This is a genomic window from Actinoallomurus soli, assembly GCF_024055715.1.
Classification (GTDB): domain Bacteria; phylum Actinomycetota; class Actinomycetes; order Streptosporangiales; family Streptosporangiaceae; genus Actinoallomurus; species Actinoallomurus soli.
On sequence record NZ_JAMXMV010000006.1, the window covers coordinates 388,973 to 445,305 of the forward strand.

The window sequence follows — 56,333 nt, forward strand, 5'->3', positions numbered from 1 at the left end:
GCGGTGCCGAGACGGCGCCACGGCACCCGTAGCACGGAGGGGCCGCGCAGGATCGCCAGGACGGCGGCGAGCACGGCGGCCGCGACGATGAAGCGGAGCCCGGCGCTGATCAGCGGCGGCATCGTCTGGACGACATAGTGGATGCCGAGATAGGTCGAGCCCCAGACGACGTACACGATCGACAGGGTCGTCCAGGTCAGCGGCGAGCGCGAGTCATGAGTCTGTGTGGTCATGGCTCATTACACGCTAGTGGGTACGCCCTTCTGCGCGCCACGCTCTTTTTCGGCCCTCACCCCCACGGATCCGGCCGGAGAGGTCACCCGCAGGCGTAGTCGAAGGCGCCGGAGGCCCGCAGGCCCGGCCCGCCCGGCTGGACGATCTCCAGCGTCGCGACCGCGTGGAGGGTCCCCTCGCCCTTCACGGTCCAGCGCAGCGGAACCCGGACCGAGCGCTGCCCCTTGCGCACGCTCTCGGTCAGGACCCCGGAGACCTGACCGTCGCTGCGCCGCCAGCGGTACCTGACGTCGCCGTAGCCGCCGTTGGTCCGGATCGTCCCGACGAGCCGTACGGTCGTGTCGCAGGACTGCATCGTGGTCGGCGCGCTGACGTCCACGCCGGTCACGGCGACCCCGGTGCCCCCGCGCAGCAGCCACCACACGATCAGGCCGGCGAGCGCGGCGACGCCCAGGGTCAGCAGCCCGCCGGCGATCCGGCGCCCGAGCCGCCGGCGCCGGCCGCCCCCGCTCCACTTCTTCGCCACCTCCGCCGGAACACCGGGCCCGAACCGCAGGCTGGAACCGTCGCCGGACGGCAGGGTGCGGTCGTCCCCGGATCGCTCGGGCTCGTCGTACGGCAGGATCCCGTCGGTTCGATCGGCCGGCCGCAGCGTCTCGTCGAGGTCGCGCGCCGTCTCGTCCAGGTCGCGCCGGGTCTCGTGAAGGTCGCGTCCGGTCGCGTGGGAGTCGCGCCGCGTCTCGTCCATCGCCCTCACTCGATTCCGCAGCCGAAGGAGGCGGAGCCGGAGTCGGAGTGACCGTCCGCCGAGGCGGTGACGGTCACCGACGTGCCGGGACAGCTGTCGTAGTCGTACGTGGACGTCAGCGCGTGCGTGCCGGGACCGCTCACGGACTCCGTGGTGGGGTGGTCACCGGCGCGGTCCGCGGCGAAGGTCACGGCGACGCTCACGGTGCCGGGTCCGCTGACGGTGACGCTGATGCGGGCGGTCACCGAATACCCCGCGGCGGCGCGGGCGGCGGAGCCCGTGGAGACGCCCTCGACCTTGATCCCCGTGACCACTGTGGGGGCCGGCTTGGTGTGCGTGGGGGTGGGCGTGGGCGTCGGGACGACGACCACGGGGCTGGTCGGGCCCTCGGCCGGGGGCGCGGTCGGCGCGCCGGGACCCCCGGGGGCGGACGGCGACGTCGTCCCGGGCGCAGGCGCCGACCCGGCCGGCGTGGGGCTGTCCGACGGCGACGGGCTCGGCGACGGCGAGACGATGTCGCTCGGGGAGGGGTTCGGCTCGGCCACCACGGACGGCGTCGAGGTCGCGGTGGCGCCTCCGCCGAGGCGGTGGTGGGAGTCGGCCAGGACGTACGCCCCGCCGCCGCCCGCCAGGAGCGCGCCCGCCGCCATCCCGGCCACGACCAGGAGCCTGCTCTTGCCCAGGCGCGTCAGCGCCAGCGCGGTGCCGCCGGCGGCGATCGGCCGGGCGAGCGGGAAGAGGTAGGCCAGCAGCGCGGCGAGGGCGGCGAGACGGACCCGGCCGCGCTCCTCCCAGCCCGGGCCGTACTCGGCGAGCGCCGTGTCCTCCAGTTCGGCGAGGAACGCCTCGGCCGACGCCGGCCGGCCGGCGGCGTCCTTGGCGAGGCCGCGCGCGACCAGGCCGCGCAGTCCCGTGGGAACCCGGTCGACCGGGATCGGGTCGAGCCGGTGGGCGGCGGCCAGCGCCCACAGCCCCTCGACGGGGTACGGGCGTTCGCCGGTGAGGCATTCGTAGAACACGGCGGTGGCGGCGTACACGTCGGTGGCCGGTCCGACGGCGCCGGTCGTCCACTGTTCGGGCGCCATGTAGGCGGGCGTGCCGGAGGCGGTGGCGTGTTCGTCCGCGCGGACCGCGATGCCGAAGTCGGCGAGCTTGCTCTCGCCGTCGTCGCGGATCAGGACGTTGGCGGGCTTGTAGTCGCGGTGGACGACCCCGGCGGCGTGCGCGGCCGCCAGGCCGCGCAGCGAGCCCTTCAGGACGACCAGCGCGGCCTCCGGGCCGGTGGGTCCCTGCGTCTTGAGGACGTCCTTGAGCGTGACGCCGTCGACGAGCTCCATGACGAAGGCGGCGGCCGTCGGCGTCTCGTAGTACTCGTACAGGCCGACGATGTGGGGATCGGTCAGCTCGGCCAGCAGACGCGCCTCCGCCCGGAACCCGTCGAGGAAGCCGGCGTCCGACCTGAGCTCATCGGAGAGGTACTTGATGGCGGCGGGGGTGCCGGTCGCCTCGTGGACGGCCAGGACGACCGTGCCCGAGGCGCCCTGGCCGAGAAGGCGGATCTGCCGGTATCCGGGAACCGGCCGGTTTCCGTCCATGGCGTTCCTTGTTTCGAACGACGGAGAGCGTCGGGATCCCGACACTACGTATGCGACGTTCGCGGCGGTCGCCGAGTTGAGGACACGCGCTGAAGTGGCCGAATACGGCCATGACCATTATGTTGACCAACGGTCCGATAGGACCGCCGCATTTCCGGATACGGACTTAGGGCGAATTCTGCCCGGAATGTCGTGCTCGCGCCTGCCGTGGCCCGCCCGGCACTTCCGGGCGGCCCACGGCGCGGCCGATCCGCCAACGGGCCGGCCGCCGGATCCGCCAGGGATGCGGCGGCCGGATCAGCCGGCGGACCGGCCGGCGGATCAACCGGCGGACCGGCCGGCGGATCAACCGGCGGACCGGCCGAGGACGCGGCTGACGGACCGGCTGACCGGTCCGCTGAGGGATCCGACGGCGGATCGCCGCGGGATCAGCCGGCCTTCGGCCCGAGCTTCTCGACGATCAGGCGGTAGAGCTGACGGGGACGGCCCGGCTGCGGGGTCCGGTTGGGCGGCAGCGGCCAGGCGAGGCCCTCCTCCACCAGCGTCCGCAGCAGCCGCCGGGCCGTGCGCGGGGTGACGCCGAGCATCTTCCCGGCGTTCTCCGCGTCCACGATGAGCGGCTGCCGGCCGTCGGGCCCCTCTTCTCCCGGCTGGTCGCCCAGCTTGTCGGCCAGGCGGGCGAGGATCTCCAGGCCCTTCGGCTTGGCGGGCGCCGGAGCGCGCGGCGGGGTCCGCGGGGCGGGCACGAGCGCCCGGCCGTCCCGGTCGAGCGCGAAGCCCTGTGCCCGCTGCGACGTCTGCGAGCGGGCCAGCGCCGCCCGCGCGTGCGTCTCGGCCTCCTGGGCGGTGCGGCCCATGCCGATGCCGACCTCGACGGCCAGCCCCAGCTCCTCCCGCACCCGCTCGACGAAGGGCGGGGTGCGGAACCCCTCGGTCGCCGCCGTGATCGAGCCGCGCGTCGCGGTGACCAGGTAGCTGTGGTCGTCGAGCGGCCAGACGGCGGCGCTCATCCGGTGCGCCTCCTGCAGGAGGAGGCGCTGCAGCGACAGCTTCAGCTCCTCGCGCCAGTAGCGCGGCGTGACGCGCCGCGGCGTCTCGCGCAGCGTCGGAACGTCCACGACCACCACCACGAGCTGGGACTCCTCCAGCCGGTGGTGAGCGCCGAGCAGGGCCGAGGTCTGCAGCGCGGACCGGATCGCCGCGCCCGTCGGCCGGATGCGGAGCGTCGGCACGCCGGCCAGTTCGAGCCGCTCGGCCGTGGCGTGGACGCAAGTGAGCGCGACACTTGTTGCGCCGCGGCGCCACAAACGCTCGTGAAAGGCCGCCAGAGTCCCCGGTCCGGCCGCCTCCTCCCGCAAGTGCACGTGCTCGGTGCTGAGGTTGATCTCGCCGTACGCCTCTTCGACCTCCGCGCGGCTCAGCACGTCGATGCTGACGCGCGAGGGTTCGTGCTGCTCGTCGAGCGCGGCGCGCAGGAGCGCGCCCTGCAGTGCGGCGCCGTTGAGGGGAACGAAGGTCGCCGGCATCGTGAGGACGCCCGCCTTACGGGCGAACTCGTAGGGGACGGGGCTGGCGAACAGGCAGACGTCCACCCCCGACCCGAGCCGTACGACCTTGTCCGCCGCCTCCTGCTCGTCGCGGTACGCGGCCGCGACGAGGCGGCTCGGCACCGGAGTGGGGCCGTGGCCCATGAGCATGACCCGCTCGACCAGATCGTGGGGTCCGACGACGCCGATGGTCAGATCGGGGGTCACCGATCCGCCTCGAGGACCGCTCATGTCCGCCCCTCCCGGCGCCGCGGCGCCTCCGGGTGACTTTCGGGCGGCCCCACCCGCCGAAGGTCCTCGTCCGCGGCCGTCGGAACACGGCCCTCACCCAACGCATGACTCATCGCACTGACGCCCCTCATCTGGTCGTCCGCCCCAGCTCCGTGAACTAACACCTCATTGGGCAGATCGCCGGAGGCCCGTGGTATGTGACGGGTCTTAGCGAAATCGGTTAAGAGTGCGTCGAAAAACCACTAGTAGAGGGCGTCCGGTGAGGAGAATATTACTAACCGGTTAGGTCAGCGACGGTCGGGAATGCTGTGATCATTTTGGTCCGTTACGGCCTGAGCCCCGCCACGTTCCCCGGGCCGGAGCAGCGCGGGGAACCTGACGGGGCGTCCTCGTCGTGAGGTCAGGCCAGGCGCTCGATGTCCGCGCCCAGGGCGTTCAGCCGCTCGGCGACGTGCGAGTGGCCGCGGTCCAGGTAGTAGCCGTTCGTGATCGTGGTCTCGCCCTCGGCCACGAGGCCCGCCAGCACCAGCGCGCTCCCCGTGCGCAGGTCGTGGGCGACGACCTCGGCCCCGCGCAGCGGCGTCGCGCCGTTGACCTTGGCCCGGTTGCCGTTCACCTCGATGTCGGCGCCCATCCGCACCAGCTCGTCGGCCAGCTTGAACCGGCCGTCGAAGATGCGCTCGTAGATGTAGCTCGGCCCGTCGGCGAGGCAGGACAGCGCCATGATCGGCGACTGGAGGTCGGTGGCGAAGCCGGGGTACTCGTCGGTGATCACGTTGATCGGCCGCAGCGGCCGGTCGCGGCGGACCCGGAGCACGGCGCCCTCCTGAGAGAACTCCACGCCCATCTGCTCCAGCTTGTCGGCGGCGACGCCGAGGTGCTCGAGCGAGGCGCCGACCAGGCTGATCTCGCCGCCCGTGGCGGCGGCCGCCATCACCAGCACGCCGGCGTCGATGCGGTCGGGCATCACGGTGTGCTGGACCGCGGTGAGACGGTCGACGCCCTCGACGGTGATGAAGCCGGTGCCGCCGCCGGTGATGCGCGCGCCCATGCGCTGCAGGAGCTGGATGACGTCCAGGACCTCGGGCTCCAGGGCGCAGTTCTTGATCAGCGTGGTGCCCTCGGCCAGCGAGGCGGCCATCAGGAGGTTCTCGGTGCCGGTGTGCGAGGGCGTGTCGAGGTAGAGGGTGCCGCCCTGCAGCTGACTGACCTTGACATGGATGCTGCCACGGCCGTCGTCGCTCACCTGCTCGGTGACGGTCGCGCCCATGCGCTTGAAACCGTTGTAGTGGAAGTCCAGGTTGCGGCTGCCGAGGTTGCATCCGCCGACGCCCTCGATCACCGCCTCACCGAGCCGGTGCAGCAACGCCGGGACGAACAGGAACGAGCCACGGAACCGCGAAGCGATCTCTTCGGGCAGGACCGGGCTCGTCAGCTGCGACGCGTCGATCACCAGGGTGCGCTCGGCCTCGTGCAGCTCGGCCTTCGCGCCGATCGCCTGCGCCAGCTCGACCGCGCGTCTCACGTCCTCGATGATCGGTACGTTGCGCAGGACCGTACGTCCCTCGGCCGCCATCAGGGAGGCGCCGATCATCGGCAGGACGGCGTTCTTGGCGCCCTGGACGAACACGGTGCCGTTCAACTCGGCGCCGCCCCGCACGCGGTAACGGACCTCGTGGCCCAAGCTCATATCGCCGGTGCTCCTTTGGCTGCGGTGAAGTTAGACTGCCCGCTCGGTCAGGTCGGCGGGTCACGAGTGCCGCGCGTGTGACACGGGCGGCCCCAGTATTCCATCGGGCGCTCCGCGGCATGACCGAAACTTCCGGTCTGGCGTGGTTGCGCCGATTGGTTAGATGCGGCGGGCCGCAGGTTTGTTCGGGGTCTCGCGGACCTCAGCGACCGGGCTTGCCGATGCGTTCAGCGTTTCACTTGTACGAACCTGAGCCCCGAGCATACCCACGGGTTCGCGTGGTACCCGCCGCCCGGTGCGCCGGATGGGCGGGAGTGATGCGGGTGTGACGCTCGGTGAAGTCGCCCGAGGGCACGTCCGTTATCGGGTGGATCGCGGGGCCGCCGGCTCAGCCGAGCCGGGTGACCTCGACCGCGTCGCCGACGCTGATGGTGCCGAGCGCGCGGGGGACGGCGTTCTGACCGAAGATGACGCCGCGGTCGCCGTCGGGGAAGACGAGGGTCCGGTAGGTCGCCAGGGTGCGCAGCGGCTCGCGGCCCTTGACGGCGGTCTCCTGGTCGGTGGTCGTGATCACGCAGCGGGCGCAGGGCTTGACCAGCTCCAGCTCGACGCCGCCGATCCGCAGGGTGCGCACGGTGTCCTCGCCCCACGCGCCGAGACCTTCGAGCACGATGTTGGGCCGGAAGCGGTTCATCGGCAGCGGCTCGTCGAGGCGGGAGTTCAGCTCCTCCAGGGACTCCACCGAGACGACGAGCAGGGGGAACTCGTCGGCGAACTTCACCGTGCCGCCGACCTTGGTCGGACGCCGGCCGGTGAACCGGACGAGGCGGCACTCGCGGCCGAGCGCGGCGGTGAACCAGCCGGCGGCCTCGTCACCCTGGTCGACGCCCTGGCACGGATTGCCGTGCACCGTGACGTCGAGCACCGGCCCGTCGCCCGACGCCGAGTGGACGAGCGGCCCGTCCGGCCCGGTCCCGGCGAACTCCACGGTCAGCTTCACGCCGTCGTACGACGGGCGCAGCAGCGCCATCCGCGGGACCTCCCGCTGCGACAGGTGCCGCCCGTCCGGGCGGACCAGCATGAACGCCCGGTCGTTCCGGAACCCCTCCGGAAGCACCTCGGCGCCGGTCAGCGGCGTGCCGCCGGCGCTCTTCACGGGATAGACGTTCAGCTCGCGGACCACGACCGTCATGGCGGGGCTCCCTTCTCTCCCCGCCATGATCGCATCCCGGCCTCCGTCAGCTCAGCGCGGCGAGACGCTGGAACACGCCGTCGAGGCGCTCGACGTACCGCTCCGGCCGGCAGACGGCGTCGAGCCGCGCCTCGTCGAGGGTGAGCCCGGCCGCCGCGGCCTGCGCGCGCAGCGTCTCGCGGAACGGCGTCCCGGTCTCCCAGGTCTCCATCGCGGCCCGCTGCACCAGGGGGTACGCCTCGTCATCGCGGGACATCCCGGCGTTGACCAGCTCCAGCAGGACCGCGCTGGTGTAGATCAGGCCGCCGGTCGACTCCAGGTTCGCGCGCATCCGCTCGGCGTCGACGACGAGGCCGGTCACGAGGCGGTGCGTGAGGTTCAGCATGTAGTCGAGCGCGATGGAGGCGTCGGGCAGCGCGATCCGCTCCGTGGAGGAGTGGGAGATGTCCCGCTCGTGCCACAGCGGGATGCCCTCCAGGACCGGGACCACCTGCGCGCGGACGATCCGGGCCAGCCCGGCCAGGCGCTCGGAGATGATGGGATTCTTCTTGTGCGGCATCGCGGAGGAGCCCTTCTGGCCCTTCCCGAACGGCTCCCACAGCTCGCGGACCTCGGTCCGCTGGCCGTGCCGGACCTCCAGCGCGATGGCCTCGCAGACCGTGGCGATGATCGACAGGGCGGAGACCCACTCGCTGATGCCGTCGCGGATCACCACCTGGGTCGACACGTCGGCCGGGGCCAGCCCGAGCTCAGCGGCGACGTACCGCTCGACCTCCGGGTCGATGTTGGAGTAGGTGCCGACGGCGCCGGAGATCGCGCAGACGCCGACGGCCGCGCGGGCGCGGCGCAGCCGGTCGCGGGAGCGCGCCATCGCGAACGCGAAGTCGGCGACCCGGTGCCCCCAGACGTCGGGCTCGCCGTGGATGCCGTGGGTACGGCCGACGCGCAGCGTGTCGCGGTGGGCCAGGCCGTGGTCGCGCAGCGCCGCGACGAGGGCGTCGGCCTTGGCGAGCAGGATGTCGGTCGCCTCGACGAGCTGCACCGCGAGGGCCGTGTCGAGCAGGTCCGAGGACGTCATGCCGAAGTGGACGTACGCCGCGGCCTCGCGGGGCTCGGTGTTGTCGGCCCACGCGGACAGGAACGCGATCACGTCGTGCTGGGTCGTCGCCTCGATCTCGGCGACCCGCTCAGGGGTCGGCGGCGGGGCGGCGCGCACCGGCTCCACGACGTCCGACGGGACGGTGCCCGCCTTGGCGTGTGCCTCGAGCACCAGGGTCTCGACCCGGCACCACAGCTCGTACTTGTGCGCGTCACTCCAGACGCGGCCCATCTCCGGAAGGGTGTAGCGCTCGATCACCCCTCCAGTGTCCCAGGCGTCAGGACAGGCGGCTCACCCAGGACCGCCGGTGCTCCTCCGCTCCGTCAGGAGGGCCGCCACGATGATCAGGACGAGGGCGATGAGCTCCGCCTCGCCGGCCAGCAGGGCGCCCACCGGGATCGCGGCCAGGGACAGCACCGCCGCGCCGACCCGGATCGCCGGAGAGCCGATCCGGAGGATCCGGCGGAAGGCCGCGTCGCCCAGCAGGTACGCGGCGACGCCCGCGCCGAGGGCGACCGCCGGTCCCGTGTGCAGGGCCTCCACCGGGTGGGCCATCGCCTTCTTCACGCCCGCCGCCGCCGCGACGATGCCGAGCATCAGCGGGATGTGCGCGTAGAAGTACGCGTTCATGATCGCGCCGGTCCGGCGTGCGTCGTCCATCCGCGTGAGCGCGGACTCGGCCCGTAGGTCGTCCTCGGCGAAGTAGGGCCACCACAGCGCGGCGGCGAGGGCCAGGCCGAGCACCGCGGCGACCGTCGTACGGGTGTCGAGCGGGTTCTCCGACAGGCCGATCCCGATCGCCACCACCGACTCGCCGAGCGTGATCAGGACCAGCAGGCCGTTCCGCTCGACGATGTGCCCCGCCCGCAACGAGAACCGGCCGCCCGGCCGTATGACGTACGGCGCGGCGATCGGCACGAGCACCGCCGCGATCCACAGCGCGTATGTCGGCGGACCCGACGTCAGCCCCGCGCCGATCACCAGGGCGGCCGCCACCAGGTTCACCGGGAGGACGCGCAGGATCTGCCGGTTGACCTGCGCGTACAGGCCGCCGTGGACGAGCACGACGACGAGGTAGCCCAGCCCCCAGGCGACGCCGCCGCCGTCGAAGGCGCGCGGGGTCGCCAGCGCCATGATCAGGAACCCGGCCATCCCGACCAGCAGCAGGAGCCGCCGCAGCGTGGTCGTCGGCGCGACCGTGTTCGTCAGCCAGGCGTACCCGGAGTAGATCCACCATAGGACGCCGAACAGCGCGACCACCCGCAGCAGCCCCACCGGGGACAGCTCGTGGGCCAGCACCCCGGTGAGCTGCGTGATCGTGAAGACGAAGACCAGGTCGAAGAACAGCTCGACGGTGGTGACCCGGTAGCCGTCCTCCGCCGGGGGCGCCGTCTCGACCGGGCCCCCGGCGTCGGAGATCGCCACGCGCCGGTCAGACCTTGGCGGCGATGTCCGTGCGGTAGTGCGCGCCGCGCAGGCGGATCCGCTCCGCCGCGGCGTACGCCGTCGCGCGGGCCGCGGCCAGGTCCGGGCCGGTGCCGACCACGTCGAGCACCCGCCCGCCGCCGGAGACCGGCAGACCCTTCTCCAGCTTCGTGCCCGCGTGCAGGACGTACGCGCCCTCCACCGCCTCGGCCTCCTCCAGCCCGGCGATGGGATCGCCGACGGTCGGCTTGCCGGGGTAGTTCTCCGCCGCGATGACGACGGTGACCGCCGCGCCCGGCCGCCACTCCAGCGCCGGGGCCGACCCGAGCCCGCCGACCGCGCACGCCTGCAGCAGCGAGCCGAGCGGGGTCGCCAGCCGGTCCAGGACGACCTGGGTCTCCGGGTCGCCGAACCGCGCGTTGAACTCGATCACCCGGACGCCCTTCGACGTCAGCGCGAGCCCGGCGTACAGCACACCGGTGTACGGCGTCTGGCGGCGCCGCATCTCGTCCACGGTCGGCTGGATGACCGTCTGTACGACCTCGTCGACCAGGCCCGCGGGCGCCCAGGGAAGCGGCGTGTAGGCGCCCATGCCGCCGGTGTTCGGGCCCTGGTCGTCGTTGTAGGCCCGCTTGAAATCCTGCGCCGGCAGCAGCGGGACGACCGTCGTGCCGTCGGTCAGCGCGAACAGCGAGACCTCGGGCCCGTCGAGGAACTCCTCGATGACGACCCGCTCGCACTGGGCGGCGTGCCGCGCGGCGATCGCCCGGTCCTCGGTCACGACGACGCCCTTGCCCGCGGCCAGCCCGTCGTCCTTCACGACGTACGGCGGCCCGAACGCGTCGAGCGCGGCGTTCACGCCGTCGGTGCCCTCACAGATCCGTGAGTCGGCGGTCGGGACGCCGGCCGCCGCCATGATCTCCTTGGCGAACGCCTTCGAGCCCTCGATCCTCGCGGCCGCGGCGTCGGGGCCGAAGCACAGCAGCCCGGCCCGGCGCAGGGCGTCGCCCACGCCCGCGACCAGCGGCGCCTCGGGACCGATCACCACGAGCTGTGCCGCCAGGCGCTGCGCGAGCTCGACCACGGCGACCGGATCGGTGGGATCCAGGACATGGTTGTCCGCGAGCGCGCCGGTGCCGGCGTTGCCGGGGGCGCAGTGCAGCGCGGTGACGTCGGGATCTTGGGCAAGGGAGCGGACCAGCGCGTGTTCGCGCCCGCCCGAGCCGAGAACGAGGACTCGCACGTAGGGAAGCCTACCGAGATCTCCTGTTTTCCGGGCTCGTCGGGGAAGCGGCGGCAGGCCGCCGTTGTTGATCTACTTCGGGGACCGGACGCGTGATTTCTGAAGTAATCCGGGAATCCTGTGAACCGGCGGCCGCCGCCGGGCGTCCTTATTACCCGGTGTAACCTCAGAGCCCGTGCTCTGACGCCGACGACCCTAAGGAGGTGGTCGAAATGAGTCCTGGCGATCCTTGCAGTAACGCCGAGCCTCCTCACAGTCCGACCATCTCTACTCGGCGTCCGGCCGCCTCCGGCGCGCGCTCCCCGCTCTGATCACGGGTCGACGCGCGCCGGCGCGCGTGCGGCCGGGCCAGGGAAGGATTCCCCATGGCCATGACCAGGGTTCGCCCCGGACGCGCGACTCGCGTCCTGTTCAAGCCGCTCGCCCGTCCCGGCCGCATCGCGGCCGGTGAGTCGATCAACCAGCGGTCCGCCCTCATCGACTGGGCGGCGTACATCGACGGCAAGCGCGTCGACACCGCCAGTCTCGCCGAGGCCGTCGAGCTCGTACGCGCCCCCGACGACCTCCCGGAGGGCGCCGAGCCGCGCAGCCGCTTCGTCTGGGTCGGCCTGCACGAGCCCGACGCGGCCGAGCTGGAACGGCTGTCGGAGGTGTTCGGCCTGCACCCGCTCGCCGTGGAGGACGCCGTCCACGCCCACCAGCGGCCGAAGCTCGAGCGCTACGACGACGTGCAGTTCATCGTCATGAAGACGGTCGGATACGTCGAGCGCGCCGGCACGGAGACCGTGCGCACCGGCGAAATCATGATCTTCTGCGGGCCCGACTTCGTCGTCACCGTCCGGCACGGCGAGCACGGCGCGCTCGCCCCCGTCCGGCAGCGCCTCGAGGACAACCCCGAGCGCCTCGCCCTCGGACCCGCCGCCGTCCTGCACGCCATCATCGACCGGGTCGTCGACGACTACATCTGCGTCGGCAACGCCGTCCAGCAGGACATCGACGAGGTCGAGGAGAACGTCTTCTCCGCCGACGCCACCAACCAGGCCGAGCGCATCTACCGGTTGAAGCGCGAGGTCATCCAGCTCAAGCGCGCCGTCGGCCCGCTGTCCGGCCCGCTGCGCAACCTCGCGGCCCGCCGGTTCGTCCCCACCGAGATCCGCGAGTACTTCCGCGACGTCGACGACCACCTCGCCCGCGTGCGCGAGCAGGTCGAGTCCTGCGACGAACTGCTCACCCCGATCCTCCAGGCGCACCTGACCCAGGTGACCGTCACCGACAACCACGACATGCGCAAGATCTCCGCGTGGGCGGCGATCCTCGCGATGCCGACGGCGATCACCGGCGTCTACGGCATGAACTTCAAGTACATGCCGGAGCTGCACTGGAAGTACGGCTACCTGATGGCCGTGGGCGTCATCGTGAGCGCCTGTTTCGTCCTCTACAGGGGCTTCCGCCGCAACGGCTGGCTCTGAGCCGGGCCCTGCCGGTCAGCGGCCCAGCACCGTACGGAGGCGGTCGGGGTAGTCGGTGACGATCGCGTCCACGCCGAACGCGATGAGCCGCCGCATCTCGGCCGGATCGTTGACCGTCCACGGGACGACGCGCAGGCCCCGCGCGTGCGCCGCCGCGACCAGTTCCGGGACGACCATGACCCGCTTGGGGGAGATCATGGTCGCCCCGGCGTCGGCCGCGGCGGCGATCAGCCCGCCCGCCGGATCCCGTCCGGCCATCCACGACGCGTCGAGCGTGTCCGGCTCGACCAGCGCGACGCGGTCCCCGCCGGGCAGCAGCTCCCGCGCCACGCCCAGCACCCGCCAGTCGAACGCCAGCAGCCGCACCCGCTCCAGCAGCCCGTACGACTCCAGCACCTTCACGGCCGTGACCGTGATCGTCTCGATGTCCGGCCAGGACGGATCGGTCTTGATCTCGACGGACAGCCGTACGTCGTGCGGCACGACCAGCTCGCACAGCTCCGCCAGCGTCGGCACCTCCGCACCGGGGATCGGCGTCTGCGTCGCCGCGAACCGCTCGTTCCGTATCCCCGCGTCCAGCGTCTTGATCTGCGCGAGCGTGAGCTCCCGGATCGGCCGCCCGACGTAGGGGTACAGCGGGTCGTCCGGCCGGCACGGCCCACGGTCCCGTACGGTCCCGGCGTTCAGCGCCTGGTCGTGGTGGAGCACCGGGACTCCGTCCGCGGTGAGCGCGACGTCCAGCTCCAGCACGTCGACGCCCAGTTCGAGGGTTCTGGCGAACCCCGCGATGGTGTTCTCCGGCCACAGTCCCCGCGCCCCGCGGTGTCCTTGGATCTCCATCCGCCCCAGCGTACGGGCTCTCCTCACGGTCACGGGGCGGCGAGGGCCTCGGTGGGGGACAGCCGGGCTGCGCGGATCGCGGGGTACAGCCCGGCGATCCCGCCGATGACCAGCGTCGCGCCGACCCCGCCGGCCATCGCCCACGGCGGGACGACCGTCGGCCAGCCCTGCGTCACCGCGAACACCGCCGTGATGAGGATGCCCAGCGTCACGCCGCCCACGCCGCCGAGCGCCGCCAGGAGCTGCGACTCGGCGAGGAACTGCAGCCTGACCTGACCGCGCGTCGCGCCCAGGGAGCGTCGCAGGCCGATCTCGGCGCGGCGTTCCAGGACCGAGATCACCATGGTGTTCGCGACGCCGACCCCGCCGACCAGGAGCGCCACCGCGCCCAGGCCGAGGAGGAGCCCGGTGAACGCCTTGTCGCCGGCGTTCTGCGCGGCCAGCGCGTCCGACGGGCGGCTGACCTCCACCGCGGTCGGCGACTCGGGATCGGCGGTGGCGGCGAGCAGGTCCCGCACGTGCGGCACCGCGTCCTTCCGCGCCCGTGTGTAGACGGTGGTGGGGTGGCCGTCGAAGCCGAGCCGCGCGGCCGCGACGTCCCAGCCGACCAACGCGGCCGAGTCCAGCTCCGGCGCGAGCGGCGCGTGGTCCAGGATGCCGACGACCGTGAACCACCGCGAGCCGAGCCAGACCTGGACGTTCGGCTGCGCGACACCCAGCGCGTCCGCGGCGTCGGAGCCGAGTACGACGGCCGGATACCGGCTCGTGGCCGCGTTGAGCCAGGTCCCGGCGGCCATGCTCAGACCGGCCGTACGGGGCAGGTCGAGGCGGCTCGCGAGGACGCTGATGCCGCCGGTCTCCCCCGCGTCGATGTGGTCGTTGCGGTAGACGTTCGTTCCGGGAACCTTGCCGGTGGCGGACGCGGACAGCACGCCGCTCATCCGGCCGATCATCGCCACCGATTCCTCGGGGAGCTCGGCGTCGGAGCCGAAGAAGTCCTTGCCCGGGGCCACGGTGAGCATGTTCGTGCCCAGCCGGTCCAGCGCGGCCTGGAGCTGCGCCCGGCTGGAGGTCGAGATCCCGACCACGCCGACCATCGCGGCGATGCCGATCGCGATCCCCAGCGCGGACAGGAACACTCGCAGCGGGCGGGCGCGCAGCCCCGCCGCGCCGACCCGGACCACGTCCCGTGGGCCCAGCCGTGCCGGCTCGTCCCTTCCCGTCATGGCGCGGCCTCCGCCCGTACCTCGTCCGCGATGACCCGGCCGTCGAGCATGCGGATCTGGCGGGGCAGCGTCGCGGCGATGTCGCGGTCGTGGGTGATCACGATGACCGTGGTGCCGACCGCGGCCAGTTCGCGGAGCAGGTTCATCACGCCGGCGCCGGTGGCGGTGTCCAGCGCGCCGGTCGGCTCGTCGGCCAGCAGGATCGCCGGTTCGCCGACCACCGCGCGGGCGATCGCGACGCGCTGCTTCTCCCCGCCGGACAACTGGTGCGGCCGGTGGCCGAGCCGGTGCGCCAGGCCGACCCGTTCGAGGGCCGAGCGCGCCCGGCGGCGGCGTTCCGCCAGGGGTACGCCGGCGTACAGCAGGCCGTCGGCGACGTTGTCCAGCGCGCCGACCCCGGCGGCGAGGTGGAACTGCTGGAAGACGAACCCGATCCGCCGGGCGCGCAGCGCGGAGAGCCGCCGATCCGGCATCGTCGACACGTCGCGGCCCTCGATGCGCACCGTGCCGGCGCTGGGCCGGTCCAGCGTGCCGATGAGGTGCAGCAGTGTCGACTTGCCGGAGCCGGACGGCCCGACGATCGCGGCCGCCTCACCGGCCCCGACCCGCAGAGACACCCCGTCCAGCGCCGTGACGCCACCCGGGTACTCCTTGCGGACCTCCCGCAGTTCCACGACCGGCTCGCCGACCACGGGCTCGCCGACCACGGGCTCGCTCACTTCGGCACCCCGACGGTCATGCCCTCGGCCAGGCCGGGACCGGAGACCTCCACCTTGCCCTCGGTGAACGCGCCGGTCTCCACGGGGACCGTACGGACGCGGCCGCCCTCGACGACCTGCACGCCGTAGCCGCCGTCGGACTGGGCGAGCAGCGCCTCGATCGGCACGGCGAGGACGTTCGCGTGCCGGCCGCTGGTGAGGTACACCTTCACCGGCGCCTTGTCGTAGGAGCCCAGCGCCCCCTGGTCGTCGACGGTCACGGTGACCGCGACCGTGGTGGGGGCGTCGCCCCGACCCGGCGTGGCGACCTTGCCGACCTTGGTGATCCGGCCCTTGGTCGTTCCGCCGCCGGGGAGTTCGATCGACACCCGGGCGCCCTTCTCCGCCAGCCGCTGGTACTGCACGTCCAGGTCGACGTCCACCTGCCGGGTGGTGCCGGTGTAGGTGAGCACGGGGCCGCTCGCCCGGTCCCCGGTCTGCGCCTTCCGCTCGGCGACCCGGATCTCGCCGGGGGCGGTCACGACCGAGCCGGGCGCGACCCTGCCCGTCTCAGCGAGGCCGAGGTCCTCCTGCCAGCGCTTCACCGCCGCCGCGGTGGCGGCGGTGTAGGTCTTGTCCACCGTGAACCCGGTGTAGCCCAGGGCCTGGAGATTCCGCTCGAACTGCAGGACGTCCCGGCCCTTCGTGCCGTCCGCGAGGGTCCGGTAGAGCGGCAGCGACCCGTACAGCAGCGGCACGGGCCGGTCGTCCACGCGGTAGGCGGACCGGCCGCGCGACACGACGCTGCCGGGCGCGGCCAGCCAGGTCAGGACGCCGTGACCGCCCGCGCCGGTCAGGGTGTGCGTCGTGCCGTACCCGAGCGTGCCGTCCACCTTCTGGGTCTCCACCAGGGTGGTCCGCTCGATCCGCGCCGTCGCGGGCGGCAGGGAGTCGCGCCCGGTGGGTGTGCCGCCACCGCCGCCCAGACCGGCCGCCGCCAGGCCGCCGACGCCGATGAGGACCACACCGACGCCGCTCAGGACCGCGACGCGGATCCTGCTCAATGTCCGCTCCGGGTCAGGGACCGCCCGCCGGGGCCGCCCGACCGGTACTGCGCGCAGGCCTGGTCGGCGTCCTTGAACGCCGGACTGTCCGGGCCGCCCTGACCGGAGGCGCCCTGAGAGCCCTGGCCGCCGTTGCGCTTGATCAGGATGCCGCCGTCGGGGTTCGGGTCGGCCATGTCGACGCCGTGCCGGCGCATGCACCTGGCGTAGGCGCGCAGCTTGGCCAGGTCCTGCGCGCTGGGTTTCTTCGGCTTGCCGCCGTTCGGCCGAAGACGGCCGCACTTGGACTCGGCGGCCTTCAGCGCCGGGTCGTCCATGCCCTTCGCGGCGTTCGGCTCGGCGCTGCCGCGCCGCACCGACATCCGGACCCGACCGTTCCCGTCGGGCTGCGGGTCGGCCATGTCGACGCCGTTGGCCCGCATGCACCGGGCGTAGGCGCGCAGCTTCTCCAGGTCGCTCGCGGCACCGGTCCGGGTGTTCGCCGGCTTGTGCCCGGACCCGCAGGCCGGGAGGCCGAGGAGAAGCGCCGGGGCCAGGACCAGCAGCGGGATCGTCTTTCTTCGCATTCATCGTCTCCGCATGAGTCCGCCGGACGGATCCCGGCGAGTACGGAGAGTCGAGTCCTCGGGCGATAACCCGCGCGTAACCGGTTCCGGTTACGCCGGCGTTATGCGCGATGGCGCACGCTGTGCGGGGACGTTCGTCGAATCAGGTTGGACGGGAAGCGTGCGCGTACTCATCGCCGAGGACGAGCGGATGCTCGCCGATTCGATCGCCGAGGGGCTTCGGGCGGAGGCCCTGGCCGTGGACGTGGCCTACGACGGGGACGCCGCCCTCGAACTCCTCGGCGTCAACGACTACGACGTGCTCGTACTCGACCGCGACCTGCCGGTCGTACACGGGGACGACGTCTGCCGGGCGGTCGTGGAGTCCGGGGCGCACGTGCGGGTGCTGATGCTCACCGCCGCCGTCGCCGTACGGGCGCGGGTGGAGGGCCTCGGGCTCGGCGCGGACGACTATCTGACCAAGCCGTTCGCGTTCGAGGAACTGGTGGCCCGGATCCACGCGCTCGGTCGCCGCGCGCGCCCGGCCGACCCGCCGGCGCTGGAGCGCGCCGGGATCCGGCTCGACCCCGCGCGCCGGGAGGTCTACCGGGACGGGCGCTACGTGCACCTGGCCCGCAAGGAGTTCGGCCTGCTCGCCGAACTGCTGCGCGCGGGCGGGACGGTGGTCTCGGCGGAGCGGCTGCTGGAGAAGGTCTGGGACGAGCACACCGACCCCTTCACCAACACCGTACGGGTGACGATGATGAAGCTCCGCCGCAAGCTCGGCGATCCACCGGTCGTCGAGACCGTCCCGGGAGCGGGGTACCGCATCCGATGACGGCACTCACGCGGCGGCTGCAGCCCACGATCCGTGTCCGGCTCATGCTGGTGTACGGCGGCCTGTTCCTGGTCGGCGGTCTCGTGCTGCTGGCGGTGACCTACCTGCTCGTCAAGAACAACACCCAGGGAACCCAGGCGGCGAGGGTGACCGCCGTCCAGATCGGCGCGTCCGGAACCCCCGTCAAACCGATTCCGGGTAAGTCCACCGCCCAGGTGCTCTACACGGCCGGGCAGGCGAAGGGCATGGTCCTGAAGGCACGGCAGGACTCGGCCCAGCAGGCGCTCGACTCGCTGCTCACCCAGGGCGGCATCGCCCTCGGCGTCGTAGGCGCGGCCGCGCTCGGCCTCGGCTGGTTCTTCGCCGACCGGGCGCTGCGTCCTCTGCACAGGATCACCGATACGGCCCGGCGGGTGGCGCGCAGCCGTGACCTCACCGAGCGGATCACCTACGACGGGCCGCGCGATGACGTGAAAGAGCTGGCCGACACGTTCGACACGATGCTGGAGCGGCTGGCGCGGGCCTTCGAGGCGCAGCGGAGGTTCGTCGACAACGCCTCGCACGAGCTCCGCACGCCGCTGGCCATCAACCGGACCCTCATCGACGTGGCCGTACGCCGTCCCGACGCGAGCGAGGACGTCAAGCGGCTCGGCGAGTCGCTGCTCGTCGTCGGCGACCGGCACGAGCGGCTCATCGAAGGGCTGCTCACCCTCGCGGGCAGCGAGAACATCGTCGTCGACACGTCACCGCTCGACCTCGGCGACGTGGGCGCGCACGTCCTGGACCAGGCCAAGACGGAGACGGACCACCGGGGCCTGACCGTGCACCGCGACCTCGGCCGCGCGCCGACCGAGGGCGACCCGGTCCTCGTGGAACGCCTCGTGCAGAACCTCGTCGAGAACGCGATCCGGTACAACGTCGACGGCGGCGAGGTGTGGCTGTGCACGCGGCGGACCGCGAACGGCGCCGAGGTCATCGTCGCGAACACCGGGCCGGTGGTCTCCGCCTACGAGGTGGAGACGCTGTTCGAGCCGTTCCGGCGGCTGCGGAGCGACCGGGTGCGCTCCGACCGGGGCACCGGCCTCGGCCTGTCCATCGTCCGCGCCATCGCGAGCGCCCACGGCGGCACCGTGACCGCCGTCCCGCGGGCGGGCGGCGGCCTCTCCGTCACCGTGAGGCTCTGAAGATCACTCGCCGCGCCACCAGCGGGCCAGGGCGTTGCTCCGCCGGGGACCGGCGTTGCGCAGCGCCGTCGCCAGGCCGCCGGCGAGGCCCATCTCCTGGTTGCCGGGGGTCGGACGCGGCGGAATGTGGATGGGCGAGAAGCGCACCGGCAGCGAGACCAGGGCGCGCTGGGCGAATCCGGGCCGCCACTCCAGCCGGTCCGCGGGCACGGCCAGCTCCATGTCCGGCAGGGCGTCGAGCACCTTCTCGACGGCGACCGCCGCGATCAGGCGCGCTTCCCCCTGCGCCGGGCACTTGTGCGGACCCGCGCCCCAGGCCAGGTGGGCGCGGTTGCCCGCCCGGTTCGTGGACGCGGCCGCGGGGTCGGTGTTGGCGGCCGCGAAGCCGATGACGACCGGCTGGTCCGCCGGCAGCCGTACGCCGCGCAGGTCGACGTCCTGCGCGGGGTAGCTGATCGCCCAGTTCGCCAGCGGCGGGTCGGCCCACAGGACCTCATCGAGCGCGTCCTCGACGGGCAGGCTGCCACCGGACAGATCCCCGGCGAACCGGTCGTCGGACAGCAGCAGGAACAGCGCGTTGGCGATCAGGTTCTGCTCCGGCTCGGTGACGAGGCCCACGAGCAGGATGATCTGCGCGATCAGCTCGTCGTCGGTCAGCTGGGCCGGGTGGGCGATCAGCCAGGACGTCAGGTCATGGTCCGGCCGGGCCCGCTTGAGCGCGACCAGTTCGGCCACGGCCTTCTCCGCGATCTGGTTGCTGTTCGCCGTGTCGACGTTCTCCACGATGCCCCGCATCCCCGTGACGATGCGTTTTCCGAGGTCGGGCGGGCAGCCGAGGATCTCGTTGAACACCATCAGGGGCAGGAGCAGCGCGTACTCGGCGCGCAGGTCCACCGTGCCCTTCTCGGAGAACCCCCGGATGAGCGTTTCGACGTTGCGCTCGACGGACTCGCGCAGGACGTTCGAGTCGATCCTGGACAGACTGTCGGCGATCGCCGTACGCAGCCGGGCGTGCGCGGCGCCGTCCGACAGGTTGCAGGCCGGCCGATACATCATGAACGGCAGGACCGGGCAGTCGGGCGGGACGCTCTGCTGCCAGCGGCGGGCGTCCTTCGGGAAGGTGACGGGGTCGCGCAGCACCTCGAGGGCGGCGCCGTACGAGATGACGAGGGAGGCCGGAACGCCCGGGGCCAGTTCGACGGGAGCGACCGGACCGTACCGGCGGAGCGCCTCGTAGACGCGCTGAGGGTGGGCCGCGAAGTCCGGACCGTACAGCGGCGTCCGCCCGCCGTGGGCGGGACATCCGGGCGCGGGCGCGAACGCGTCAGAACTCACGGATGCTCCCGTTCTGGACCGCGATGAGGTACTCGACGAGGGTGATCAGCGCGCGGGTCGAGGACGTCCGGTCCCGCGCGTCGCAGAAGATCAGCGGCGTCGAGGGCAGCAGGTCCAGCGCCTCGCGCAGCTCCTCCTCCGCGAAGGCCGGCGCGCCGTCGAACTGGTTGATCGCGACGGCGTACCGGAGCTTCTGCTCCTCGAGGAAGCCCATGATGTCGAAGGACTGCTCCAGCCGCCGGGTGTCCGCCAGCACGAGCGCGCCGAGTGCCCCGCGCGACAGGTCGTGCCACAGCTGGGTGAACCGGTGCTGCCCGGGCGTCCCGAACAGGTACAGCACGAGTTCCTCGCTCAGCGTCAGCCGGCCGAAGTCCATCGCGACGGTGGTCGTCTCCTTGCCGGGTACGCCCGCGAGATCGTCGATCAGGGCGCCGGCCTGCGTCATCCGTTCCTCGGTGCGCAGCGGGCGGATCTCCGACAGCGTGCCGACCAGCGTGGTCTTGCCGACGGCGAAGTGCCCGACGATCAGCAGCTTGACCGAGGTCCGTACGGTGTCGCGTACGTAAGTGCCGTCAGAGACGAGCGCGGAGTCCATCGAGCACCTCCTGGAGAAGCCGGGTCGAGGTCTCGCCGTCGTCCGTACCGCCGACCCGGGTCACGATGTGGCCGCTGTCCACCAGGTCGGACAGCAGGACCTTGGTGACGCTGATGGGGAGCGAGAGATGACCGGCGACCTCGGCCACCGAGAGGGCGCCGCCCCGGCACAGCTCCAGGACCCGGCGCTTCTCCGGGTTGAGGCCGTTCAGGTCCGAGCGCGCGGCCATGACGAGCGTGACGAGGTCGAAGATGTTGCGGGTCGGGCGGGCGCGCCCGCCCGTCACCACGTGCGGCCGTACGAGCGCCCGCTCCCGCCTGGCCGCGCTCACGCGTCCTCCTTCGTCGGAGGAGTGACCGGAGGCGCTGTGCTCATGGCTCGCTCGCTCACGCGGTGACTCCCGGGACCTGTCTCGGCGGAGCGGTCAGCTCCTTGCCCAGGCGCTGGACGAGTTCCTGCAGGCGGAAGGAGATCGCCTCCATGTCGACCCGCTCCGTCGTCGAGACCGCGAGGTACGCGCCGGGACCGGCGGCGACGAGGAAGACGTATCCGTCGTCGAACTCGGTCACGGTCTGCCGCCAGGTGGTACGCGAGTCCCCGCAGAACTCCGCCGACGTGCGGGCCAGCGACTGCAGCCCGGACATCCCGGCCGCGTGGCGTTCGGCGTCGTCACGGCTGATGCGCTTGGAGTACGCCATCAGCAGGCCGTCCGCGGACAGCAGGATGGCGTGCCGGGTCTCCGGCATTTTCAGGGCATCGTCGAGCATCCAGCCGAGCTTGTTGTTCGCGTCCTGCGTCATTCGGCGATATTCCCTTCGGAGTCCGGAGAACCAGTGGCGCGGCCGGCTCGGGTACCGCGCTGCCAGGCGCCCATCCCGGCGGCGATCTCACGCGGCGGGCGGGTGGAGGGCGGCGGCTCGATCGAGGGTGCGGGCTGCTCGCCCGTGTCGGTGACGCGCCGGCGCTTCGGCAGGCCGTTCGCGGTGACCGCGCGCTGCTCCCGCGCCGGCGACGGCACCTGGCCGGACATGCCCGGCGCAGCGGGCATCGCCGGTGCGCTCGGCGCGGGCGGTGCGGTCGGGACGACGGGCGGGGCCGGGAGGGTCGGCGCGCTCGGCGCGGTGGGCAGGGCCGGTGCGGGGCGCTCGGCGCGTACGGGCCGCGGCTCCGTCCACACCGGCTGCTCGGCGCGTCGCGGCTGCGGCTCGCTCCGTGCGGGGGCCGGCTCGGTGTCGAGGTGGGTCAGCAGTTCGCCGGGGAGGAACAGCACGGCGCGCACACCGCCGTACGGCGAGCTGCTGTCGACCGACACCCGGAAGCCGTACCGCGCGGCCAGCACACCGACGACGGCGAAGCCGACCTGCGGCGGGTCGCCGAGCCGGTTGATGTCCACGGAATCCCGCCCGGACAGCAGCCGCTCGGCCCGCTGGATCTCCTCCGCGTCCATGGCGACGCCGGCGTCGTCGATCACGATGGCGACGCCGTTGTGCGCCTGCCGGAAGTTGACCTCGACGGTGGTGTTCGGCTGGGAGTGGCGGGCGGCGTTGTCCAGGAGTTCGGCGACCGCCAGCACGACCGGCTCGACCACGCGGCTGATGACGGCGATGTTCGACTGCGGCTGGACGTCGATGCGCAGGTAGTCGCGGATCCGGGAGGTCGCGCCGCGTACGACGTCGACCAGCGCCGCCGCGGACCTCTGCTGCCCCGGCCACGACCCGCAGAGCACGGCGGTGGCCTGGGCGCGCCGGCCGAGCTGGGCGTTCATGTGGTCGATTCTCATGAGGCCTTCGAGGACGTCCGGGTCGTCGTGGCGCTCCTGCATGGTGGAGATGGCCAGCTGCTGCTCATTGGCGAGGCTCTGCACGGCGCGCATCATGGCCTTCAGGGTGACCTTGGCGGACTGGTCCGCCCGCTCCTTCGCGCGTTCGGCGTAGTCCGTGAACATACTCAGGATCGCCCGAATGCCCTGCTCGGCGCTGGTTCCCGCGAAACTCGGATTGCGCGGGCCGGGCACCGCCACCGGTTTGCCGTAAAGGGACTCCACGAGCGCCGGGGTACGGACGGCGACGAGGTGGCGCAGCTCCTCGTCGCGGACGCGCGCCGTCTCCTCCAGCGTGCCGGCGCGGCGGCGCAGCCGGGAGGAGATCTGCCGCTCCCGTACGAGCAGCACCACGGCGACCAGGAGCCCGGCCGTCAGGCACACGAAGGCGACCGCCGACATGTATCGCTCCTCAGATCCTCGAGGTGGAAAGGGGGGAGGCGAGTGCTCCACATTTCGGGTCAGTACTCATTAAGTCGCAAAGACTACAGCCCGTGATCTTCGCGTACCAGGGCAATACGAAAAAAGACCAGCCCGTTAAAGGTCTGGTCCCGTACGACTTGACGGCCCTGAATGGTCAGGGCCGTCACGTCGGCAAGTCAGATCAGGGAGTGGAGCTGAAGTGTCTGGTCACGGCCGGGACCGACGCCGATGGCGCTGATCTGGGCTCCTGACATCTCCTCCAGCGCCCGGACGTAGTCCTGCGCCTTCTTGGGCAGGTCCTCGAACGTCTTGCACTCGGAGATGTCCTCCTGCCAGCCGTCCAGCTCCTCGTAGATCGGCTTGGCGTGGTGGAACCCGGTCTGCGTCATCGGGAGCTCGTCGCAGCGCTCGCCGTCGATGTCGTAGGCCACGCAGACCGGGATCTTGTCCAGGCCCGACAGCACGTCGAGCTTGGTGAGGAAGTAGTCGGTCACGCCGTTGACGCGCGTGGCGTACCGGGCGATCACCGCGTCGAACCAGCCGCAGCGGCGGTTGCGGCCCGTCGTCACGCCGTACTCGCCGCCGGTCGTGCGCAGCCAGTCGCCCGTCTCGTCGAGCAGCTCGGTGGGGAACGGCCCGGAGCCGACGCGGGTGGTGTACGCCTTCAGGATGCCGATCACCTTGGTGATGCGGGTCGGGCCGACGCCCGAGCCCGCGCACGCCCCGCCCGAGGTCGGGCTGGAGGAGGTCACGAAGGGGTACGTGCCGTGGTCGACGTCGAGGAGCGTGCCCTGGGCGCCCTCCAGGAGGACCAGCTTGTCCTCGTCGAGCGCCTTGTTGATCACGAGTGCGGTGTCGGCGATGTGCGGGCGCAGCCGCTCGCCGTACGCGATGTACTCCTCGATGATCGGGTTGAGCTCGATGGCGCGCCGGTTGTACACCTTGGCGAGGATCTGGTTCTTGTCGCGCAGCGCGAGCTCGAGCTTCTGGCGCAGGATGCCGGGGTCGAGCAGGTCCTGCACCCGGATGCCCATCCGGGCGATCTTGTCGCCGTACGCCGGCCCGATGCCACGACCGGTGGTGCCGATCTGGGCCTTGCCGAGGTACCGCTCGCTCACCTTGTCGAGGGCCTTGTGGTGCGGCATGATCAAGTGGGCGTTCGCCGAGATCAGCAGCCGGTCGCAGCTCACCCCGCGCGCCTGCAGCCCGTCGATCTCCTCCAGCAGCACCCCCGGGTCGATGACCACGCCGTTCCCGATCACGGGGACGACGTCCGGGGAGAGCACCCCTGACGGGAGCAGATGGAGGGCGTAGGACTGGTCGCCGATGACGACGGTGTGCCCCGCGTTGTTACCGCCCTGGTATCGGACGACATAGTCGACGTCGCCGCCGAGAATATCGGTGGCCTTGCCCTTGCCTTCGTCGCCCCACTGGGCGCCGACGAGCACGATGGCCGGCATAGGAGCTCTCTCCCCTGGCATCGACGAAGCCCCTGGCGCAAGCAGCAGCGACAGGGGCTCTTGCGATCAGAGGGTACCCGCCGGATGACCGCGAGGAAAACGGTAGGTGCCGGTCAGGAGGCCAGAACCTCGACCGCCGTGGGGCTGGAGTCCCGCAGGAAGGTCCGGCAGCGCTCCGCCTCGTCGTCCTCGCCGATCGCCGCGGCGGCCCTGGCGAGCGCGTGCAGGGCGCGCAGGAACCCGCGGTTCGGCGCGTGCTCCCAGGGGACCGGGCCGTGGCCCTTCCACCCCGCGCGGCGGAGCGCGTCGAGTCCGCGGTGGTAGCCGGTACGCGCGTAGGCGTACGACTCGATCACGTCGCCCTTCCCGAAGGCGCGGTCGGCGAGCTCGGCCCAGCCGGCCGGGTACGCCGGGAAGCGGGCGACGACCTCGAAGGGGTCGACCCCGGCCTCCAGGGACTGTCGGGCTTCGTCGTTGTCCGGCAGCTCGGTCGGGGCCGGCCCGCCGAGAAGGTTCTGGTGCTCCATGGGGTCATCCTGCCCTTTTCGACGGCGTTCTCCTATTCCACAGGGTGGGAAACTTCGTCGATATTGCTGCTGGGTACGGTTGCGGCATGACCGAAACCACGTTCACCATCGGTGGGGACCTGACCGTAAATCGCCTGGGGTACGGCGCCATGCGCATCACCGGGCCCGGCATCTGGGGTCCTCCGGCCGACCGGGACGAGGCGCTCCGGGTGCTGCGGCGCGCCGTCGAGCTCGGCGTGGACTTCATCGACACCGCCGACTCCTACGGCCCGTACGTCTCGGAGGAGCTGATCCACGAGGCACTGCACCCGTACGACGGTGTGAAGATCGCCACGAAGGCCGGTTTCGTCCGGACGGGCCCGAACGAATGGCATCCGGTCGGCCGGCCGAAGTACCTCCGCCAGCAGGTGCTGATGAGCCTGCGCCGGCTCGGCCTGGAGCGGCTGGACCTGCTCCAGTTGCACCGCATCGACCCGGAGGTCCCCCTCGCCGACCAGCTCGGCGAGCTGCGCGACCTGCAGCAGGAGGGGAAGATCCGGCACATCGGGCTGTCCGAGGTCGGTGTCGAGGAGATCGAGCGGGCCCGGGAGATCGTTCCGATCGTCACCGTGCAGAACCTCTACAACCTGACCAACCGCCGGTCCGAGGACGTCCTGGACTACTGCGAGCGGGAGGGCATCGGGTTCATCCCGTGGTTCCCGCTGGCCGTCGGCGAACTCGCCAAACCGGGCGGGCACCTCGACCAGATCGCCAAGGAGCTGAACGCCACGCCGTCGCAGGTGGCGCTGGCGTGGCTGCTCCGGCGCTCGCCGGTGATGCTGCCGATCCCCGGCACCGGCTCCGTGGAGCATCTCGAGGAGAACATGGGTGCCGCGAACCTCACCCTGACCGACGACCAGTTGGCCGCGCTGTCCGAGCTGTCCTAGCCGTCCTGAAGCGTGATCCGGTAGATCAGCGCGCCGTCCTCGCCGTGGGCGGCGGCCGCGTGCGGCCAGAGGCCGCCGATCGCCGCCCGTGCGGCGTGGTTGTCCACCAGGACGTCGGCGCGTAGCTCGCCGATCCCGCGGGCGCGGGCCAGCCGGGTCAGGCCGGTGACCAGCCGCCGGCCGACGCCCCGGCGCTGCCAGGGGTCCGCGACCATGACCGCGAGGTCCGCGAGCCCCGGCAGGGTCGCGTCGCGCGTGTACTCGGCGATCCCGGCGATCTCGGTGCCCGCGACGGCGACGAGCGCGTCGCGGTCCCAGTGGTCCACCCGGCTCAGCGTCTCCGCGTAGAACGCCGGAATCCGCGGCGTCCCCGCGAAGAACCTGCGGTACAGGCTGAGCGTCGAGAGCCGCATGCCGAGCACCCCCTCCCGGTCGCCGTCCTCGTACGGCCGCACCCCGACGACCGGCATGGAGCCCTCGTCCGGCCGCGCGCCGGCGACCGGAAGGGCGCCGCCGGCAAGGCGCAGGGGTGCTGAACGGGGAATGAGTTTCGTCACGAAACCCATTGCATCATCGGTGAGTTTCATGAAGCAACCCTGTGCTCCGGAAAAGGGCCGGAGGCGCGATGCCGCCTCCGGCCCGCGTGGTCGGTCAGTGGTGCAGGTGACCGAGGTCGAGGACGGCGCCCTTCCCGGGGGCCGTCCCGATGAGGGTGTGCCACGAGGCCGCGGTGTTCCCGCCGTGCGACGGGAGGGCGAACAGCAGCGAGTCCGGAGTGATCGGCTTGTCCGACACGACCGTCCAGTGCAGGTCGAGGTGCCCCGTCCTGCCGTGCTTGAGGACGATCGACTCCTTGCCGGAGCCCGTCGCGTGATGAACCGTCGTACGGACCTTCTGGGCACCGCCCTCCGGGCCGCTCTTCAGGAAGGTCACGCCGGTCAGGCCGTTGCGCAGAACGCAGGTCTTGCCGCGGTTCTTGAAGTTCAGCGTCGCGTACCGCTGGCCCGCCCCGGCGTCGACGTGGCCGAGCTTCACGGTGAGGTTCGCGGCCTTGCAGACGGGTGTGGTGGCGGCGAGGGCAGGCGCGGCCACCGCGATCGAACCGCCCGCGGCGACGACGCCCGCGACGACCGCGGTCCGGATCCGGCGACGGGTCTTGTCTCGCATCGATGCTCCCCGAATTTCGGCGGCCACCCTCTTTCGGGCGCCCGCAATGTCCTGTCAGGGGATGAGATGACGGTCTGATGCGAATCGTTCGCCGATCTCGGGAAGAAAATGATCAAACAGCCGCTTCTCCGGCCTGCTGGACGATCCGGTCCGTCGGCCGGGCACCCGGACCGGGCCGCGGCTCGACGTCGGTGGGGCCCATCGCCGCGCCGCACTCCGAGCAGGTCAGGGCGGGCGTCAGCCGTCCCGTGCAGCCGCGGTGGGTGAGGACGACCGGAGAGCCGTCCTCGGCGTAGTACTGGTCGCCCCACAGCAGCAGGGACATCATCGCCGGCCAGAGCCCCACACCCTTGCGGGTCAGCCGGTACTCGTAGCGATCGGGCCGCTCCTGGTAGCGGTGGCGCCGGAGGATGCCCTCGTCGCACAGGCGGCTCAGCCGGTCCGTCAGGACGTTGCGCGCCACGCCCAGGTCGGCCTGGAAGTCGTCGAACCGGCGGACGCCCTCGAACGCGTCACGGATGATCAGCAGGGTCCAGCGTTCACCGACGATCTCGAGTGCCCGGGCGATGGAGCAGTTCTGGTCGTCGTACGTGCGGTGGAGCACGCCTCCAGCGTAAGTCGCCGGGTTTCGTCAAGCAACGCGAGGACGACCGGCCCCGCCGGGGCGGAGGCCGTCAGTGGTGGAAACTGGGGGCGTCCTCGGGGCCGAACATCGGTCCCGGCTGTCTGCGGAGCCACGGCAGGAGGTTCCGCAGGTCCTCGACCAGGCGGTCGGCCAGATCGAAGGAGAACCCGTTGCGGCACACGATCCGCAGCACCGCGAGGTCCTGTCGGTTAGCCGGGAAGGTGTAGGCTGGCACGAGCCAGCCCGACTCCCGCAGCCGTCGTGACACGTCGAAGACGTCGAACTCGGTCACGTCGTCGGCGACGGTGAAGGCGAACACCGGAAGCCGGTCGCCGCGGGTCAGGAGCCGGAAACAGCCCATCGCCTCGATCTGCTCGGCCAGATACGTCGCCACGTCGCGGCTGTGCTGCTGGACGGCGCGAAAGCCCTCGAAACCGAGCCGCAGGAAGTTGTAGTACTGCGCGACGACCTGCGCACCGGGCCGGGAGAAGTTGAGCGCGAACGTCGGCATGTCGCCGCCCAGGTAGTTGACGCGCTCCACCAGCTCCTCGGGCAGCGCCTCCTGGTCCCGCCACAGCGCCCAGCCGACGCCCGGGTACACCAGCCCGTACTTGTGGCCGGACGTGTTGATGGAGGCGACGCGCGGAAGCCGGAAGTCCCACACGAGCTCCGGGTCCAGGAACGGGGCGATCATGCCACCGGACGCACCGTCCACGTGGACGGGCACGTTCACGCCCGTACGCTCCTCCAGCGTGTCGAGCGCGGCGCAGATCTCGGCCACCGGTTCGTAGCTGCCGTCCATCGTCGAACCCAGGATGGCGACGACACCGATCGTGTTCTCGTCGCACATCTCCACGGCCTGTTCCGCCTCCAGGTGGAACCGGTCGCCCTCCATCGGGACCAGGCGCGCCTCCACCTCCCAGAAGTTGCAGAACTTCTCCCAGCACACCTGGACGTTGGCGCCCATGACGAGGTTCGGCCGGGCGCCCGAGGCGTACCGCTCGGCGTTGCGGTGCATCCAGCGGCGCTTGAGCGCCATGCCGGCCAGCATGCACGCCTCGCTGGATCCGGTGGTGGAGCATCCGATCGCGGCGTCGGGGGCCGGCGCGTTCCACAGGTCGGCGAGGATCGCGACGCAGCGCCGCTCCAGCTCCGCCGTCCGCGGGTACTCGTCCTTGTCGACGATGTTCTTGTCGATGGTGTCGGCCATGAGGGCCGCCGCCTCCGGCTCCATCCACGTGCTCACGAAGGTGGCCAGGTTCAGGCGGGAGTTGCCGTCCAGGATCAGGTCGTCGTGGATGAGCCGGTACGCGGTCACCGGTGGCATCGGGCCGTCCGGCAGCCGGTTGCGTGGCAGGACCGTATCGACACCGGAGACGGGATCCGCCTCGCCGAGCAGGGGGTGGACACGCACCGGCCGTTGCCCGTCCCCGTCGGCATTGTGCAGCGTCACGCCTTCTCCCCTCGACGGACTTGTCGGGGGAGGAAGTGTCGCAGACGGTAGATCAGCGGAAAGTAAGCGCGCGGCCGCGGCGGCGAGTCCGGCGACGCCCTTCCGGCCTCCGAACGGACGGGGACGGCGGCCTTCGCCGGCCGTCCCCGCTCGTTCGCTCCGGGGATCCTTACTTGATCTTGGTGCCCTGGGAGAGGAGGTGCTCGCAGGCCTCGACGACGCGCGCGGCCATGCCCGCCTCGGCGGCCTTGCCGTACGCACGCGGGTCGTAGGCCTTCTTGTTGCCGACCTCGCCGTCGACCTTCAGGACGCCGTCGTAGTTCTTGAACATGTGGTCGGCGACCGGCCGGGTGAAGGCGTACTGCGTGTCGGTGTCGATGTTCATCTTCACCACGCCGTACGACACCGCCTCCCGGATCTCCTCCAGCGTGGAGCCGGAGCCGCCGTGGAAGACCAGGTCGAAGGGCTTCTCCTTGCCATACCGCTCGCCGACGACCTCCTGGATCTCCTTCAGGACCTCCGGCCGCAGCTTCACGTGACCCGGCTTGTAGACGCCGTGCACGTTGCCGAACGTCGCGGCGAGAAGGTAGCGGCCCTTCTCGCCGAGACCCACGGCCTCGACCGTGGCCAGGGCGTCGCCCGGCGTGGTGTAGAGCTTTTCGTTGATCTCGCCGACGACGCCGTCCTCCTCGCCGCCGACGACACCGATCTCCATCTCCATGATCACGCGGGCCTTCGCGCACTCCTCGATGAGCTCGGCCGCGATCTGGAGGTTCTCCTCGAGCGGAACGGCCGAGCCGTCCCACATGTGCGACTGGAACAGCGGCTCCTCACCGCGGGCCACCCGCTCCTGCGAGATCTTGATCAGCGGCTTCATGAAGCCGTCGAGCTTGTTCTTCGGGCAGTGGTCGGTGTGCAGCGCGATCTGGACCGGGTACTTCTCGGCGACCACGCGCGCGTACTCCGCGAGCGCCGTGGCACCCGTCACCATGTCCTTCACGGTGGTGCCGGAGAGGAACTCCGCGCCGCCGGTCGAGACCTGGATGATCCCGTCGCTCTCCGCCTCGGCGAACCCGCGCAGGGCGGCGTTCAGCGTCTGGCTCGAGGTGACGTTGATCGCGGGGTAGGCGAAGCCCTGACGCTTTGCCCGATCGAGCATCTCCGCGTATACCTCAGGGGTTGCGATGGGCATGGCTCTTCCTTCCTTGGGCATGGCTCCCGGCCGGATCGACTCCAGTATCTCGAAATTCACGTGCGGCCCGGACAGGGCACGCCTACCGGTACGCTCAGGCCGTGGCACTCGCCGTGAACATCCTGGATCCCAAGTCCGTCATCGCGACGTTCGGGCTTGTCGGCATCCTCGCCGTAATCTTCGCCGAGACCGGCCTGCTCATCGGGTTCTTCCTGCCCGGTGACACGCTGCTGGTGACCGCGGGCGTCTTCACCACGACGGCCGCCGCCCACCACGCCGGCATCTCGCCCCTTCCGCTCCCGGTGCTCCTGATCGGCGCGCCGATCTGCGCGATCGCGGGGGCACAGGTCGGGCACTTCCTCGGCGCGAGATATGGCCGGAAGCTGTTCGACCGACCCGACTCGCGGCTCTTCCGGCAGGACCACGTCGAGAAGGCCGAGCACTACTTCAACAAGTTCGGCCCGGCCAAGGCCGTCGTGCTCGCCCGCTTCGCCCCGGTCGTACGCACCTTCCTCAACCCGCTCGCCGGGATGCTGGAGATGTCCGCGGGCCGCTTCTTCGTCTTCAACGTCATCGGCGGCGTCGTCTGGACGGAGGCGATCATCCTGCTCGGCCGGTTCCTCGGCGACCGGGTCAAGGGGATCGACAAGTACATCCTCCCCGTCGTGGCCGTGGCCGTGATCCTCTCGGTCATCCCGGTGATCCGCGAGATCATCAGAGGTCCCAAGAAGCCCGGCCAGAACGGCGACGGGCGAAAGACGGCGATGCCATCTGGCCGTCACCGTCGCTGACGGTCCCGGATATCGCTAACCTCCCCCTGTGGGACGTCACCGATCAGACCCCATGGGTCTCGCGCGCATAGCCATCGCGGTCCTCGCCGTCACCTTGGCGCTGGGTCTCGTGATAGTCGGCGGCGTGTCGCTCTGGGGGGCGCTCTCCAAGGACGCGTCCAAGACGGCGTCCTCCACGCCCGAGCCGTCCTCCAGCGCCGCCGCCCCCACCGACGCGGGCAAGTCGAAGCGGAGCGCGCCGAGCGCCCAGTCCGGCAACGAGATCGACGTTCAGTGCCTGGCGTCCCAGTGCCAGATCTATGTCGCCGGTCCGAGCGCCACCGACGTCATCGCTCACGGCGCGCTGAGCCGCGGCGAGCGCCGGCGATACACCGGCACCCGGCTGATCCTGCAGGTCGACGACGCGAGCACGGTCAGCGTCGTCGTCAACGGGCAGCAGCAGCCGAAGGGCCGCCGCGGCCAGCAGCGCACCTACCACGCGCCGGCCAGACAGCAGTAGGGGCGCCCGCCCGGCGCCTCGTGGCACGCTCCAGCCGGATCCCACGACGCCCGAAATCCGGGTACCCCGGTCGGCCGGGGCGGTGACCGCCGCGCCCATCGCCGTCGAGGCCGCTCGCCCCGTGGCCGGCGAGGCCGGCGTCAGCCGAGCCCGAGGTCGTCCAGGGTGAAGACCGAGCGGTACTCCAGCCCCGTCTCGGCGATGCGCGGCCCCGCGCCGCGCTCGACGATGGTGGCCACGCCGACGACCTCGGCGCCGGCCTCGCGCAGCGCCTCGACCGCGGTCAGGACCGAGTTGCCGGTCGTGGAGGTGTCCTCCACGGCGAGCACCCGCCGTCCGGCGACGTCGGGCCCTTCGACGCGCCGCTGCAGCCCGTGCGCCTTGCCCGCCTTGCGGACCACGAACGCGTCCAGCCGCCGGCCGCGCGCGGCGGCGGCGTGCAGCATCGCGGTGGCCACCGGATCGGCGCCGAGCGTCAGCCCGCCGACCGCCTCGTAGCCGAGGTCCTCGGTGAGGTCGAGCATCGCCCGCCCGACGAGCGGCGCGGCGCGCCCGTCGAGGGTCACGCGGCGCAGGTCGACGTAGAAGTCGGCCTCCTGGCCGGACGACAGGACCACCCTGCCGTGGACCACGGCCTTGCTCTTGATCTCGGCCAGGAGATCGTCACGATCCGTCATAGGCAAGACTCTATCCATGGAACCCGGCACCATCGTTCTGCTGCACAGCCCGCTGACCACCGCGTCCGCCTGGGGCGCCCTGGCGGAGGACCTCGGACCGTACGACGTCGTGGTGCCGGAGATCACCGACGATGACCGCCCGCCGTACGCGGGCCGTTACGTCGCCCGCGCGGCGCTGGAGATCACCAGGGCGGGCGTGCGGCCGCCCGTCGTCCTGGTCGGCCACGGCGGCGCCGGCCCGCTCCTGCCGCCGGTCGGCGCCGCCCAGCGCGCGGCGCACCGCCTGGTCGGCGGGTACGTCTTCGTCGACGCGGAGCTCCCACCGCCCGCGGGGTCGAGCCGCCTGGACCAGGCGGAGGCGTTCGGACCGGAGCTCGCGGCGGCGTTGAAGAACGGCGGGCGCCTCCCCGACGAGGAACCGCCCGCCGGGGTGACCCCGCGCCCCCGCGACGAGGAGTTCTTCGCGGAGCCGCTGCCGATGCCGCAGGACTGGCCCGACGCGCCGTGCGGATACCTGCGCACCTCCGAGGCGTACGAGCGGCAGGCCGCGCAGGCGAGGCTGCGCGGCTGGACGGTCGCCGCGAGCCCCGGCGGGCACTTCGCCGCCGTCACCGATCCCGAGGCGACCGCCCGCGCCCTCACCGAGCTGATCGCGGCCCTCTGATCCTGCGGCGGAGGGTCCTCTGCCGCCGGCCGCGGGGAGGTGTCCTCCGCGTCGGCCTCTGAGGGACGCAAAGGTTCCTCGCGGGCCGCCGGGGGGTGCCCTCCGCGTCGGCCTCGGAAGAGGGCGGCGAAGGATCCTCCGTGCAGGCCGCCGAAGCGCCGCGACACGCGGAGCGAGCGCGCCCGAAAGTGCTGTCCGCAAGGGGTGATCACTGTGTCCGTCGGGGGAGAGACGCACGGTGTTCCCCCTGCCTGAAGCGGGTGGTACCGTCGCCCATCGGACGCCCGGGTCCGATGGTCTTTCCAAGTCAGCCATGTCGCGGCAGCGCCCGTCATACAGTGGCGAGCGACCGAGTCAACGCCGACACGCGGAAGGAGCACGGCCGCCCGGGTTCGGGAAGCCACATTTCCCCCATAATCTGCAGGAGCGGCCAATCGCTGGATCGGCCGACGCCGACGACGGACTTCACTACGCTGTAGTGCCCGAGGTCGCTCGCCGGCTCGAAAGCTCACCCGTGGGTCTCTGAAATAGGGTCTCGTGCCGAGAAAGGGGCGGTGTCGCGTGGATCGCTGTGCGCTGTTCGTAGATGCCGGCTATCTGCTGGCCGACGGCGCGATGGCGGTGCACGGAACCCGCCGTCGCGAATCCGTTTCGTGGGACTTCGCGGGCCTGCTGCAGCTCCTCGGCAACCTCGCCCGAGAGCGCACCGGCCTGCCCCTGCTGCGCTGCTACTGGTACGAGGCGACGGTCGAGGGCCGCCGCACGCCGGAGCACGACGCGCTGGCCGACCTCCCGGGCATCAAGCTCCGGCTGTCCCGCATCCGCCCGGGCCGCCGCGAGGGCGTCGACACCGAGATCCACCGTGACCTGATGACGCTCGCCCGCAACGGCGGGGTGGCCGACGCCGTCATCGTCAGCGGCGACGAGGACCTCGCCCAGGTGATCGCCGACGCGCAGGACCTCGGCGTCCGGGTCACGGTCGTCCACGTGGCCGTCGACGGCAACTGGACGATCTCCCGGGTGCTCCGGCAGGAGTGCGACGACCTCATCGAGATCGGCTCCGGTCACCTCCGGCCGTACGTCAACCTGGTGGCCGGTGTGGACACCTCGTCCTCGCCGCTGGCCAACGGCGCGTCGTCGAACGGCTCGGGCGGCGCCCTGACCCCGCTCCGGCCGTCCCCGCAGCACGGCGCCGCGCCGCCGAGCACGCCGATCACCGCGTCGCCGTCGCTCGGTTCCTCCACGAGCAGCAGCACCTCGTCGAGCCTGGGGCGCCACTCCAGCCCCGGCCAGCCGAGCACGCCCACGCCGCCGCTGCGCTCGGCGCCCACGCACTCGGCCCCGACGCCGTCGACGCCCTCGGTGCCGACGGCCGGCTCCCCGGCGACCGGCAACAACAGCGGCCCGCAGTACCCCCAGCAGCCGGTCGGCCCGTACACCGGCCCGCAGCAGATCACCCCGACGCCGGTGCAGCAGTCCACCCCGACCCTGGCCGACGCCGTGAAGGCGGCGCACAAGGAGGGCCAGGAATTCGGCGAGTCGGTGGCCCGCGACGCGCCCGCCCTGTGGCTGGAGGCGGTGCTGGCGCGCAAGCCGCGGATGCCCTCGGACCTGGAGGCGCGACTGCTGCAGGGCTCGTCCCTGCCGATCGACTTCCTGCTGCACGACGAAGTGCGCCACGCGTTGCGACGCGGCTTCTGGGACGCGCTGGAACGCTCGCGGCGCAGCTGAGCACGGTAACGTTCTGTACCGGCCGGGCCGGCCCGGCCCGGTTCTGGTCGAACGATCATCCCAATTGACCAGATTCGCAGCAGGTACGCCGGGTAGCGTCTAGAAGGTGACGCATGTGACCGAAGACGACCTCGATGACCTCGAGTTCGAGACTCTCCGCACCGGTGATCACGCCGCTGCGGCGACACGGTTCATCCAACTGGCCGATACGGTCTCAGGCGGCGTCTCCCGCGCCGGTCTGTTGCTGCGTGCCGGTGAACAGTGGCAGCACGCCGGGGACCACGAGAAGGCCGCGGAGGCGTATCGCGGCGCGCTCGAGGACGGCGGAGAGACCTACGGCGACCCGCGCATCTACCTCGCCGGTGCTCTCTTCGAGCTCCAGCGCACCGACGAGGCCCGGGCACTGATCGACCAGGTGCGCGCCGACAACCCGAAGGACCCGGAGGTCTTCCGCGCCGTCGCCGAACTGCTGCACGAGCAGGGCGACCTGGTCGGCGCGCACGACTGGTCCACCGAGGGCGCGGACATCGCCCGGTCGACCGACCCGGACGCCCTGGAGGGGCTGCTGCGGATCCGCTACCGCTGCCGGCTCGACCTCGGCCGCCCGGAGGACGAGTACGACGCGCTGCTCGACGACCTGCTGAAGAAGACCGACGAGGCGCCCGACGAGCAGTTCCGCTGACCTCGGTTCACCACGGTCCGCCGACCCCGGCTCACCTCGGCCCATGGCTGCTCCGGCTCACGCCTGACGCCGGCGCGCCGGGGGTCCGGCTTCGGCTCACGTCAGCCGGGCCCGGCCGAGCTCGCGGAGGCGGTCCTCGGCGTCGGCGGAGTCCCAGCGGACGGAGGCCGCGCGCCCGTCGACCCGCACGGTCGCCAGCGCGTTGTCGAACCACGGCCCGTCGGTCAGCCGCCAGCGCAGCGGCGGCGTCCGTACCCCGGCGAGCCGCGCCAGCGCCCGTACGGGCAGGTCGCCGAGGCGGCGGCAGGCCGCCTTGTTGACCATCCTGAACCGGCCCACGAGCGGGTTGCGCAGCGGCGAGCACACGACCTGGGAGATCGGCGTCCGGGTGCCCCGCACTCTGGCGAGGTAGGAGAAGTGGACGTCGCCGGAGACGAGCGTGATGCTCGCGGGCGGCTGCGGCCCGTTCGCGACGTCGAGCAGGGTGTTCGCCACCGCACGGAACGACCGCTGGAACGCCGCCCAGTGCTCCAGGTCGGCGCCCTGCCGGAGCCGCTCACCGAGACCCGCCGCCCACCGGCCCCACGCGCCGCCCGCGACCGCCTCGTTCCACGCCTCGATGTCGTGGATCGCGGTCGGCAGCAGGAACGGCAGGGACGTCACGACGATGAGATGGTCGACGTCCGCGCGGCACTGCTCGTCGAGCCAGGCGTGCTCCGCGTCGTCGAGCATGGCCCGCTCGCCGTCGCGCAGCACCCGCCCGCACCGGCTGTCCACCACCACGACCCTCGTCCGTCCGTGGTCGTGGACGTAACTCCACCGGACTCCCGCCGGCTCCCGGTCGGCGCGTTCGGCGAACTCGTCCACGAGCGGGCCCGCGTCGCCGTCGGCGGCGAGGACCTGCCGATAGAGAGGATCGGCGGCGCGCTCCGCCGGGGACAGGTTGCCCAGGTGCTGGTAGACCCAGTACGCGCCGAGCCCGCCGGTGATCCGCTTCCGCCACCAGGGCCGGTCGTGCATATGCCGCCGCCAGGTCTCGGAGGTGTTCCAGTCGTCGCGGATGTCGTGATCGTCGAAGATCATCGAGCTGGGCACCGTGGCCAGCAGCCACCGTACGAGGGGGTCCTCACCCCAGGCGAGCCGGTACAGCTCCGCGTACTCCTCGAAGTCCGCGATCTCGCCGTACGGCGGCTGCTCGATGTCGCGGCGCGCGGCGATGAACCTCCGGATCTCCGGCCCCGTCTCGTCGGCGTACACCTGGTCGCCGATGAGCAGCAGCTCGTCGGGCGGCTCCTCGCCCGCCATGAGCCGCCGTGCGTAGACCGCCAGCAGGTCGAAGCCGTGCGACTCCACCGAGGCGGGCGCGACCCGGCACGATCCGACCGCGAACCGCCGCGCCTCATCGGCCGTACGGGTGCGGATGCGGCCGGGCGGGTCTCCGGCCTCCGGCCACGCCCGCTCGCCGTCGAGCAGTACGTCGTATGGGGCGTCCGAGCCGGGCTGGAGACCCTCGACGTCCACGAGCGCGTAGTGGTGCCCGTGGACGGTGAAGGTCCGAGCGGTGGCATCGAGGACGCGGACCTCGCACGGCCGGTCGGTCTCCACCCACACCGTCGCCGTACGGAGACCGACGTGCCGCAGCATCGGCCCGAGCACAATTCGTGTCATGACTGTACGGACTATCGCGACTCGGCCGCCACGTCCACCAGGGGGCGGCGTCCCACGGCGGTAAGCGGTCGGCCGGACGCCGTTCATCCCGATGTGATCAACTATGCGGCGTACCAGTGAAGTGATCTTCTGTTACCCGAGGGAAAGCTCCCCATGATGCAACGCGTCACCCGTCGTGCCGCTCGCCGTATCGCCACGGTGGTCGCTCCCGTCGCGGTCGTCGGAACCCTGGCGGCCCCCGGAGCCGCGTACGCCGCCACGCCGGCCCCTGCGGCCCGTACGACCGCCACCTGCCCTCCCGCGGCCACGGCGGTCGGCTACAGCGACGCACTGAACAAGGCCGTGTTCGACGGGATCGAGGTCGGCGGACTGTCGGCCATCGCCTACGACCGGCGCACCCGCGGGTACGTGACCGTGGAGGACCACAGCGGCACCCAGCCCGCCCGGCTCTTCTTCTTCCGCGACACCAGCGCGCCCAAGGTCACCGGCATCCTCGGGCTCACCAAGCCGGACGGCACCCCCTACGACGGGAACAACTTCGACGGCGAGGGCGTCGCCGTCCTCCCGAACGGGAACTTCCTGGTCAGCTCGGAGACCGAGCCGTCGGTCCGCGTCTTCGACCGCAAGGGCCGGGAACGCGGCTCGCTCGAGGTCCCGGCGCGCTTCCAGGTCGCCCCGGCCGGTGAGGCGACCGTCAACGCCACCCTCGAGGGGCTCAGCATCTCCCCGGACGGACGTCACGTGTACGCCGCGATGGAGGGCACGCTCAGCGGGGACGCGCCGGCCACCGGCGAGGCCGTCTGGCGGCGCATCCTGGTGTACCGCGCCCACGGCGACGGCTACCGGCTCACCCGCCAGATCGGCTACCGCGTCGACCCCGGCGACCGCATCGCCGACGTCGCCGCGTACGGTGACGGCCGACTGCTGGTCCTCGAAGCGGCCTACGACGCGGCCAAGGGCAACACCATCCGGCTGTACGCCGTGCGCGACGCCGACCGGGCGACGGACGTGAGCAAGGTCGCGAACCTCTCCACCGCGCCGTCCCGCGCCATCGTGCGCAAGGAGCTCGTCTCCGACCTGGTCCACTGCCCGACGCTGGGCGCCACCAGCCCCGAGCCGCAGACCAACCCCCTGCTGGACAACTACGAGGGCCTCCAGGTCGACACCTCCGCCGGCCTCCGCAGGGCCCGGATCCACCTCATCAGCGACGACAACTTCTCCGCCGGCCAGGTGACGCGAGTCCTGACCCTCACCGCCCGCCTGCCCTGACCCACCACCGAAGCGCCGCCGAACCGGGCGGCGCTTCGGTCTCCCCCATGGAGGGGGTCAACGGAGCCTGCCGAAGTACTCCCTGATGTCCGCCGCGAGGACGTCGGGGAGTTCCATGGCGACGAAGTGGTTGCTCGGGGGACGGTTCTCGCCCCAGTGGACGATGTCGTTGTCGCGTTCGGCCAGGCGCCGGATCCCGGGCGGCCCGCTGTAGACGCCTGTGGGAACCGCGGACTGGCCCTTCGGCCAGACGAACCGCGCGCTGTCGTACATGAACCATGAGGACGACCCCGAGGTCCCCGTCAGCCAGTACAAGGTCACGTTGGTCAGCAGCAGGTCACGGTCGATGGCGTCCTCCGGCACGGCCACCGTGTAGGCGAACTCCTTGAACTTCTGCGTCAGCCACGCCAGCAGGGCGACCGGCGAGTCCTGCCACCCGTAGGCGAAGGTCTGCGGGGCGGCGCGCAGCAGCGCGTGATGGTCCACGCCGCCGGCCCACTCGGCCATCTGCCGGAAGATCTCCCGTTCCGCCTCGCTCATCACCGGCAGGTCGTCCTCGGTGGGGACTCCGAGACCGCTGTCGATGTGCACGCCGACGACGTGCTCGGGATCGACCGCCCCCAGTGCCGGGGTGACGTACGCGCCGAGGTCGCCGCCCTGCGCGCCGTACCGGGAGTAACCGAGACGGGCCATCAGCGCCGCCCAGAGCCGGGCGACCCGCGTGACGTCCCAGCCCGTCTCCCGCGGCGCCGCCGAGAACCCGAAGCCGGGGAGCGAGGGCACGACGACGTGGAACGCCTGGCCCGGGTCGCCGCCGTACGCCCCGGGATCGGTCAGCGGGCCGATCAGGTCGACGAACTCGACGAACGAGTTCGGCCAGCCGTGCGTGAGGATCAGCGGGAGCGCGTCCGGGTGCGGTGAGCGTACGTGCAGGAAGTGCACGTCCTGACCGTCGATCGTGGTCATGAACTGCGGGAAGCCGTTCAGTCTCGCCTCATGGGCGCGCCAGTCGTAGCCGTCGCGCCAGTAGGCGGCGAGGTCCTTCAGGTAGGCCACCGGAACTCCACGGCTCCACCCCTCGCCCGGCAGTTGCGCGGGCCAGCGGGTACGGGTCAGGCGCTCGCGCAGGTCGTCCAGGTCGGCCTGCGGCACCTCGATGCGGAACGGCCGGATCTCTTCGCCCATCACGTCTCCTCCGTGGTCGGGTCCGTACGGCGGGGTGCCCGCCGTCGACTTCCACCGACGCTAGACCGCATGTAGGTCGGAATCTGTCCTAGACTCCGGCCGTGACCGCGGCCCGCCTCCTGACGTTGCTGTCCCTGCTGCAGACTCCGCGCGAGTGGCCGGGCAGCGAGCTCGCCGAGCGCATGGGCGTCAGCCCGCGTACGGTCCGGCGCGACGTCGAGCGGCTGCGCGACCTCGGCTATCCGGTCGAGGCCACGATGGGCCCGGCGGGCGGATACCGCCTCGTCGCGGGTACGGCCATGCCACCGTTGCTCGTCGACGACGAGGAGGCGGTGGCCATCGCGGTCGCCCTCAGCACCGCCGCCGCGCATCCCGTCGGTGGCATGGCGGAGGCGTCACTGCGGGCTCTGACCAAACTGGAACAGGTGCTGCCGTCGCGCCTCCGGCACCGCGTGGGCGCACTCAACGCCGCCACCGTCGCGCTGCTGGACGAGGCCGGTCCGAGCATCGACCCGGACGACCTCACGACCGTCGCCGTCGCCGCGGCGAGCCACCGGCGGCTGCGGTTCGCCTACCGGTCCCGCGAGGACCGTGCCCGCGAGAACCGTGCCCGCGAGGATCCCGACGCCGACGCCGACGCCGACCGCCTCGTGGAGCCGTACCGGCTGGTCGCCGCCGGGCGCCGCTGGTACCTCGTCGCGTACGACCTCGGCCGTGAGGACTGGCGCATCTTCCGCATGGACCGGGTCCGGCGACCGCGGCCGACGGGCGTGCCGAACACCCCGCGCCGGCCGCCCGAGGAGGACGCGGCCGCCTACGTCACCCGCAAGCTGCACTCGGTGGTCCCGACCTACCGGGCCCTGGTGACCCTCCACCTGCCGGCCGACGACGCGCCGGCGTCCCGGCTTGGTGCGGTCGAACCGGTCGACGCGCGCACCTGCCGCCTGCGCACCCACGCCGACACGCTCGACTGGCTCGCGCTGCGACTCGCGATGCTCGGCTGCGAGTTCACCGTGCACGAACCGCCGGAACTCATCGAGTACCTGCGATCCCTCGGCGCCCGCGTCCTCCGCGCCACCGGCGACCCGGCGACGTGACGCCGGTCGACGGCCGACCTCGACCGGGCGGTCCGCCGGAGGGACCAGGGGACAGGCGGCGGGCGGGCCAGAGATACGCCGCGGCGGTGAGCATGCCCGCTGTGACGATCATCAGCAGGAGCCGGTAGTCCACGACGGAGACCAGGGCGGCGCCGGCGGCGATGGAGACCGTCTGCGGTCCGGTGACCAGCGTTTCGGCCGCGGTGGAGACCCGGCCGATCAGCGGCCCGGGCGTACGCCGCTGGATGACGGTGGTGAATCCGACGACCGTCGTCGCCTGACCCACGCCGGTGATCACCAGGCCGATGAGGATGACGGGCAGCGACGGGAGGGCGTACAGGCCGTTCCCGAGCCCGACCGCCGCCAGGCCGATCGCGATCGCGGTGAGCTCGCCGACCCTCGCGATGAGCCGGGCGACCCGGAGCCCACCGGCGATGGCGCCGAGTCCCTGCGCCGAGGTGAGCACGCCGACGAACGCGGGCGGCCGGTGCTGGAAAGTCCCGCTAGGGTCAGCAGGCCATCCTGGAAAGGAACGATTGTGTCCGTGCATCCCGCTGTCCAAGCGCTTCTTCAGATCATGCCCGCCGATCACGGGGTGGACGAGCAACTGAATTGGCCGGCGGTCGAGGAGACGTTGGGCGTCCGGCTGCCGAGCGACTACAAGTCGTTCATGGCCACCTACGGCGGTGGGAGCATCGGTGAAGACGGGATGTCCATCTTGCTCCCGCTCCCGGTCGAGTATCCGCAATGGGATCCGGACAGCATCGGCGGCTATACGCCGACTTTGCGCTACATCTGGGAGGACGCGGGCGGGGTACCGGGAGTATCACTGGGATCGGACGCCGTCTTGGCCTGGGGGATTCACACTAACGCCAATGACCTCGGCTGGCTGATGTCCGGCCCGGACCCCGATACATGGCCGGTGGTCGCATTCAGGCGGCACGGCGACCCGTATTGGGCGATGTTCGACTGCGGCATGGTCGACTTCATCAGAAGGCTGATGACGGCCGAGTTCGACGAGTGCCCCCTCAGCGACCTTTCACTTTGGGGCCGCCCATCACCGTTCGTCCACTGGCGCGAACAGCAACGCCGGTGGCTTCAAGGGCTGGACCCGATGACCGGGGAACCTGATCCGATCATCCAGGACTTCCTTAGCCGGCCCAGCCCTTAACCTGATCCACCACTGCGGCAGGCTGGACGCTCGCGCACACCTCCCGCCCACTGAGTCGACGCCGTCGCGATCGCGAACTCCTGCTCGACGTTCCGGCGGGGCGCGTGGGCTCAGCGCATGAACTCGACCTCCGGGTAGGACGGCGAGGGACCATCGAGGATGGGGGCGCTCCGGTGGGCGAGGAAATGCTCGAAGAACGCGGCGGTGTACGCGCGTACCACGATCGGGGCACGGTGGTCGTCGATGTCGCCGAAGTCCAGGCGCCATGCCTCGGCGGGCAGCTGCTGGTCCAGGCCCCACGCGCGGGCGTTGATGGCGAGGTCGGTGAAGCGGTAATGGCCCGAGCCGTCCAGGCGGAGCCAATGGTGCCAGCCGTGTAGCCGCGGCAGGAATACGCTCCAGGTGGGATCCTGATCGGCGCCGTCACCGGGTGCGTGCCAGCCGCTGCCGAACACGAGGAACGGGCGGCGCAGGCCGGTCTCCTGGACCGGACCGATCACCAATCCGTCCAGGTCGACACCGGCGCGGATGCGCTTGTCCTCATGCAGGGCCTCAGCGGTGGTCGAGCCGCCCAGGGAGTGGCCGAACATTCCGACCCGGTGCAGGTCCAGGGCGTCTGCCAGGCCGGTGGGCAGCGGGCGGCGCTCGGCGTCCGGATTTGCCATGTGGGAGATCCGGGAGAGTTGGTCGAGTACGAAGGTCGTGTCGCGGACGCGCACGGCCTGCAGCCGATTCCAGAGGCGATCGTTCTCCTCGTCCGAGCCCCTGGCGCACTGTGCGGCGTCGCCCGTGACGAGTCGGCCGTCGGGGAACTCCACCTCGGCCGCTTCGTGCGTACTGGCCATCGCGGCGACGACGAAGCCGCGACTGGCCAGCTCTTCGTCGATGAACGTCGTGTCGGTTCGGTCCGAGCACCAGCCGGGATAGAACAGGACCACCGGGTGCCGGGTTCCCGCGACCGGGGCGTCGACGTGGCTGTGGGTGGTCGCGGCGGTGATCGCACCCGGCGGTAGATGATGATCGGCCTCGAGCTGGGCGGCCTCCTTGGGCGGCATGTACGGGGCCACCGGGCGGCCCGCGGTGTCCCGTGCGGGATACCACAGTTGCACCATCAGCTCCCGCGGTCGTTTCCCGTCGCCCAGGGGGTCGGTGCGCGAGGCGTCGACGAGATGAAGCGAGGCCGTGCCGACCTGGTGCGGGCCTGTCGGTGGCGGAAGGTACAACGGCGCGGTCGCTTCCTGACGGGAGACCGCTCTGCCATGGAGGCGGGCGGCCTCCGCCGGCGCGGCCCCTGCCGGTGCCGCCGTTGTCAGCGTGGCCACCGCGAGCGCGGCGAGAGTCTTTCGTTTGTGGTCGACGAGCATCGGCACCTCGGGTTCTGGGTGGTGAGCACGAGCCCGGTCTCGGCCGGACTGATGAGGGCGACGCTAGATCGGATTTCTGCACCGGGCGTCCCACCGCGGGCCCGACCTTTCACCGCGGCGCGGTACGTGGGTGCCATCGAGGTGGGCTCGCCGGCCGTCCGCGGCCTGGTCAGGAGAGGGGCAGGGCCCGGTGCGTCGTACTTTGGTACCGGTCCGACCTGCTGATTCGCGCCCAGGGTCGGATGCCGAGGGAGATGGTTCCTCCTAGTGTCGGCGTCGTGATCGAAGTTCGCGGGCCGACCAGGCGGTATGGTCCCGAGGCCGCCGCGGAGGCCCGTACGCCGGCGCCGGCCCGATGGGTCCGCCGGGTCTGCGGATTCGTCCGCGCCGTCGACGCGCGTCACCCGCTGTGGTGGGACGTCGGGCTGCCGGTCGCCCTGGCACTGGTCACGCTGCGTCCCTACCTCGGTGCGTCGTACGTGGGTTGGGCGGTGTGGCTGAGCTTCGTCGCTCCCCTGCCGTGGCGTCGCAGACGCCCCTTCCGGGTGCTGCTCGCCATGGCGGTTCCGGTCGTGCTCTCCCTGGGGGACGGGACCGTGCCGCCCAACGCTCTGGGACTTTGCGTCGCCCTGTACGGAGTGGCCCTGCGTTCGGCGATCTCGCGGGTGACCTTGAGCGGGCTGCTGACCGGCGCGGCCATCGCCGCGGACGTCATGTGGTGGCGGAGCGATGGCCTGGGCCTGCGGATCCTCACCGGCCTCATGCCATGCGCCGCGAGCCTCCTGCTGGGCTTGTTCGTCCGCGTCCGCCGGGAGGAGATCGCCGCGCTGGAGGACAAGGCCACCCTGCTGGAACGACAACGTGATCAGCAGGCCCGTCTCGCGGCGGCGGCCGAGCGGAACGCGGTCGCCCGTGAGATGCACGACATCATCGGTCACAATCTGTCGGTCATCGCCGGCCTCGCGGACGGCGGGAGATTCGCCGCGGCCAAGGCCCCGGACCGGGCCGTACAGGCCTTGGAGGCCATCAGCGACACCAGTCGGCAGGCCCTGGACGAACTGCGGCGCGTGCTGGGCGTCCTCCGAGACGACGATCCGGCGCGGGGGCCGGCTGGTCTGGCGCCGCAGCCCACTCTGGCCGACCTCGACGAACTGCTGGATCGGTTGCGGGACACGGGGCTGACCGTCCGGTACACGACTACGGGAAGCCCGCACGCCCTGTCCGCCGGGCACCAGCTGATGATCTATCGCATGGTGCAGGAATCGCTGACGAACGTCCTCAAGCACGCCGGTCCGGGCTGTGTGACGCGGGTGCGAGTACGGCACGATCCGGAAGGGGTGACGGTCACGGTGACGAACACCGGCGGCCCTGCCGGCACCGAGGCCGGTGGCGCCGGTCAGGGGCTCACGGGGATGCGTGAGCGAGCGGCCCTGTACGACGGCAGGCTGCGGGCGGGACCGCTGCCTGCCGGGGGATGGCACGTCGACCTATGGCTCCCCCGGGAGCGGGACCGGTGATCACCGTAGTGATCGCCGACGATCTGGCGCTGCAGCGATTCGGATTTCGGATGCTGCTCGAGAGCCAGGACGACATGACCGTCGTCGGCGAGGCCACCGGCGGCTCGGAAGCGGTCCGGATGACGGCGGAGCTGGGCCCTGACGTCGTGCTGATGGACGTCCGCATGCCAGGCCTCGACGGCGTCGAGGCGACCCGTCGCATCATCGCGTCCGGCGGCCGCAGCCGCGTCCTCATCCTGACCACGTTCGATCTGGACGAATACGCCTTCGCCGGGCTGCGGGCCGGGGCCAGCGGCTTTCTGGTGAAGGACGCGCTCCCGGACGATCTGCTGTCCGGTATCCGCGCGGTCGCCGACGGGAACGCCGTCGTGGCCCCGGCGCTGACACGGAGGCTCCTTGACCGGTTTGCGCACCGCTTCCCGGTCCCCGGAGCGGCCGGCGAACCCGATCCGCGGCTGCGGTCGCTGACCGAGCGCGAACGCGGCGTTCTCCTCTGCATCGCCCAGGGCTGCACCAACAAGGAGATCGCCGAACGCCTGGTCCTGGCGGAGTCGACGGTCAAGACGCATGTCGGACGCGTCCTGGCCAAGATCGGCGCACGTGACCGGGTGCAGGCCGTGATCTTCGCTTATGACATCGGCCTGGTGACCCCGGAGGGCCGCTGAGCCGCGCCGGAGGCGCGGCCAGGCCATGGATGGCCGAGGGGCCCGGCTTGCGCGCGGGCCCCTCGGTACGACGGACGGTCAGGCGACGGTGACGGCGGGCTTGACGGTGAGGGTGTCGGAGCCGAGGTCGGTATCGACGATGACCTCGTCGCCGTCGCTGATCTCGCCGGACAGGAGCTCCTTGGCGAGCTGGTCGCCGATCGCGCTCTGTACGAGGCGGCGGAGCGGACGGGCGCCGTACGCCGGGTCGTAGCCGGTCAGGGCCAGCCACTCGCGGGCGGCGTCGGTGACGGTGAGCGTCAGGCGCCGGTCGGAGAGGCGGCGGGCCAGCCGGTCGATCTGCAGGTCGACGATCTTCGTGAGCTCCTCGGTCGACAGGGCGTCGAAGACGATGACGTCGTCGAGCCGGTTGAGGAACTCGGGCTTGAAGTTCGCCCGTACCGTCGTCATGACGGCGTCGCGCTTGGCTCCGTTGTCCAGGGTCGGGTCGACCAGGAACTGCGAGCCGAGGTTCGACGTCAGGATCAGGATGACGTTGCGGAAGTCCACCGTACGGCCCTGGCCGTCGGTCAGGCGGCCGTCGTCGAGCACCTGCAGCAGGATGTCGAAGACCTCGGGGTGGGCCTTCTCGACCTCGTCCAGCAGCACGACGCAGTACGGCCGGCGGCGGACCGCCTCGGTGAGCTGGCCGCCCTCCTCGTAGCCGACGTAGCCGGGAGGCGCGCCGACGAGGCGGGCGACCGAGTGCTTCTCGGCGTACTCGCTCATGTCGATGCGGACCATCGCCCGTTCGTCGTCGAACAGGAAGTCGGCGAGCGCCTTGGCCAGCTCCGTCTTGCCGACGCCGGTCGGGCCGAGGAACAGGAACGATCCGGTCGGCCGGTCGGGGTCGGAGACGCCCGCCCGCGCCCGGCGTACGGCATCCGAAACAGCCCTCACGGCATCCGATTGCCCGATGAGGCGGCGGCCGAGCTCGTCCTCCATGCGGAGCAGCTTGCTGGTCTCGCCCTCGAGGAGCCGGCCGACGGGGACGCCGGTCCAGGACGACACGACCTCGGCCACGTCGTCGGCGCCGACCTCCTCCTTGACCATCGTCTCGCGGGTCTCGGCGGCCTCCGACGCCTCGGCGAGCTGCTTCTCCAGGACGGGGATCTCGCCGTACATGAGGCGGGCGGAGGTCTCCAGGTCGCCGTCGCGCTGGGCGCGCTCGGCCTGGCCGCGCAGGTCGTCGATGCGCTTCTTCAGCTCACCGACCTTGTTCAGCCCGGCCTTCTCCCGCTCCCAGCGGCCGTTGAGGGCGCCCAGGCTCTCCTGCTTGTCGGCCAGCTCGGCGCGGAGGCGTTCGAGGCGGCGCTTGGACGCCTCGTCGGACTCCTTCTCCAGAGCCAGCTCCTCCATCTTGAGCCGGTCGACCGAGCGCTGCAGCTCGTCGATCTCGACGGGCCGCGAGTCGATCTCCATACGGAGCCGGGAGGCGGCCTCGTCGACCAGGTCGATGGCCTTGTCCGGCAGGAACCGCGCGGTGATGTACCGGTCGGACAGCGCTGCGGCGGCCACGAGCGCGGCGTCGGAGATTTGCACCTGGTGGTGCGCCTCGTACCGGCCCTTGAGGCCGCGCAGGATCGCGATGGTGTCCTCGACCGTCGGCTCGCCGACGAAGACCTGCTGGAACCGCCGCTCCAGCGCCGGGTCCTTCTCGATCCGCTCGCGGTACTCGTCGAGCGTGGTCGCGCCGATCATCCGCAGCTCGCCGCGGGCCAGCATGGGCTTGAGCATGTTGCCCGCGTCCATGGCGCCTTCGGCGGCGCCCGCGCCGACGACCGTGTGCAGCTCGTCGATGAACGTGACGATCTGGCCGTCGCTCTGCTTGATCTCGTTCAGGACGGCCTTGAGGCGCTCCTCGAACTCGCCGCGGAACTTCGCGCCCGCGACCATCGCGCCCAGATCGAGGGAGACGAGGCGCTTGTTCTTCAGGGTCTCCGGCACGTCGCCGGCGACGATCCGCTGGGCCAGGCCCTCGACGACCGCCGTCTTGCCGACGCCGGGCTCGCCGATGAGGACCGGGTTGTTCTTCGTACGGCGGGACAGCACCTGCACGACGCGGCGGATCTCGGTGTCGCGGCCGATGACCGGGTCGAGCCCGCCGTCGCGGGCCTGCGCGGTCAGGTCGACGCCGTACTTCTCCAGTGCCTGGTAGGTCTCTTCGGGGTTCTCGGTGGTGACGCGCGCGTGGCCGCGGACCTTCTCGAACGCCTCCAGCAGCGCGTCGGGGGTCGCGCCGTTCTCCTTCAGGAGAGTGGCGACGGGGCCGCCGTCGGTGGCCAGGCCGACGAGCAGGTGCTCGGTGGAGACGTACTCGTCCTCGAGCTGCTTGGCGCGGTTGGCGGCGGTGTTGATCACCTTGAGCAGCGGCCGGGAGGTGTCCGGCGCGTTGACGGTGGACCCGGCGGCCTTCGGCAGCGCGGCGACCTGCTCCTCGGCGCGGCGGCGGATGGCCTGGGGGTCCGCGCCGACGGCCTCGAGCAGCGGCGCGGCGATGCCGTCGGACTGGCCGAGCAGCGCGACCAGGAGGTGCACCGGCTCGACCAGGGGGTTCCCCTCGGTCGAGGCCCGCCGGACCGCGACCGAGACGGCCTCTTGGCTCTTCTGGGTCAGCTTGTAATCCACTTATTCCTCCCCCCGAGATCGCCACAGCACCACGCTGGTCTGCCGGATCGGCACGAGGTCCGCTCCAGTGTCAGAACCGTGGCCGTTCTTCAGTTTGACGAGCCGGGCCGCGACGGCGCGCGTGGACTCCAGCTCGTTGCTCAGCTCCTCGACCATCGCCCGGAGGCGTGCCACCTCGGCGCGCAGTGTCTCGGACTCGCGCTGGAGGTCGAGGATGTGCTTGATTCCGGCGAGGTTGATGCCCTCTTCCTGGGACAGCCGCTGGATCTCCCGGAGCATCACGATGTCCCGCATGGAGTAGCGGCGCCCACGTCCGGCCGTACGACCGGGGGACACGAGGCCCATCCGGTCGTACGTGCGGAGGGTCTGCGGGTGCAGCCCCGACAGCTGGGCCGCCACCGAGATGACATAGACCGGGCTGTCGTCGCCGAACGGATCCATGATCGTCACCCCTCTCTCGCCAGGTGCAGCAGCTCGCTGCGCAGGTCGTCCCCGTTGTTGCTCGCGCGGATCTTCTCCAGCGCCTCCCGGGTCGTGTCGTCGATGTGCTCCGGCACGTGCACCTCGACGGTCACCAGCAGGTCGCCCTTGGTGCCGTCGCGGCGCGTCGCGCCCTTGCCGCGGACCCGGAACGTGCGCCCGTTCGGGGTGCCGGCCGGAATCCGCAGGGTGACCGGCTGGCCGCCCAGCACCGGCGCCTTGATCTCCGCGCCGAGGGTGGCCTCGGGGAAGGTCACCGGCACGGTGACGGTCAGGTTGTCCCCGGAGCGGCCGAACACCTTGTGCCCCGTCACGTGCACGACGACGTACAGGTCACCGCTGGGGCCGCCGTTCTCGCCGGGCGCGCCCTTGGCCTTGAGCCGGATGCGCTGGCCGTCGGCGACCCCGGCCGGGATGCGCGCCTGGATCGTGCGGGTGCTCTGCGCCCGCCCGCTGCCGTGGCAGGTGGGGCAGGGGTCGTCGACCACGAGGCCACGGCCGTGGCACTCACGGCAGGGCTCGGAGAAGGCGAACCCGCCGGCGTTGCGGCTCTCCTGCCCCGTGCCCTCACAGCGCGGGCAGACCCGGGGCACCGTGCCGTCCTTGGCCCCGCTGCCCCGGCAGGTCGGGCAGGCTGCTTCGCTGGTGAGCCGCAGCGGCACCGTCTTGCCGTCCAGGGCCTCGCTGAAGGTCAGCGTGACCTCGGTCTCGACGTCGGAGCCGCGGCGCGGCCGCCGGGGGGCCTGCCGGCGGCCGCCGAACAGCCCACCGAAGAGGTCGCCGATCCGCTCACCGGTGCCGGTCGTGCCTCCGGGCGGGTTGCCGAAGAGGTCGCCCAGGTTGACCCCGAAGCCGCCCTGGGCGCCGCTACGCGGCCGGGCACCCCCGAAGAGGCTGCGGGCGTCGTCGTACTCCTTGCGACGCTTCTCGTCCGACAGGACGTCGTACGCCTCGGAGATCTCCTTGAACTTCTCCTCGGAGTCGGCGTCGCCGCGGTTGGCGTCCGGGTGGTACTGACGCGCCAGCTTCCGGTAGGACTTCTTGATCTCGTCCTGCGTCGCGGTCTTCGGAACACCGAGGACCTTGTAGTAGTCCTTCTCGATGAAGTCCTTGGTGCTCACCGGCGTTCCTTACCTCTTTCGCTGTGGGTCTGCTTCGTCTCAGTCCTCGCCGGCCCCGTCGGGCTCGGCCTCGGCCTTCGCGCCGTCGGCCGTGCTCGCCGGCTCCGGCTCCGACTCCGAGGCGGCCTCCTCGGCCGACCCGAGGTCGGCGGTCGGCTCGGCGACGGCCACCCGGGCGGGCCGGAGGGTCCGCTCGCCGATGCGGTACCCCGCCTGCAGGATCTGAACGGCCGTCGGCTCCGCGACCTCGTCGGAGTAGGAGTGCATCAGCGCCTCGTGGACGTTCGGGTCGAAGGGCTCACCGGCCGTCCCGAACGACTCGAGCCCGAGCTTGCCGACGATGCCCTCCAGGGCCTCGGCGACATGCTTGAACCCTCCGGTCAGCTCGTCGTGCTCCCGGGCGCGGCCGATGTCGTCGAGCACCGGCAGCAGCTCGCCCAGCACGTACGCGAGGGCCTGCTCGCGCACGGCCGTACGGTCCCGGTCGACCCGCTTGCGGTAGTTGGAGTACTCCGCCTGCAGCCGCTGAAGGTCGGCCGTGCGCTCGGCGAGTTCCTTCTCCAGCTTGGCGGCCTTGTCGGCGTCCGCGCCGGAGGGCGCTTTCGCGGTGGGGGACTCGGGAGCCGGCGTGTCCGCCGGCTCCCGAACCTCACCGGTCTCGGGATCGATGCGCCGCTTGTCGCGGATCACCGGGCCCTTGCGCTCCTCGGCGTCGTCACGACGCTCCGTCACGCTTCCTCCTCGAGTACCAGCTCGTTCCGGTGTGACGCGGGGAACGCCCCGGTCACGCCGCGCCGCCCTTGGTGTCCTTGTCGTCGTCCACGATCTCGGCGTCGACGACCTCGTCGTCCTTCGCCTGCTCGCCCGCGGCCTGGCCGTCTGCCGGCTGGCCCTCGGCGGTCGCCTGGTTCTGGGCGTACATCGCGGCGCCCATCTTCTGGCTGACCTGGGCGAGCTTCTCGGAGCTGCTGCGGATCGCGTCGACGTCCGTGCCCTCGAGGGCCTTCTTGACCTCGTCCAGCGCCGACTGGACCTCGGTCTTCACGTCGCCCGGGATCTTCTCGTCGTTCTCGCGGAGGAACTTCTCCGTCGAGTAGGCGAGGGTGTCGGCGTTGTTGCGGGTCTCGGTCTCCTCGCGGCGCTTGCGGTCCTCCTCCGCGTACTGCTCGGCCTCGCGCATCATGCGGTCGATGTCGTCCTTGGGCAGGGCCGACCCGCCCGTGATGGTCATCGACTGCTCCTTGCCGGTGCCGAGGTCCTTGGCGGAGACGTTCACGATGCCGTTGGCGTCGATGTCGAACGTGACCTCGATCTGCGGGACACCGCGCGGCGCCGGCGGCAGGCCGGTCAGCTGGAAGGTGCCGAGCTTCTTGTTGTACGCCGCGATCTCGCGCTCGCCCTGGTAGACCTGGATCTCCACGGACGGCTGGTTGTCGTCGGCGGTGGTGAACACCTCGGACCGCTTGGTCGGGATCGTGGTGTTCCGCTCGATGATCTTGGTGAAGATGCCGCCCTTGGTCTCGATGCCCAGGGACAGCGGCGTGACGTCGAGCAGCAGGACGTCCTTGACCTCACCCTTGAGCACACCGGCCTGCAGGGACGCGCCGACCGCGACGACCTCGTCCGGGTTGACGCCCTTGTTGGCCTCCTTGCCGCCGGTCAGCTCCTTGACCAGGTCGGCGACGGCGGGCATACGGGTCGAGCCGCCGACGAGGACGACGTGGTTGATGTCGCCCACGCTGATGCCGGCGTCCTTGACGACCTGCTGGAAGGGGCCCTTGCAGCGGTCGAGCAGGTCCGAGGTCATCTTCTGGAACTCGGCGCGGGTGAGCTTCTCGTCCAGGTGCAGCGGGCCCTCGGACGAGGCCGTGATGTACGGCAGGTTGATGCTCGTCTCCGAGGAGCTGGACAGCTCGATCTTCGCCTTCTCGGCGGCCTCGCGGAGCCGCTGCAGCGCCATCTTGTCCTTGGACAGGTCGACGCCGTGGGCGTTCTTGAACCGGGTGACCAGCCACTCGACGACCTTGTTGTCCCAGTCGTCACCACCGAGGTGGTTGTCACCGCTGGTGGCCTTGACCTCCACCACGCCGTCGCCCACCTCGAGGAGGGAGACGTCGAAGGTGCCGCCACCGAGGTCGAAGACGAGGATGGTGGCCTCGCTCTCCTTCTCCAGGTGGTAGGCGAGCGCCGCCGAGGTCGGCTCGTTGATGATGCGCAGGACGTTGAGACCCGCGATCTGGCCGGCCTCCTTCGTGGCCTGCCGCTGGTGGTCCGAGAAGTACGCCGGAACGGTGATCACCGCGTCGGTGATCTTCTCACCGAGGTAGGCCTCCGCGTCGCGCTTGAGCTTCTGCAGCACGAACGCGCTGATCTGCTGGGGCGTGAAGTCCTTACCGTCGATCGTGGTCTTCCAGTCGGTGCCCATTTCGCGCTTGACCGACCGGATGGTGCGATCGACGTTGGTCACCGCCTGACGCTTGGCGACCTCGCCGACCAGGACCTCGCCGTTCTTGGCGAAGGCGACGACGGACGGCGTGGTCCTCGACCCCTCCGCGTTGGCGATGACGGTGGGCTCGCCACCCTCCAGGATCGCGACGACCGAGTTGGTCGTTCCAAGGTCGATACCGACCGCACGTGCCATGAGTTGGTTCCTCCGACTGTGAGCTTGCTAAGCCGATGAAGCTGAGTCCAGCAGACGCAAGGTTGCCAAACCGCTCTCGTGGTGTCAAATGACTTGAGTCCACCCGACTCAACTTTGCTGACTGGTACAACGAGCGGCGCTCCCCCCTTGTTCCCGTCCCGGGGAGGAGATCCGGGATCTTCGCGGCGAACCGGCCCGCCGGAAGCCCCGGAATCTCAGATGGTGCTCAAACCCCTCTCCGCCGTCCGGGAACTCCGGTAGGGAGATCGGGAGACATAGGGGTGACGGGGGCCCGCGCCGGGTTCCGGCCGGTGGCCGGAAACCCGCGCGAGTTTCGGGCGGGTGGCGGTAACCGGGCGCGAGGCCGACTCATCCGAGATCGGGGACCGCCCGCTCCGGGAGGCGAAGGGGGCCTGACGCGTGATCGACCTGATGCGGGTCGTCGGCGAGACCGACGAGAGCCCTTCGCCGTCCGGGGACCGGGCCGCGTCCTCGCCCGGGCGGCGCTGCGGCCGGTCGGGCGTGGGCGTGGGGGTCCCGCTGGCGCTGGCGGTCACCGGCGCGGCCGTCGCGGTCGCGCTGTCGCTCGGGTCGTCGGCGCCCGCGCCGCGGCCCGAAACGCCGTCCGGCCGCGACATCCTCCTCGCGACGGCCACCGCCGTGGACCGCCGTACGGGCCCGGCCACGGGTCGCTACTGGCGGGTGGTCGAGACCGGCCGCTCCATGCTCCCCGCCGGGCGCAGCGTCGGCGCGGACCCCATCGAGGTCCGCGTGCGGGACGAGATCTGGCTCGCCGGGCCCGGCGGACGGCGGAGCGTCGCGTACCGGCAGTGCCTCGGCACGCGCCCGCTCACCCCGGCGGAGCGGGCCGCGCACCTGGACCGGCCCTCCCGGGCGTGGCCCGCGGACTCCGCGGCGGCGCCGATCTGCGCGGCGGGGTCCGGGCCCGCCGTACGGAACGCCGACCTCACGGCGGCCGCCGACTACCGCCTCGCGGACGTCGCGGTGTCGCCGACCTGGCTGGACCACCTCTCGACCGAGCCCGGCGTCCTGCGCCGGCAGGTCGAGGCGAAGCTCGCGACGGCGCAGCAGGGCGGCCTGGGCGTGTTCGGCCACGTCGTGCTGCCGCAGCTGACGGCCGACCTGCCGCTCCGTCCGGAGATCCGCGCGGCGGTGCTGCGGATGATGGCCGGGCTGCCCGGCGTACGCGCGGCCGGCCCGGTGCGGGACGCGCTCGGCCGTACCGGGGAGGGCGTCGTGATCAGCGGGCTCGGCCTCACGACCACGGAGCTGCGCTGGATCGTCGATCCGCGCGGCGGCGGCGTCCTGGGCGTGCAGGAGGTCGCCACCGGGCGCGGGCGCCGCCCGGCCGGAACGGTGGTCGCCGAGAAGGCGTACGTCTCGGCGGGCTGGACGAACGACGCTCCGCCCGGCGGCTAGGTGTAGATGTAGTAGAGCCCGGAGGGCTGGAGCGCCTTCAGGAGAGCCGAGGCGCGGAGCGTGTGAGTGCCGCCCGTTGGCCGCCACGGGTCGAAGACGGTGATGGTCCTCTTCTTCTGGTCGTAGCCGTACGCGACGATGATGTGCCCGGTCTTGTGGCGCGATCCGATGCCTCTGTTCCAGGGCAGCCGTTCCCACCAGACCGCGACGAGGGGCGCGCGGTGCAGGACGCCGACGTCGTACGACACCTCTCTGAAGAGGTAGGTCGAGCCGCTGCTCGGCCAGGCGTCGAACGTGAGCGAGTACGGGGTGTGGGCGAGGTAGCCCCGGAGGGCGCTCATGGCGTTGTCGCCGGTGGTGCCCTTGGGGTATTTCGTCCTCATCTTCCGCGCCAGCGCGGACTGCCGGACCTTGATGTGGAACGTCGAGAGGCTCATGACGCCGGACGCGGGCGCGCAGTTGTACGACGTCGTCTGGAATTCCCGCGTCATGCGCAGCCGGTGCGACACCGGCGGCACCGGAACGGTCGGAGACGCGCTCGGAGCGGGTGCCGAGGCGCTCGGCGCGGAGGCGGCGGGTGTATCGGCGAGGGCGCGGGCACCGTCGGCCGGACCCCGGTCCCGTGCGGCGCCGGCACCGCACCCGGCGAGAACGACGGCGGTGGCCGCCGCGAGCCCGGCGACCCACCGACCACGCGGCACCCTGCGCAAGTTTGCCCCCATATGACGGATCGGTGGGTGAATGATGGCACGATCCGCCATTCATGGCATTGCTTTTCTTTGACGCTGAAACCCGGAACGCCGGGGCGCGGCGGCGGGCCGCGGAACCGCTCTTAGTGTGGAAAACGGGCATCGCACGGGCATCGCACTCGAGAGAAGGAGTTCCGATGGCCTATGACGATCTGCGCGGCTTCCTGGACACCCTGGAAAGGGAGGGACAGCTGCTGCGCGTCTCCGACGAGGTGCTCCCGGAGCCGGACCTGGCCGCCGCGGCGAACGCCGCCGGGCGGATCGGCGAAGGCGCGCCCGCGCTGTGGTTCGACAACGTCAAGGGGTTCACCGACGCCCGGATCGTGCTGAACGTGCACGGCTCCTGGCCGAACCACGCCCTCGCGCTGGGCCTGCCCAAGAACACCCGGACCAGGGACCAGGTGGAGGAGTTCGCCCGGCGCTGGGACGACTTCCCGGTGACGCCCGAGCGCCGCGAGGACGCCCCGTGGCGGGAGAACACCGTCGAGGGCCCGGACGCCGACCTGTTCCGGGTGCTGCCGCTGTTCCGGCTCAACGACGGTGACGGCGGCTTCTACCTCGACAAGGCGGCCGTCGTCTCCCGCGACCCGGACGACCCGGACGACTTCGGCAAGCAGAACGTCGGCGTCTACCGCATCGAGGTCCTCGGCCCGAACCGGCTGGCGATCCAGCCCGTCCCCGTCCACGACGTGGCCATCCACCTGCGCAAGGCGGAGGAGCGAGGCGAGGACCTGCCGATCGCGATCACGCTCGGGAATGACCCGGTGATCTCCATCGTCGCGGGCATGCCGATGGCCTACGACGAGTCCGAGTACGCGATGGCGGGCGCGCTGCGCGGCGCCCCGGCGCCGATCGCCACCGCGCCGCTGACCGGCTTCGACGTGCCGTGGGGCTCGGAGGTGGTCGTCGAGGGAGTGATCGAGGGGCGTGAGCGGCGGCTGGAGGGGCCGTTCGGGGAGTTCACCGGCCACTACTCCGGCGGCCGCCGGATGCCGGTGATCCGCGTCGACCGCATCTCGTACCGGACGGATCCGATCTTCGAGTCGCTGTACCTCGGCATGCCGTGGACGGAGATCGACTACCTCGTCGGCCCGAACACCTGCGTGCCGGTGCTCAAGCAGCTGCGGGAGGAGTTCCCGGAGGTGCAGGCGGTCAACGCGATGTACACCCACGGCCTCCTGGGGATCATCGCGACGAGGAAGCGGTACGGCGGCTTCGCCAGGGCGGTCGGCATGCGGGCCATGACGACCCCGCACGGACTCGGCTACCTGAAGGTCGTGATCGTCGTCGACGAGGACGTCGACCCGTTCGACCTGCGCCAGGTGATGTGGGCCGTCTCCGCCAAGGTCGACCCGGCGGTCGACGTCATCACCATCCCCAATCTGCCGGTCGTGCCACTGGACCCGGCGTCCTCGCCGCCCGGCATCATCGCCAAGCTGCTCATCGACGCCACGACGCCCGTCTTCCCTGACGACCGGGGCCACTTCGGCACCCCCGTACGGGACCTGCCCGAGACCGGGGAGTGGGTGCGCCGCCTGCAGGCGCTCCGCTCGGAGGAGCTCCCATGACCGCCGTGATCTGCCCGCGCTGCGCGCACGAGACCGTCGACCACGTCGCCACGTCCCCCGTGCCGGGTGTGTGGGACGTGCTGAGCTGCGGGCGCTGCTTCTACATGTGGCGCACGACCGAGCCGGAGCGCCGTACGCGCCGGGACGCCTATCCGGAGTCGTTCCGGCTGACGCCGGAGGCCATCGCCGCCGCGCAGGAGGTCCCCGCGGTCCCCCCGCTGCGCACCGCCCGGTGATCCGGAATAGCCGTCGGCCGTACGACGCGCTGATCCGGGAACCACCGCCGCGCCGCAGAGG

The 56,333-nt window shown here is 71.6% G+C and carries 54 protein-coding genes (1 of these 54 cut by a window edge); 17 read left to right on the plus strand and 37 right to left on the minus strand.

What is annotated here, in order from left to right; all coding sequences use genetic code 11:
- From NDW01_RS18460 to purD, 9 genes are all read right to left on the minus strand, one after another.
- A protein-coding gene (locus tag NDW01_RS18460; protein ID WP_252822127.1) for an EamA family transporter crosses the window boundary here: on the minus strand, positions 1-233 show its 5' portion. 745 nt of this gene lie to the left of the window's left edge; the window shows 233 of its 978 coding nt (coding positions 1-233); its start codon is at positions 231-233; its stop codon lies beyond the left edge, outside the window.
- 83 nt (positions 234-316) lie between these two features.
- Positions 317-982, minus strand: coding sequence for a hypothetical protein (locus NDW01_RS18465; RefSeq protein ID WP_252822129.1), 666 nt, complete (start codon positions 980-982; stop codon positions 317-319).
- Between the two features lie 5 nt (positions 983-987).
- Positions 988-2,577 (minus strand): serine/threonine-protein kinase, encoded by a 1,590-nt coding sequence (locus tag NDW01_RS18470; RefSeq protein ID WP_252822131.1) that lies wholly within the window; start codon positions 2,575-2,577, stop codon positions 988-990.
- A 428-nt stretch (positions 2,578-3,005) separates the two neighbouring features.
- Positions 3,006-4,289 carry a transcriptional regulator gene (locus NDW01_RS18475; RefSeq protein WP_252822276.1) on the minus strand — a complete coding sequence of 428 codons (1,284 nt, stop codon included), beginning with the start codon at positions 4,287-4,289 and terminating at the stop codon, positions 3,006-3,008.
- Positions 4,290-4,755: 466 nt separating this feature from the next.
- Positions 4,756-6,045 (minus strand): UDP-N-acetylglucosamine 1-carboxyvinyltransferase, encoded by a 1,290-nt coding sequence (murA, locus tag NDW01_RS18480; protein WP_252822133.1) that lies wholly within the window; start codon positions 6,043-6,045, stop codon positions 4,756-4,758.
- A 388-nt stretch (positions 6,046-6,433) separates the two neighbouring features.
- Positions 6,434-7,237 carry an MOSC domain-containing protein gene (locus tag NDW01_RS18485; RefSeq protein ID WP_252822135.1) on the minus strand — a complete coding sequence of 268 codons (804 nt, stop codon included), beginning with the start codon at positions 7,235-7,237 and terminating at the stop codon, positions 6,434-6,436.
- Between the two features lie 46 nt (positions 7,238-7,283).
- Complete coding sequence (purB, locus tag NDW01_RS18490; protein ID WP_252822137.1) at positions 7,284-8,594, minus strand: adenylosuccinate lyase; 1,311 nt, start codon at positions 8,592-8,594, stop codon at positions 7,284-7,286.
- 33 nt (positions 8,595-8,627) lie between these two features.
- Positions 8,628-9,761 (minus strand): low temperature requirement protein A, encoded by a 1,134-nt coding sequence (locus tag NDW01_RS18495; protein ID WP_252822139.1) that lies wholly within the window; start codon positions 9,759-9,761, stop codon positions 8,628-8,630.
- Positions 9,762-9,768: 7 nt separating this feature from the next.
- A complete protein-coding gene (gene purD / locus NDW01_RS18500; protein WP_252822141.1) occupies positions 9,769-11,004 on the minus strand; it encodes a phosphoribosylamine--glycine ligase in 1,236 nt (411 codons plus the stop codon).
- A gap of 371 nt (positions 11,005-11,375) precedes the next feature.
- Between purD and corA the strand changes: the two genes are divergently transcribed.
- Positions 11,376-12,473 (plus strand): magnesium/cobalt transporter CorA, encoded by a 1,098-nt coding sequence (gene corA, locus NDW01_RS18505; protein ID WP_252822143.1) that lies wholly within the window; start codon positions 11,376-11,378, stop codon positions 12,471-12,473.
- A gap of 15 nt (positions 12,474-12,488) precedes the next feature.
- On the opposite strand, the gene NDW01_RS18510 is transcribed toward corA, so the two are convergent.
- The 5 genes from NDW01_RS18510 to NDW01_RS18530 are packed head-to-tail and all read right to left on the minus strand — an operon-like array spanning position 12,489 to position 16,867.
- Positions 12,489-13,313, minus strand: coding sequence for a glycerophosphodiester phosphodiesterase family protein (locus NDW01_RS18510; protein ID WP_252822145.1), 825 nt, complete (start codon positions 13,311-13,313; stop codon positions 12,489-12,491).
- 29 nt (positions 13,314-13,342) lie between these two features.
- A complete protein-coding gene (locus NDW01_RS18515; protein ID WP_252822148.1) occupies positions 13,343-14,539 on the minus strand; it encodes an ABC transporter permease in 1,197 nt (398 codons plus the stop codon).
- On the minus strand, positions 14,536-15,258 hold the full coding sequence (locus NDW01_RS18520; RefSeq protein ID WP_252822150.1) for an ABC transporter ATP-binding protein: 723 nt from the start codon (positions 15,256-15,258) through the stop codon (positions 14,536-14,538). Before NDW01_RS18520 ends, NDW01_RS18515 begins: the two co-directional genes overlap by 4 nt.
- Entirely contained in the window at positions 15,255-16,301 is a 1,047-nt protein-coding gene (locus NDW01_RS18525; protein ID WP_252822153.1) for a peptidoglycan-binding protein, read from the minus strand. The genes NDW01_RS18520 and NDW01_RS18525 overlap by 4 nt, the downstream gene beginning before the upstream one ends.
- Positions 16,298-16,867, minus strand: a complete 570-nt coding sequence (locus NDW01_RS18530) for a hypothetical protein (protein ID WP_252822155.1) — start codon at positions 16,865-16,867, stop codon at positions 16,298-16,300. The genes NDW01_RS18525 and NDW01_RS18530 overlap by 4 nt, the downstream gene beginning before the upstream one ends.
- Positions 16,868-17,027: 160 nt before the next feature.
- On the opposite strand from NDW01_RS18530, the gene NDW01_RS18535 reads away from it, so the two are divergent.
- Together NDW01_RS18535 and NDW01_RS18540 are read left to right on the plus strand one after the other, a co-directional pair.
- Entirely contained in the window at positions 17,028-17,684 is a 657-nt protein-coding gene (locus NDW01_RS18535) for a response regulator transcription factor (protein ID WP_252783868.1), read from the plus strand.
- Positions 17,681-18,868, plus strand: coding sequence for a sensor histidine kinase (locus NDW01_RS18540; protein ID WP_252822157.1), 1,188 nt, complete (start codon positions 17,681-17,683; stop codon positions 18,866-18,868). The genes NDW01_RS18535 and NDW01_RS18540 overlap by 4 nt, the downstream gene beginning before the upstream one ends.
- A gap of 3 nt (positions 18,869-18,871) precedes the next feature.
- Here the strand turns inward: NDW01_RS18540 and NDW01_RS18545 are convergent, their stop codons facing one another.
- The 7 genes from NDW01_RS18545 to NDW01_RS18575 form a co-directional block, all read right to left on the minus strand.
- Positions 18,872-20,203: a cytochrome P450 gene (locus NDW01_RS18545; RefSeq protein WP_252822158.1), complete on the minus strand. Its 1,332-nt coding sequence runs from the start codon at positions 20,201-20,203 to the stop codon at positions 18,872-18,874.
- Positions 20,193-20,798, minus strand: a complete 606-nt coding sequence (locus NDW01_RS18550; protein WP_252822160.1) for a GTP-binding protein — start codon at positions 20,796-20,798, stop codon at positions 20,193-20,195. The genes NDW01_RS18545 and NDW01_RS18550 overlap by 11 nt, the downstream gene beginning before the upstream one ends.
- Complete coding sequence (locus NDW01_RS18555) at positions 20,776-21,129, minus strand: DUF742 domain-containing protein (RefSeq protein ID WP_252822162.1); 354 nt, start codon at positions 21,127-21,129, stop codon at positions 20,776-20,778. The genes NDW01_RS18550 and NDW01_RS18555 overlap by 23 nt, the downstream gene beginning before the upstream one ends.
- 55 nt (positions 21,130-21,184) lie before the next feature.
- The gene (locus NDW01_RS18560; RefSeq protein ID WP_252822164.1) at positions 21,185-21,598 is read right to left on the minus strand and encodes a roadblock/LC7 domain-containing protein; all 414 of its coding nucleotides are present in this window, start codon (positions 21,596-21,598) and stop codon (positions 21,185-21,187) included.
- Positions 21,595-23,019, minus strand: coding sequence for an ATP-binding protein (locus tag NDW01_RS18565; RefSeq protein ID WP_252822166.1), 1,425 nt, complete (start codon positions 23,017-23,019; stop codon positions 21,595-21,597). The genes NDW01_RS18560 and NDW01_RS18565 overlap by 4 nt, the downstream gene beginning before the upstream one ends.
- Positions 23,020-23,216: 197 nt before the next feature.
- The gene (locus NDW01_RS18570; RefSeq protein WP_252822168.1) at positions 23,217-24,500 is read right to left on the minus strand and encodes an adenylosuccinate synthase; all 1,284 of its coding nucleotides are present in this window, start codon (positions 24,498-24,500) and stop codon (positions 23,217-23,219) included.
- A gap of 113 nt (positions 24,501-24,613) precedes the next feature.
- A complete protein-coding gene (locus NDW01_RS18575; protein WP_252822170.1) occupies positions 24,614-25,027 on the minus strand; it encodes a DUF3151 domain-containing protein in 414 nt (137 codons plus the stop codon).
- A gap of 86 nt (positions 25,028-25,113) precedes the next feature.
- Between NDW01_RS18575 and NDW01_RS18580 the strand changes: the two genes are divergently transcribed.
- Complete coding sequence (locus tag NDW01_RS18580; protein ID WP_252822172.1) at positions 25,114-25,953, plus strand: aldo/keto reductase; 840 nt, start codon at positions 25,114-25,116, stop codon at positions 25,951-25,953.
- On the opposite strand, the gene NDW01_RS18585 is transcribed toward NDW01_RS18580, so the two are convergent.
- The 5 genes from NDW01_RS18585 to fbaA all read right to left on the minus strand — a co-directional run bounded on the left by NDW01_RS18585 (position 25,950) and on the right by fbaA (position 30,390).
- Complete coding sequence (locus NDW01_RS18585) at positions 25,950-26,519, minus strand: GNAT family N-acetyltransferase (protein ID WP_406567734.1); 570 nt, start codon at positions 26,517-26,519, stop codon at positions 25,950-25,952. The genes NDW01_RS18580 and NDW01_RS18585 overlap by 4 nt on opposite strands.
- Positions 26,520-26,604: 85 nt before the next feature.
- The gene (locus tag NDW01_RS18590; protein ID WP_252822176.1) at positions 26,605-27,120 is read right to left on the minus strand and encodes a DUF4232 domain-containing protein; all 516 of its coding nucleotides are present in this window, start codon (positions 27,118-27,120) and stop codon (positions 26,605-26,607) included.
- A 112-nt stretch (positions 27,121-27,232) separates the two neighbouring features.
- The gene (locus NDW01_RS18595; protein ID WP_252822178.1) at positions 27,233-27,724 is read right to left on the minus strand and encodes a winged helix-turn-helix transcriptional regulator; all 492 of its coding nucleotides are present in this window, start codon (positions 27,722-27,724) and stop codon (positions 27,233-27,235) included.
- Between the two features lie 70 nt (positions 27,725-27,794).
- Complete coding sequence (locus NDW01_RS18600) at positions 27,795-29,198, minus strand: glutamate decarboxylase (RefSeq protein WP_252822180.1); 1,404 nt, start codon at positions 29,196-29,198, stop codon at positions 27,795-27,797.
- A gap of 169 nt (positions 29,199-29,367) precedes the next feature.
- Entirely contained in the window at positions 29,368-30,390 is a 1,023-nt protein-coding gene (fbaA, locus tag NDW01_RS18605) for a class II fructose-bisphosphate aldolase (RefSeq protein ID WP_252822183.1), read from the minus strand.
- Positions 30,391-30,491: 101 nt separating this feature from the next.
- Between fbaA and NDW01_RS18610 the strand changes: the two genes are divergently transcribed.
- Both NDW01_RS18610 and NDW01_RS18615 read left to right on the plus strand, forming a co-directional pair.
- On the plus strand, positions 30,492-31,181 hold the full coding sequence (locus tag NDW01_RS18610) for a DedA family protein (protein WP_252822185.1): 690 nt from the start codon (positions 30,492-30,494) through the stop codon (positions 31,179-31,181).
- A gap of 52 nt (positions 31,182-31,233) precedes the next feature.
- On the plus strand, positions 31,234-31,680 hold the full coding sequence (locus NDW01_RS18615) for a hypothetical protein (protein ID WP_252822187.1): 447 nt from the start codon (positions 31,234-31,236) through the stop codon (positions 31,678-31,680).
- A 140-nt stretch (positions 31,681-31,820) separates the two neighbouring features.
- Here the strand turns inward: NDW01_RS18615 and pyrE are convergent, their stop codons facing one another.
- Positions 31,821-32,357 carry an orotate phosphoribosyltransferase gene (pyrE, locus tag NDW01_RS18620; RefSeq protein WP_252822189.1) on the minus strand — a complete coding sequence of 179 codons (537 nt, stop codon included), beginning with the start codon at positions 32,355-32,357 and terminating at the stop codon, positions 31,821-31,823.
- A 16-nt stretch (positions 32,358-32,373) separates the two neighbouring features.
- On the opposite strand from pyrE, the gene NDW01_RS18625 reads away from it, so the two are divergent.
- The 3 genes from NDW01_RS18625 (at position 32,374) to NDW01_RS18635 (ending at position 35,434) form a co-directional block, all read left to right on the plus strand.
- Positions 32,374-33,021, plus strand: coding sequence for an alpha/beta fold hydrolase (locus tag NDW01_RS18625; RefSeq protein WP_252822192.1), 648 nt, complete (start codon positions 32,374-32,376; stop codon positions 33,019-33,021).
- Between the two features lie 561 nt (positions 33,022-33,582).
- The gene (locus NDW01_RS18630) at positions 33,583-34,752 is read left to right on the plus strand and encodes an NYN domain-containing protein (RefSeq protein ID WP_252822194.1); all 1,170 of its coding nucleotides are present in this window, start codon (positions 33,583-33,585) and stop codon (positions 34,750-34,752) included.
- A gap of 115 nt (positions 34,753-34,867) precedes the next feature.
- A complete protein-coding gene (locus tag NDW01_RS18635) occupies positions 34,868-35,434 on the plus strand; it encodes a tetratricopeptide repeat protein (protein ID WP_252822196.1) in 567 nt (188 codons plus the stop codon).
- A gap of 96 nt (positions 35,435-35,530) precedes the next feature.
- On the opposite strand, the gene NDW01_RS18640 is transcribed toward NDW01_RS18635, so the two are convergent.
- On the minus strand, positions 35,531-37,102 hold the full coding sequence (locus NDW01_RS18640) for an alkaline phosphatase D family protein (RefSeq protein WP_252822197.1): 1,572 nt from the start codon (positions 37,100-37,102) through the stop codon (positions 35,531-35,533).
- A gap of 153 nt (positions 37,103-37,255) precedes the next feature.
- On the opposite strand from NDW01_RS18640, the gene NDW01_RS18645 reads away from it, so the two are divergent.
- Positions 37,256-38,371 carry an esterase-like activity of phytase family protein gene (locus NDW01_RS18645; protein WP_252822199.1) on the plus strand — a complete coding sequence of 372 codons (1,116 nt, stop codon included), beginning with the start codon at positions 37,256-37,258 and terminating at the stop codon, positions 38,369-38,371.
- Positions 38,372-38,428: 57 nt separating this feature from the next.
- Here NDW01_RS18645 and NDW01_RS18650 read toward each other — a convergent pair whose 3' ends face one another.
- Positions 38,429-39,556 carry an epoxide hydrolase family protein gene (locus tag NDW01_RS18650; protein WP_252822201.1) on the minus strand — a complete coding sequence of 376 codons (1,128 nt, stop codon included), beginning with the start codon at positions 39,554-39,556 and terminating at the stop codon, positions 38,429-38,431.
- 101 nt (positions 39,557-39,657) lie between these two features.
- Here NDW01_RS18650 and NDW01_RS18655 point away from each other — a divergent pair, with 101 nt between their 5' ends.
- Positions 39,658-40,653 carry a helix-turn-helix transcriptional regulator gene (locus tag NDW01_RS18655; RefSeq protein WP_252822203.1) on the plus strand — a complete coding sequence of 332 codons (996 nt, stop codon included), beginning with the start codon at positions 39,658-39,660 and terminating at the stop codon, positions 40,651-40,653.
- Here NDW01_RS18655 and NDW01_RS18660 read toward each other — a convergent pair.
- Entirely contained in the window at positions 40,589-41,119 is a 531-nt protein-coding gene (locus tag NDW01_RS18660) for an MFS transporter (RefSeq protein WP_252822206.1), read from the minus strand. The genes NDW01_RS18655 and NDW01_RS18660 overlap by 65 nt on opposite strands.
- Before the next feature lie 72 nt (positions 41,120-41,191).
- On the opposite strand from NDW01_RS18660, the gene NDW01_RS18665 reads away from it, so the two are divergent.
- Positions 41,192-41,824 carry an SMI1/KNR4 family protein gene (locus NDW01_RS18665; protein WP_252822208.1) on the plus strand — a complete coding sequence of 211 codons (633 nt, stop codon included), beginning with the start codon at positions 41,192-41,194 and terminating at the stop codon, positions 41,822-41,824.
- A 110-nt stretch (positions 41,825-41,934) separates the two neighbouring features.
- Here NDW01_RS18665 and NDW01_RS18670 read toward each other — a convergent pair whose 3' ends face one another.
- Entirely contained in the window at positions 41,935-43,188 is a 1,254-nt protein-coding gene (locus NDW01_RS18670; RefSeq protein ID WP_252822209.1) for an alpha/beta hydrolase family protein, read from the minus strand.
- A 278-nt stretch (positions 43,189-43,466) separates the two neighbouring features.
- Between NDW01_RS18670 and NDW01_RS43865 the strand changes: the two genes are divergently transcribed.
- Positions 43,467-44,705 carry a sensor histidine kinase gene (locus NDW01_RS43865; protein ID WP_252822211.1) on the plus strand — a complete coding sequence of 413 codons (1,239 nt, stop codon included), beginning with the start codon at positions 43,467-43,469 and terminating at the stop codon, positions 44,703-44,705.
- On the plus strand, positions 44,702-45,370 hold the full coding sequence (locus tag NDW01_RS18680; RefSeq protein WP_252822213.1) for a response regulator: 669 nt from the start codon (positions 44,702-44,704) through the stop codon (positions 45,368-45,370). Before NDW01_RS43865 ends, NDW01_RS18680 begins: the two co-directional genes overlap by 4 nt.
- A gap of 78 nt (positions 45,371-45,448) precedes the next feature.
- Here the strand turns inward: NDW01_RS18680 and clpB are convergent, their stop codons facing one another.
- Genes clpB through dnaK form a run of 5 tightly spaced genes read right to left on the minus strand, consistent with a single transcriptional unit; the run spans position 45,449 to position 52,279 of the window.
- Positions 45,449-48,037 (minus strand): ATP-dependent chaperone ClpB, encoded by a 2,589-nt coding sequence (gene clpB, locus NDW01_RS18685; protein WP_252822215.1) that lies wholly within the window; start codon positions 48,035-48,037, stop codon positions 45,449-45,451.
- Positions 48,038-48,478, minus strand: coding sequence for a heat shock protein transcriptional repressor HspR (locus tag NDW01_RS18690; RefSeq protein ID WP_252783903.1), 441 nt, complete (start codon positions 48,476-48,478; stop codon positions 48,038-48,040).
- A 5-nt stretch (positions 48,479-48,483) separates the two neighbouring features.
- Positions 48,484-49,638 carry a molecular chaperone DnaJ gene (dnaJ, locus tag NDW01_RS18695; protein WP_252783904.1) on the minus strand — a complete coding sequence of 385 codons (1,155 nt, stop codon included), beginning with the start codon at positions 49,636-49,638 and terminating at the stop codon, positions 48,484-48,486.
- Positions 49,639-49,677: 39 nt separating this feature from the next.
- Positions 49,678-50,370, minus strand: a complete 693-nt coding sequence (gene grpE / locus NDW01_RS18700) for a nucleotide exchange factor GrpE (protein ID WP_252822218.1) — start codon at positions 50,368-50,370, stop codon at positions 49,678-49,680.
- A gap of 52 nt (positions 50,371-50,422) precedes the next feature.
- Complete coding sequence (gene dnaK, locus NDW01_RS18705) at positions 50,423-52,279, minus strand: molecular chaperone DnaK (protein WP_252783906.1); 1,857 nt, start codon at positions 52,277-52,279, stop codon at positions 50,423-50,425.
- 420 nt (positions 52,280-52,699) lie between these two features.
- On the opposite strand from dnaK, the gene NDW01_RS18710 reads away from it, so the two are divergent.
- Positions 52,700-53,719 carry a hypothetical protein gene (locus tag NDW01_RS18710; RefSeq protein ID WP_252822220.1) on the plus strand — a complete coding sequence of 340 codons (1,020 nt, stop codon included), beginning with the start codon at positions 52,700-52,702 and terminating at the stop codon, positions 53,717-53,719.
- Here the strand turns inward: NDW01_RS18710 and NDW01_RS18715 are convergent.
- A complete protein-coding gene (locus NDW01_RS18715; protein ID WP_252822222.1) occupies positions 53,716-54,420 on the minus strand; it encodes a C39 family peptidase in 705 nt (234 codons plus the stop codon). The genes NDW01_RS18710 and NDW01_RS18715 overlap by 4 nt on opposite strands.
- A gap of 185 nt (positions 54,421-54,605) precedes the next feature.
- Between NDW01_RS18715 and NDW01_RS18720 the strand changes: the two genes are divergently transcribed.
- A complete protein-coding gene (locus NDW01_RS18720) occupies positions 54,606-56,036 on the plus strand; it encodes a non-oxidative hydroxyarylic acid decarboxylases subunit C (protein WP_252822223.1) in 1,431 nt (476 codons plus the stop codon).
- A complete protein-coding gene (locus tag NDW01_RS18725; protein WP_252822225.1) occupies positions 56,033-56,272 on the plus strand; it encodes a non-oxidative hydroxyarylic acid decarboxylases subunit D in 240 nt (79 codons plus the stop codon). Before NDW01_RS18720 ends, NDW01_RS18725 begins: the two co-directional genes overlap by 4 nt.
- Positions 56,273-56,333: the final 61 nt, after the last annotated feature.

What these genes read in the sequence shown, in the direction of transcription:
- NDW01_RS18465 (WP_252822129.1), bottom strand. Translation starts at nt 982, where the DNA reads ATGGACGAGACGCGGCGCGACTCCCACGCGACCGGACGCGACCTTCAC.
- NDW01_RS18470 (WP_252822131.1), bottom strand. Translation starts at nt 2,577, where the DNA reads ATGGACGGAAACCGGCCGGTTCCCGGATACCGGCAGATCCGCCTTCTC.
- murA (WP_252822133.1), bottom strand. Translation starts at nt 6,045, where the DNA reads ATGAGCTTGGGCCACGAGGTCCGTTACCGCGTGCGGGGCGGCGCCGAG.
- NDW01_RS18485 (WP_252822135.1), bottom strand. Translation starts at nt 7,237, where the DNA reads ATGACGGTCGTGGTCCGCGAGCTGAACGTCTATCCCGTGAAGAGCGCC.
- corA (WP_252822143.1), top strand. Translation starts at nt 11,376, where the DNA reads ATGACCAGGGTTCGCCCCGGACGCGCGACTCGCGTCCTGTTCAAGCCG.
- NDW01_RS18510 (WP_252822145.1), bottom strand. Translation starts at nt 13,313, where the DNA reads ATGGAGATCCAAGGACACCGCGGGGCGCGGGGACTGTGGCCGGAGAAC.
- NDW01_RS18515 (WP_252822148.1), bottom strand. Translation starts at nt 14,539, where the DNA reads ATGACGGGAAGGGACGAGCCGGCACGGCTGGGCCCACGGGACGTGGTC.
- NDW01_RS18530 (WP_252822155.1), bottom strand. Translation starts at nt 16,867, where the DNA reads ATGCGAAGAAAGACGATCCCGCTGCTGGTCCTGGCCCCGGCGCTTCTC.
- NDW01_RS18540 (WP_252822157.1), top strand. Translation starts at nt 17,681, where the DNA reads ATGACGGCACTCACGCGGCGGCTGCAGCCCACGATCCGTGTCCGGCTC.
- NDW01_RS18550 (WP_252822160.1), bottom strand. Translation starts at nt 20,798, where the DNA reads ATGGACTCCGCGCTCGTCTCTGACGGCACTTACGTACGCGACACCGTA.
- NDW01_RS18560 (WP_252822164.1), bottom strand. Translation starts at nt 21,598, where the DNA reads ATGACGCAGGACGCGAACAACAAGCTCGGCTGGATGCTCGACGATGCC.
- NDW01_RS18565 (WP_252822166.1), bottom strand. Translation starts at nt 23,019, where the DNA reads ATGTCGGCGGTCGCCTTCGTGTGCCTGACGGCCGGGCTCCTGGTCGCC.
- NDW01_RS18570 (WP_252822168.1), bottom strand. Translation starts at nt 24,500, where the DNA reads ATGCCGGCCATCGTGCTCGTCGGCGCCCAGTGGGGCGACGAAGGCAAG.
- NDW01_RS18575 (WP_252822170.1), bottom strand. Translation starts at nt 25,027, where the DNA reads ATGGAGCACCAGAACCTTCTCGGCGGGCCGGCCCCGACCGAGCTGCCG.
- NDW01_RS18580 (WP_252822172.1), top strand. Translation starts at nt 25,114, where the DNA reads ATGACCGAAACCACGTTCACCATCGGTGGGGACCTGACCGTAAATCGC.
- NDW01_RS18585 (WP_406567734.1), bottom strand. Translation starts at nt 26,519, where the DNA reads ATGGGTTTCGTGACGAAACTCATTCCCCGTTCAGCACCCCTGCGCCTT.
- NDW01_RS18590 (WP_252822176.1), bottom strand. Translation starts at nt 27,120, where the DNA reads ATGCGAGACAAGACCCGTCGCCGGATCCGGACCGCGGTCGTCGCGGGC.
- fbaA (WP_252822183.1), bottom strand. Translation starts at nt 30,390, where the DNA reads ATGCCCATCGCAACCCCTGAGGTATACGCGGAGATGCTCGATCGGGCA.
- NDW01_RS18615 (WP_252822187.1), top strand. Translation starts at nt 31,234, where the DNA reads ATGGGTCTCGCGCGCATAGCCATCGCGGTCCTCGCCGTCACCTTGGCG.
- pyrE (WP_252822189.1), bottom strand. Translation starts at nt 32,357, where the DNA reads ATGACGGATCGTGACGATCTCCTGGCCGAGATCAAGAGCAAGGCCGTG.
- NDW01_RS18625 (WP_252822192.1), top strand. Translation starts at nt 32,374, where the DNA reads ATGGAACCCGGCACCATCGTTCTGCTGCACAGCCCGCTGACCACCGCG.
- NDW01_RS18640 (WP_252822197.1), bottom strand. Translation starts at nt 37,102, where the DNA reads ATGACACGAATTGTGCTCGGGCCGATGCTGCGGCACGTCGGTCTCCGT.
- NDW01_RS18645 (WP_252822199.1), top strand. Translation starts at nt 37,256, where the DNA reads ATGATGCAACGCGTCACCCGTCGTGCCGCTCGCCGTATCGCCACGGTG.
- NDW01_RS18650 (WP_252822201.1), bottom strand. Translation starts at nt 39,556, where the DNA reads ATGGGCGAAGAGATCCGGCCGTTCCGCATCGAGGTGCCGCAGGCCGAC.
- NDW01_RS18670 (WP_252822209.1), bottom strand. Translation starts at nt 43,188, where the DNA reads ATGCTCGTCGACCACAAACGAAAGACTCTCGCCGCGCTCGCGGTGGCC.
- NDW01_RS18690 (WP_252783903.1), bottom strand. Translation starts at nt 48,478, where the DNA reads ATGGATCCGTTCGGCGACGACAGCCCGGTCTATGTCATCTCGGTGGCG.
- dnaK (WP_252783906.1), bottom strand. Translation starts at nt 52,279, where the DNA reads ATGGCACGTGCGGTCGGTATCGACCTTGGAACGACCAACTCGGTCGTC.
- NDW01_RS18720 (WP_252822223.1), top strand. Translation starts at nt 54,606, where the DNA reads ATGGCCTATGACGATCTGCGCGGCTTCCTGGACACCCTGGAAAGGGAG.
- NDW01_RS18725 (WP_252822225.1), top strand. Translation starts at nt 56,033, where the DNA reads ATGACCGCCGTGATCTGCCCGCGCTGCGCGCACGAGACCGTCGACCAC.